This is a genomic window from Acinetobacter sp. YH12068_T, assembly GCF_024606005.1.
Classification (GTDB): domain Bacteria; phylum Pseudomonadota; class Gammaproteobacteria; order Pseudomonadales; family Moraxellaceae; genus Acinetobacter; species Acinetobacter amyesii.
In genome coordinates, this window is sequence record NZ_CP094555.1 from 2649938 (window position 1) to 2707608 (window position 57671).

Genomic DNA, 57671 nt, shown 5'->3' on the forward strand with positions numbered 1-57671 from the left:
AACCAACTGAGCTACAGACCCTCAGATACATCGTCATGAAGAACAACTTGTTGTGGATTCTTACCAATCGTCAATCTTTCGTTAAGGAGGTGATCCAGCCGCAGGTTCCCCTACGGCTACCTTGTTACGACTTCACCCCAGTCATCGGCCACACCGTGGTAAGCGTCCTCCTTACGGTTAGACTACCTACTTCTGGTGCAACAAACTCCCATGGTGTGACGGGCGGTGTGTACAAGGCCCGGGAACGTATTCACCGCGGCATTCTGATCCGCGATTACTAGCGATTCCGACTTCATGGAGTCGAGTTGCAGACTCCAATCCGGACTACGATCGGCTTTTTGAGATTAGCATCTCCTCGCGGAGTAGCAACCCTTTGTACCGACCATTGTAGCACGTGTGTAGCCCTGGTCGTAAGGGCCATGATGACTTGACGTCGTCCCCGCCTTCCTCCAGTTTGTCACTGGCAGTATCCTTAAAGTTCCCGGCTTAACCCGATGGCAAATAAGGAAAAGGGTTGCGCTCGTTGCGGGACTTAACCCAACATCTCACGACACGAGCTGACGACAGCCATGCAGCACCTGTATGTAAGTTCCCGAAGGCACCAATCCATCTCTGGAAAGTTCTTACTATGTCAAGACCAGGTAAGGTTCTTCGCGTTGCATCGAATTAAACCACATGCTCCACCGCTTGTGCGGGCCCCCGTCAATTCATTTGAGTTTTAGTCTTGCGACCGTACTCCCCAGGCGGTCTACTTATCGCGTTAGCTGCGCCACTAAAGCCTCAAAGGCCCCAACGGCTAGTAGACATCGTTTACGGCATGGACTACCAGGGTATCTAATCCTGTTTGCTCCCCATGCTTTCGTGCCTCAGCGTCAGTATTAGGCCAGATGGCTGCCTTCGCCATCGGTATTCCTCCAGATCTCTACGCATTTCACCGCTACACCTGGAATTCTACCATCCTCTCCCATACTCTAGCTTCCCAGTATCGAATGCAATTCCCAAGTTAAGCTCGGGGATTTCACATCCGACTTAAAAAGCCGCCTACGCACGCTTTACGCCCAGTAAATCCGATTAACGCTCGCACCCTCTGTATTACCGCGGCTGCTGGCACAGAGTTAGCCGGTGCTTATTCTGCGAGTAACGTCCACTATCTCTAGGTATTAACCAAAGTAGCCTCCTCCTCGCTTAAAGTGCTTTACAACCAAAAGGCCTTCTTCACACACGCGGCATGGCTGGATCAGGGTTCCCCCCATTGTCCAATATTCCCCACTGCTGCCTCCCGTAGGAGTCTGGGCCGTGTCTCAGTCCCAGTGTGGCGGATCATCCTCTCAGACCCGCTACAGATCGTCGCCTTGGTAGGCCTTTACCCCACCAACTAGCTAATCCGACTTAGGCTCATCTATTAGCGCAAGGTCCGAAGATCCCCTGCTTTCTCCCGTAGGACGTATGCGGTATTAGCATCCCTTTCGAAATGTTGTCCCCCACTAATAGGCAGATTCCTAAGCATTACTCACCCGTCCGCCGCTAGAAATCGGTAGCAAGCTACCTATTCCCGCTCGACTTGCATGTGTTAAGCCTGCCGCCAGCGTTCAATCTGAGCCATGATCAAACTCTTCAGTTTAAAATCAATAGTACATATAGTGTACCAATCTTGGCTCATCAATTACTGACAAAAATTTGCTCAAATAAACTTCGAGTAATTTCTACCATCAATCAATGAAAATAATTTCGATCAATCAACCAGTAAAAATCCACACAAGTTGTTCTTCATAATCTCTTAATGATCTTCTTGTTGGTTCGTCACCAGCAAGCTAGGTCGGCTATATTACTCTTTATTTCTAAAGAGTCAACCGGTAATTCAAATTATTTTTAAACCCATTAAATAAAACCCAACTCAATCAATTCAACCAAGTCATTGTTTTATCAGAAGTTTTAATCTTCATCACCGCCGATGGATGTGCATTCTACAGCATTTCTGATCCAACGCAACACCTTTTTTTAAATAATTATTTTGAGCGCACAATTTTCACTCAAATTACATTTTTTTATTCATATTTTGATCAAATTTGGTTTAATAGTAATAAATCAGGATTATTTGAACGTTTTTACTTATTATACGGCAAACATTTTGCCGCGCTAAAAGCGTCAGGACTATATATGCGCCAAACTTCTTTTTTATATGCAGGATTATTGTCACTTGTCGTAACAACTCCTGTAATTGCAAATGACGAGGCTTCATCACCTATTGCTCAAGACTCAGAAGCTGCCAATAAATCAAAAACACAACAATTTGCGCATGCTGCGATGGTTAAGTCATCTGAAGTTGCAAAAAAATTATCTGTTAATGCCAATGCAGCACAATCAGAAGAAGATAAAGACCCTTTCCAACCGATCAACCGGAAAGTTTACGCATTTAATGATTATTTAGACGTCCATATTGCCCGCCCTGCTGCTGTGCAATATGTAGCAAAAACTCCTAAGGATATTCGTGAATCTTATCGTTTATTCCGTAAAAATTTGGGAGAACCGTGGAATGCGTTTAACCAACTCATCCAAGGACGACCGACACGTGCCGCAAAAAGTCTGGGGCGTTTTACTGTTAATACACTGACAACTTTAGGCTTTGCTGACCCTGCAAGCCGTCTAGGTCTAGAAACAGAAGATGAAAACTTTGGCGCGACTTTAGGTTATTACGGTATTCCTTCTGGTCCTTATATTGTTCTACCAGTGCTTGGTCCAAGCACATTGCGCCAAACCGTCGGTCTAGCAGTAGATAGTCAAGGACGTCCACAGAAATATATGCTTGATGGTCATGATGTGGCGTATTGGTCTGAGCAAACTTTACGTGGAATCGATACTCGCGCTCAATTACTGGATATTGAAGGTGTATTACAAGGCGATAAATATGCTCAAATTCGCGACATCTATTTACAACGCCTGAATTATTCAATTTCTGAGAAAAAAGGTATCGCTGAAGAAAACTTATTTATTGATGAAGAAGATGACGATATTGATGAATCTGAAGATAATTCAACAGATGTTTCATCTGATGATTCTACCGATTTCATTGATGACAGCAGTTCAGATGATACCGACACGGTAACAACTGAATAAATAAAATTTTTCAATTGGCTGGTGTGGTTTTTCCCTCCAGCCATCATTAGCTTGCTATAGTACACTTATTGTCTATCGAAGGATTCATCTAATTCTTTATGTATTTCATTCAACCTACTCGTGATATTCCATATTTAGATCAGGTACTTGATGCGCTTCCTAGCGTACAAATGATTAACATTGAAGATCTAGACTTGTATGATCCAACAATCATTGCAATTGCTGATGTTGCCGACTTTTTAAATCACCAATGGACACTTCCTACCATTGTGCTCGCTTTTGAGCATGAGGGCGCTGCATTGGCTCAAGCGTGGCAACAAGGCGCTTTAGCAGGATGGGTGTGGGACCATATTCCAACCAACCTTCAGGTGGCACTCACTAAAATTGATGCGCAATACAAACGCAATCAAGACAGCCGTGATCTCCCTTCTGCTGCAGATTTGCAAAAACGTTTACTGCCCAACCCGATTGAACTCCACAACTATAAAATTGAAACATTCTTCCAACCTTCAGCCTATTTATCCGGTGATTGGTACGATTACTGGAAAATCAGCGATAAAGAAATCATGTTTTATCTTGCAGATGTATCTGGTCATGGGGTGACGAGTAGTTTACTGACCTCTTGGATGGCTGCTTTCCACGGTCGTTCAAAAACCCCGAGAGAACTCATCAAAAAGCTCAATGGCATGTTGGTTCAAGAAAATATTGAAAAGCACATTACCATGATTGCGGGGATACTCAATCTCGATACGCATGTCTTGAAATGGTCTAGTGCAGGCCATTATCCGCCAGCCATTTTATTTGAACCCGGTCTTCCCGCACGAATTTTAAATACCAGTAGCTTTCCACTTGGCTTAACTGAAGACCTAGAAGTTGAAGAGTTTGAATTTACCTTAAATCGTTATTCACGCTTTGTAATTTGCTCGGATGGCGCACTTGAACCTTTTGATGGTGGATTGAATGAACAGCTAGGTCAATTGGTTTATCACTTGCAAAATCAATCATTTCAAGCACCAGACCATGTTGCTGATGATATTGCCATCCTAAGTTTACGTCGAATCAATTAATCACGAAATCAACTACTTAAACCGAATACGACTTTCTGATCATACTCGGCTACTTGAGTAAGCTGTGCCCCTATGGGATAATTTACTATCCTTCTCTGCAAATGGCATTTATATGTCAACAGGTCATGTTGAATATGCAAGCTTGAACGGAACGCATATTTTTAAGCTTATTGGCGAAGTGCGTGCCCAATCTTGTATTAGTCTAGACAAGTTATTAAACAAAATTGAACAGCAACAAAATGTCGTCGGTGCAATCGTTGATTTAACCCAAACGACATTTATCGATAGTACTGTCCTTGGCATTTTGGCGAAACTGGGTTTGAAGCTTAAACAAGTTCACCATATCCAAGCGGTAATGTTGTCTACAAACTCTGATATCACAACGCTTGCCAATAGCATGGGTTTAGGTCAGGTGTTCGTTATTTTGAATTATTGTGGTGATCCAAGTGTATGCACTCGCGCACTTATGGAAGAACACATTACCCATAGCAATATGCTGAATACGGTTTTAGATGCACACAAAACTCTTATGAAACTAAATGATAGCAACCAAAATATGTTTGAGCCTTTGGTCAAACAACTGCAAAAAGAGCAGGACAATCTAGAGCAACCCAAGCAGCAAAATGTCTAATTTAGGTTAATCACAGCAGAGACACTCTTCGCATGACTTTACTTTCCGTCGCACAAATGAATTCTCAAAATGACATTGAAGATAACTTCAAAGTGATCGAATCATTGATGCAACAAAGTCAGGCTCAAGGTGCGAGTCTCATTGTATTTCCTGAAAATTTTGTCTGCTTTGCCGCTGGTAAACAACGCGAAACCGCGGCGCAATTTGAAAGTATTCAGCAGCGACTAGAACAACTCGCACATCGTTATCAACTTTGGATTGTTGCGGGCACACTCCCATGCCCTTATCGTCCAGATGGTTCAATCATTCAAGATGGCCGTGTCCGTACTGTCAGCCTGTGTATCAGCCCTGAACGTACCGAAGCACGTTATGACAAAATTCATTTATTTGATGTGCAAGTTGGTGACGCTGTCGGTGGCTATCAAGAATCAAAATTCTTTGAACCTGGTACTGAAACCGTAGTTGCAACAACACCTTTTGGCAATATTGGCCTGATGGTGTGCTACGACTTGCGCTTTCCTGAACTGGCTTTGAAACTTCGTAGCCAAGGTGCAAATATTTTAACGGCGCCTGCAGCTTTTACTTATACCACGGGTGAAATGCACTGGCAGTTGTTACTGCAAGCTCGTGCCATGGATAGTCAATGTGCTGTATTAGGTGCCGCACAACAAGGCTGGCATGGTGAAAAGCGTCAAACTTGGGGGCATGCTGGAGCAAGCAACAGCCGTGGTCAAATTTTAGCAATCACCGCAGAAGAAGGCGCTCAACTACTCACAGTTCCTTTTGACTTAGACGAGCAGCAACAGATTCGCGCATCAATGCCACTGATGCAGCACCGTGTTTTGGTTCAATATTGATTTTCACTCTGTATAAAATTACAAAAAAACTGAATATTATCTAAACAAAATCCCCCACGATATGATTTTGAACCATTATCTGAGGGATTAGAAAAATGACTTTAGAAAAAGCAGTTTATACAGCCCATGCAAAAGCCACTGGTGGTCGTGATGGTCGTGCAACGACATCCGATGGTCATTTAGATGTTCAATTGGCTGTGCCGAAAATTATGGGGGGTACAGGTAATGGTACAAATCCCGAACAACTCTTCGCCGCTGGTTATTCAGCCTGTTTTTTAGGTGCAATGAAATTTGTGTCTAACCGAGATAAAATTTCGATTACACCTGCTGCCTACGTCGAGGGTGATGTTGGTATCGGCCCTATTCCAACAGGATTTGGTATCGAAGTGACGCTTAATATTCATCTTGAGGGTATGGATGCAAGCGAGGCACAGAAATTGGTCGATGCTGCACATATTGTGTGCCCCTATTCAAATGCGACCCGAAACAATATTAATGTTACTTTAAATGTTTTGACTTAAATCCATTTGTACCTATCTATACAAAGCACTGTTTTAATTCTTATAAAATAGTGCTTTGAGCTTTTTTACTTCTACACATCTACAGCTGAGCTCAAAATAAAATCTTATCCATTTCTAATACATTTAAATATTCATATTCAGCTGCCAAAACCTTGCTAAAATATATAACGATTCTTATTTACATTCATTTGTTGATCTATGATGCTTAAATCTCTCCTTATCAGTACATTGCTAATCAGCGCATCCACACTGAGTTTTGCCGAATTAACCCTGTCTGAAAAAGTCCGTCCTCACATTAAATCCTTGGTCAATCCAGATATTCAACGTCTTGCGCTACCGCCAACACCGAACAACATGTCTTTACCTGCCTATGGTCAAGGCATCATTGGTTGGGGTACAGGCCCAGAAGGTGCTGCAGCGCGCTTAGCCAATATCAGTAAAGCCGACGTTGAAAAGCTTAAAACTCAAGATGTCACTTTAGAGATGGTTCAAACTTGGCAAAAGTTTTATGAAAATGAAACGCAGCGCAATGCAGGTAACCCAACCGCGCCCATTCGTGCTGAATTGATGAAGAAAATTGTCAGTTTGTGGTAAGTGAAAGACCGTACAGCCCATATTTTTTGGGCTGTTTTTGTTCAAATTAAAATAAAAAATTATGAGACATTCGATAGAAAGAATAATGAATAAAATTTAAAAAATGTTTAATATTCAAACTATAATTAACTACACATCCATAAAAAATTAAAATCATTTTCAGGACTTTACAATGAAAACATACTTTTCGATTTCAGGACTTTACAATGAAAACATACTTTTCGATGCTTTTTCTAAGCTTGGCCTTAGCCGCATGTAGCCAAACACCTGCGCCTGATTTTTCAGGGGAATGGAAACAAACACCTGACACGGAGAGCCTACGCAAACTTTCCATTAGCAAACAAGGCGATGACTATCAAATTAAAGACGAATTTTGGCTCGATAAAAATAATACTGAGCGCACTTCTAGTGCTTCATCCGGTATGGCCGAAGTGAATCATGATGTGCTGAAATATAAAGAGAGTAATAGCATTGAAATGAAACTGAGTGATGCAACTCACCTCACTCTGACAGACAAAGCATATGATGCTGTAATTCATTTTGAAAAGATTAACTAAAGCAAAGCCCCGAATCCTTACACAGGCTTCGGGGCTTTATTTATATTTTACACTGACTATTCAGCCGCTTCATTCGTCACTCTGAGCACTTCTTCAATGGTGGTTTTACCTGCCAAAACTTTACGCAATCCATCATCACGAATTGAACCCGCATTTGCACGTACATGATTTTCTAACTCAAACTCAGCAGCATTTCCATGAATCAGACGACGTGTTTGCTCATCAATTGGAACGATTTCATAAATTGCGGTACGCCCTGTAAATCCAGTATGCGAGCATTGTTCGCAGCCTTTAGGTTGTGGCAATTTTAATTCGGCCGATGCATCGAGATGCTTAAATAAGTCTTTTTCAAAATCATCGGCATCATGCCAAGTCGCACAGTGACGGCACAAGGTTCGAACCAAACGCTGCGCCACCACACCGATCAATGAGCTTGACAGTAGAAAGGGTTCAATCCCCATGTCTTTAAGACGGGTCACCGCACCGATTGCTGTATTGGTATGCAGCGTTGAAAGTACCAAGTGGCCTGTTAATGACGCTTGTACTGCAATTTCAGCAGTTTCTAAATCACGAATCTCCCCGACCATCACCACATCTGGGTCTTGGCGGAGCATGGCTTTTAATGCACGAGCAAAGGTCATATCTACTTTGGTATTGACCTGCGTCTGCCCGATCCCTTCAAGTTGATACTCAATTGGATCTTCCGCAGTCAAAATATTTTTTGAACCATCATTTAGATCAGACAATGCCGCATACAAGGTTGTGGTTTTACCCGAACCCGTCGGCCCTGTAACCAAAATAATGCCATGCGGACGATGTACCAGTTGTTTCAATCGATCATAGTCATGCTGCATCAAGCCCAAATGGGTCATATTTAAACGCCCAGCTTGTTTATCGAGTAAACGCATCACTACACGCTCACCATACGAAGACGGTAAGGTTGATACACGAACATCGACTTCACGGCCCGCCAAACGCAGTGAAATACGACCATCTTGTGGAATTCGCTTTTCCGCAATATCGAGTTTGGCCATGACTTTGATCCGTGACACCAACAATGGAGCAAGCTCGCGACGTGGCTGCACAATTTCACGTAACTGACCATCGACACGTAAGCGGACAGACAGCTTTTTTTCAAAAGATTCGATATGAATATCTGAAGCACCGACACGGATCGCTTCAGACAATAAGGCATTGATTAACCGTACAATCGGTGCATCGTCTTCCTGATCCATCAGATCTTCAGCTTCTGGTACAGAGTCCGCAAGGCTAAGTAAATCAGGATGATCTTCCAGACCCGCTGCCACTTGTTGAGACTCACCGGTGTCTCCGGCAAAGCTTGCACTGAGTAATTGATTAAACTCTTGCTCACTACATAATTGATATTGTGCAGGATGCCCTAAATAGCGACGTGCTTCTTGTAAAGCCAGCAGTGGCGTGCTGTCACGACGTACAATAAAAGCTTGATCACCCTCATATCGAAGCAATACGCCATGACGTTTGGCAAAACTATATGGTATTTGTAATTGTTTAAGTACTTGCATCACGCATTATAATGATGAAAAAAGTTGTTTTGAGTGTACTCTAAGCATCTGACAGCGTGAAGTCTGTTTTTAGGATTTATCAGGACAAGGGATATACGCATTGCCATTAGAAAATGATTTGACTGAAAAGGAATCCCCAAAACGTAAATGGTGGGGGGAATATCAATTTGAACTGAATCACCCGCGCAGTTGGCAGTTTGGGTCTTTATTGTTCCGGGTGACGCGCGGCATGCAAGAGTGGCGTATGGAATACCATCGCCCAACCTTTCAGTTTGACTATGAGCAACAATGGCATCCGATACAAGACCCTGAATTTGGTTTTCCACAACCCATTAAAATGGAACGTTATATGTTCCGCCAGACGCATGACAAAATTCAAATCATGCCACGTTTGGCAGATCGTTCAGTGGTGATTAAACCGGTCGATCCGATTTATATTCCAGCCGGACAACGCGGAACGCTATATATCAGTACACCGCTGTGGATTGCCGGCTTTGTCGAAGGTCTTAGAGAACCCTTGTTTGATATACCTGTTATTCTACCAAAAGATACCTGGTTTGGTCCGAATCATCGAATGGGTGAAATTTGCTATGCCACAGCAGTTGATGGTCGTACAGAACTTAAACAACTCAAACCTCGTGCTTTTCGTGCTGTAACCCCTATTGAGTTTCATAACGTGAGTAATCAACAGATTCGTTTTGACCGAATGAATGTCCCTGTACCGGCTTTGCCATTATTTTATAGTGAAAGTACGGGACGTTTATGGACTTCACAAATTCGGGTCGTCCATGAAGGTCATGACAAACCGCCGCGGGTCAAAATTGAAAACCGTACACCACCACAAGCGGGTGACGTTGTTTATCTACATCCGCCACGCGAGTCAGCCAATGTGCTGTTCAATATGTTTGATTCATTTTTCTAAGGGCGAGCCATGGCAGATTTAAATATTTCGACAGAAATCACCAGCAGCCTAAAAGGAATGGTCGCCAATCTCAATACTGATCGGCTGACAGAATTATTGGTGGCTGTTTTATTGGCAGTCATCGGCTTTCTGATTGCCCGTTTTATCTCGAATACCTTTATTCGTACTGTGGGTATGCGTTTCAATGCTCATCAGCAGTTGGTTTGGCGTCGCGGGATTTTCTATTTCATCTTTTTAATCTTTGTGATGGCAAGTTTAAAAGAAGCCGGCTTTAAACTCAGCGTCTTCTTGGGTGCGGCAGGTATTTTAACGGTCGCACTGGGTTTTGCCTCGCAAACGTCCGCATCCAACCTGATCAGCGGGATGTTCTTGATCGGTGAAGGGTCTTTTGAAGTTGGTGATACCATTCAATTGACACTGATTCGTGGGCATACTATTGAAGGTGAAGTGATCTCGATTGATTTACTGTCGGTCAAATTACTTACGCAGGACAATGTCTATGTCCGTTTGCCGAATGAACAACTGATTCGCGCGCCTGTACATAACTTGTCTAAGTTTCCAATACGGCGCATTCCAATTACCCTTGCGATTAACTTTCATGAAGACATCATCAAAGTCCGTGAAGTTTTATTAGATGCCGTTAGTAAATATCCATTGGTCTTGGCCGATCCTAAACCTGCCGTGACCGTCACTGCCTTTCGTGAATCTTCCATTGAGCTGCTTTTTGCTATTTGGTGTCAAAGAGAGAATTTCCTAAAAGTCCGTGATGAAATGCAGGAACGGATTCGTAATGCTTTTGTCGAAAATAAAATTGAAATTCCTGTACCAAAAATGGGTTTTGTTGACCACCCGCTTTCTACACAAGCAAGCGATGCTGACGTCGATCAATATGCCAATGCACAAGAGATTCAACGAGAGCCTCAACTTAAATAATGGTCTATCGACTTGATATGAAAGGCCCTGCATATCTTCAAATGTGCAGGTTTTTTTTATCATCCACTTTTTATAACCATCGACCTATACGGCTTCGTGATTTCGTACCTTTAAGAACTTCATCATGGCTCAATCTTGTCATTCGGCATGGGGGCAATATAGGCAATCAAAAGCATGGCAAAACCTGCCGCCATAAATGAAATCACTCGCATGAGTGTGCCGACATGAGATAAATCCAGCAAGACCAATTTCAACGTCACCAAGACCAAAATACTGCCGCCGAGCAGCCAAACTGAACGTAATTGACGCTGAGTGGCAAAACGCATACTCACTAAAGCCAATAACACCCACAGCACGGTAAAACTTAGTTGAACGGTCGCATCACTCCAAATATCTAAACTGTTATAAGGCGTATCCAGATACATATGTAAGGCACGGAGCACAACATAACTACTTAACCAAAGTAGCCCTAGGACACTCAACACGGCAGCCAAGCTACGATCTAAACCAGCTTTTAACTGTTGATTCAACATCCATAAAAAAGCCGCTAACAACAGCAAACTCACTGCATCAAAAGGATTCAGTATCGGCAAGATATATCCCACAAAGGCCTGCTGACTAAATAATTGCGAACTGATGATCCAACTTAAAGCCAAAAACAAGCTGCTACGCGCTTGCCAAAACATTTTCCAGACAGGTTCTTTGGCTTGCCAATAACACCATGCACAAAATAATAGCGGCAAAATTACCACACTGATATACGGCATACTGGGTATCAGCGTCAGACTGGTCCACGCCAAGCTGCTCAAAATTCCGAAACTGACCCATTCTTTTTCTTCACGCACACCGAGTAATGGTCGTAGCCAAAGCAGCGTCAAGCTCAGCCCAGCGAATGCAAAATAAATCTGCTCCATCGTTGAATGCCAAATTAACTGACCGTTCTCACTCACTGAAATGACTTGGTACAGCCCCATCACATAAACAGGCACTAGACCCGTCCACTTAATGATGGACCAACTCCACGAAGCGTTTCGCTTTAACAAGCCTTCATTCACCACCAGATAGGCCACACTGACAATCAATAGACTCAAGGCCAATTGATGACTACTCTGCAGCCAATCTAAGAGCAACATGATGAACATAGTAGTTGCTGAGAGCATTTGCACACATTGAAATGCAATACTTGAACTTGAAAGCTGTTTATGAAATGCAGGAACAGCGTGCGTCACGATAATGGCCGCCAAATAGCTCAAACACACGCCCCAATACATCTGTGCAGGGAAATGTGGCAGTTGAACCAAATAGTACAGACTTGAACAACCCGCCATTACCAAGAGCGCCATGCCTAAATAACGGCTGATATTGGACTGCTTGTATAGGGCATATATAAATATCAACGCACCTTCAACTGCCCAACCAACCACACTCCACTGCTCTTTCAATACTATAGGTGGAATCAATGCCAAGAATATTAAGGTCAAACTCAAATAACTTTGTGCAATCAGTGGGATCACAGCACTACGTTTACTGATGCTATACAGCGCGGTAAAAAGCGCCGCGAATAGCAAGCTATACCCCGCCTGCCATACCGTTTCCTCAAAATACATCAAATACAATGCCAGATAAGCAAGCACTGGTGCAGCAAAAATCAGTGCAATATCCAAGGCAGGTTTGAGTTGAAAGTGCGCAAGATCCTGTTTCGCCAATAACTGGCTAAAACGAAAACCGAGCCAAATAAAAATCGCAGCGTGGGCTAAAACCAGCACGCTCATCATCTGACGTTCGGTGGTGTATCCGTGGTAAAAAGCATATCCACCACCCATGATTACCGTCATCAAAAATGCGATTTGATTCAGATATTTCCACGGTCTTAAAGTACTCATGACCGCAACAGCAAGATTAATCACAAGATAATAGGCGATGAATTCCGTTGCTGTTGCATCTCGAACAGGTAAGGTAAATGGCGCAAGATAGGCAATTAGCATTGCCATGATTGCCAGTTCAACTGACTGTTGTTTCAAACTGAGCCAAATCGTCAATGCCATAAGCACTGCATACAGTACACAGGCTATGCCAAAGCCCGCAATCACAGCATTGTAATAGGCAAAAAATAAAGTCAAAAACAGCGCTGCAAGACCTAGACCTTCTAGCGCCAAGGCAAAACTGCGATTTTTGGTTTGTAGCCAAAAACCCAGTCCGACAACACCAGCACTGATCAAACTCACGATCAGCAGTTTCATGGCCAAGCTTAGTTGCCAATGCTCTGTGGCAAATCTGAGTAATAGCACCACGCCAATCACCAAGACCAGTACCGCCACATTTAACACGGGATTACCTTGGAAAAGCCATTGCTGAATTTGACTAGATAGATTTGGCGCAGACTTGGATGGTGTATTAGAAGGCGTTGAATTGAATGATGCCTGATGTCTAGCTATACCAACTGCCGTCGCGGGATGTACAGATGGTGTATCGTTAGAATCAAAATTTTCAGGACGGTCTATTGTCGACGCTGATATTGAAGTAGCTGCATGAATCGATTGCGACTGAAGCGCACGTCCTTGCAATAGATGCAGCTGACGTTCTAATCGTTTCAGCCAACGCAGAAAAAAATAGACCCACAGGCCAATCCCGATCGCAACCAAATAACCCAATTCTGTTAACAGTCCAACGACCGTTAATAACGATGCAATATATAATGGAACCTTTGATGTCATTTGAAATGGTTGTTTTGATGAGCTCAGTGCATCAGCGCCGTGCTGTAAATCATCGACATAATTCATCACACTGAGCATAAAACCGATGCCACTGATATAACTCAGGATACGGAGGTCTAAGTACCATGCCCCGATCCCAACCATAATCAGCGTCATCAACCAAATCATCTTGATTTCATTATTCTGTTTCAGCATACCTGCTTCGTTATTTTCTTGAATGTTTTGATGATACATGAGCCTGACGGATGGATTAAAACTATTCATCAGTGATTCGGTAAGTTACATATACAATCTAGACTCTGCGTGCGGGCAAAAAATCACGTACAATAAAACCGTTTTTAGGATTAGGAAATTATCAATGCCACCATTTGTCTTGGTCGATGGCTCATACTTTTTATTTCGTGCTTACCATGCACTGCCACCATTAACCACTTCAACCGGTTTGCATACCAATGCAATCCGAGGTGCCATTTCTGCCATCCAAAAATTAATGCGTCGTATCCAACCGACGCACATGGCCGTTATTTTCGATACACCTGAACCAACCTTCCGTCATGAATTGTCCCCGATCTATAAAGGTGACCGTCCTGCGATGCCGGAAGAATTATCACAACAAATTCCATATCTTCATGCGTTAATTCGTGCTCTAGGGATTCCACTACATATGTTGCCAGGCGCTGAAGCCGATGACATTATCGGAACTTTAGCCAAACGCGCTGAAGCAGCCGGTCATCAAGTTTTGATCTCCACTGGTGACAAAGACATGGCACAGCTCGTTACTGAGCGTGTCACTTTAGAAGATAGCTTCAAAGACAAACCGATGGACGTTCAAGGCGTTTTTGAAAAATTTGGGGTGTGGCCGAATCAAATCATTGACTACCTCACGCTGATGGGCGATGCCTCTGACGGCATCCGTGGTGTACCCGGTGTTGGCGCAAAAACAGCAGCGAAACTTTTAACCGAGTACGGATCGATTGGCGGCATTTTAGAAAATGTCGACAGCATTAAAGGTAAAGTCGGTCAAAACATTAAAGATAATGTCGAAGGGATTGCTCTTGACCACCAACTGGCGAGCATCGTTTGTGACCTCGACATGGGCCTTAAATACGAAGATCTGAAACTTGCCGATCCAAATATTCCAGCACTTCGTGATTTATATACGGAACTAGAATTTCGTAACCAACTGCAGTCTTTAGATCATCCGAACAACCCCAATGGTGCAACCTACAAACAAGTAGCCAAAGCCATTAACACCACGGCGACTGTAGCCAATGCACCTGAAGTGGAAGATCAAGCGGACAAAACCAGTGTTGATGACTTACTTGGTGAAGCACGTTATCACACGGTATTGACTCAAGAAGATTGGGATGGGTTATTTAAACGTCTAAGTACTGAAAAGCGTTTTGCCTTTGATACTGAAACCACTAGCCTCGACTACCGCGTGGCACAGATTGTGGGTTTCTCGGTGGCTTTAGATGCACATGATGCCTATTACGTGCCGCTTGCGCATGATTATGAAGGTGCGCCGCAACAACTTGATCGTGACACGATCCTGAATCAACTCAAACCTTTACTTGAAGATAATGACGTACAAAAAATTGGTCATCATCTCAAATATGACGCACATGTCTTAGAAAATCATGGCATTCATTTGGCAGGTTGGTATTTCGATACCATGTTGGCCTCTTATGTCCTTAACTCTGTGGCTACACGTCATGGGATGGATGACGTCGCACGTTTGTATTTAAGTCATCTCACTACGACGTTCGAACAAGTGGCGGGCAAAGGTGCAAAACAAAAGACCTTTAACCAAATTGAGCTTGAAACTGCAGCCCATTATGCGGCAGAAGATGCCCATGTGACCTATCGTCTATATGAGGTACTCGATAAGAAGTTACAAACTCACCCGGAGCTGATCAATATTTTGCACAATATTGAAATGCCGGTTGCCCGTGTTCTAACCTCTATGGAAGAAAACGGCATTGAGCTAGATATGAACTTCCTCGACCAACTTGGTGTGGAATTTGCCAATACCATTCTAAATTTAGAAACCGAAATTACAGATCTTGCGGGTCAAAGCTTCAATGTCAGCTCACCAAAACAAGTTGGTGAGATTCTGTTTGATAAATTAGGTTTAAAAGGCGGTAAGAAAACTTCTACAGGTCAGTACAGTACCAGTGAAAGTGTGTTAGAAAAAATCGACCATCCGATTACTGATTTAATTTTGGAATATCGTGGTCTCTCTAAACTGAAAAGCACCTATACCGACGGTTTGTTAAAGCAAGTGAATAATGACACACATCGTGTGCATACCAGTTACCACCAAGCGTTAACGGCTACAGGTCGTTTGTCATCTACCGATCCAAACTTGCAAAACATTCCTGTCCGTGAAGATATTGGACGTCAAATCCGTAAAGCCTTTATTGCACCTGAAGGTCGCATTTTATTGGCAGCCGATTATTCGCAAATCGAATTACGTTTAATGGCGCATTTCTCGCAAGATCATGCATTGGTCGATGCCTTCAATCATGGGCAAGATGTACATAAACGTACTGCGGCAGAAGTTTTGGGTATTCCACTCGACGAAGTGACCAGCAACCAACGTCGTCAAGCCAAAGCGGTGAACTTCGGTCTGCTCTATGGCATGTCTGAATTTGGTTTGACTCGTCAGCTGGGTTTCACTCGTGAAGAGTCGCGTAACTATATTGGTAAATACTTCCAACGCTACCCTGGTGTTTTGGAATATATGGAACGTACTCGCCAAGTCGCACGTGAACAAGGTTTTGTGGAAACCATTTTAGGTCGTCGTCTGTATACACCGGACATTATGGCGAGCAACAAAATGGTGAAACAAGGCGCTGAACGTGCAGCGATTAATGCGCCGCTACAAGGTTCTGCGGCGGATATAATTAAACTAGCCATGATTGCAGTCGATAAAATCTTACCGAAAGATCAAGCCAAAATGTTACTGCAAGTACACGATGAATTAGTGTTTGAAGTCGATGCTGCAATTGCCGATGAACTCTCTGCCCAACTGACTGAAGTGATGCAATCTGTGTTGAAAATTTCCGTTCCACTGATTGTGGAAGTGGGTCAAGGCAATAACTGGGACGAAGCACACTAATTCATTCACGTTCATTCATGCCTTTCTCCTTCTAGGAGGAAAGTTGGGATGGAGGTGAGATGTTTCTAGTTAGTAAAAATATCTTGTTTTACACCTCATATTAAATCCACAAAAAAGGACGCCTCGGCGTCCTTTTTAATTTAACTCGTCTTAGCTCAGATTAAAGACCAGTCAATAATGCAATTGCGACTTGCTTCATAATGGTTTCCGCAACCAACAATGCCAAAATCGCAAAAATTGGTGACAAGTCAATCATCCCCATATTTGGAAGAATACGGCGGAATGGCGCAAGTAGCGGTTCTGCCAATTCTTGAACCACTTCAATATAAGGCGAACGTGACTGACTAAACATCACGACCCAACTCAAAATAATCGATGCAAAAATTAAGTAACGACAGAAACGGATTAAATCCTGAATCATGGTCACAAAGGTCATAATGATCAAATGGAATGGACTATTCACCGCCACGCCAGACAAATACATCAAACCAAACATTTTTAACAAATACAGAATCACCACCAACACCAATGCTGCAGTATTCACTCGACCTTTGGCCAAAGTTGGGAAAATTCGGCTAAAGATATCGACAATTTTTGTTGCTTTTGCTGTTGCCAAAACCACAGGGTTATATGGACTCACGGCAGCAAGCTGCATTAAAAAACGGAAAAATACGAGCAAAATTGCAACGTTAATAATGATTCCAAAAATTTGAGCAGAGCCCATACTTGAACTTTCCTAAATCAAATCGAATTATTTGGTGCTTTCGCTTAACTCTTGTGCCAACTCTTGGCTACGCTTTTGCGCTGCGGCTAAAGCAGCCTGAATATTTTGTGAAATTTGAGCACGATCAAATACTTCAATCGCGGCTTGTGTTGTACCGTTTGGAGAAGTTACATTTTTACGTAACTCCGCAGGACTGTTGGCACTGGTAATCGCCATTTGTGCAGCACCTAATGCAGTTTGCAAGGTTAGTGCTGTAGCCACTTTTTCATCCAAGCCCATGTTTTTACCTGCACGAATCATACTTTCCATCATATAGAAAAAGTATGCAGGACCTGAGCCAGAAACAGCTGTTACCGCATCAATTTGCGCTTCCGAGTTTACCCAAAGTGTTAAACCAGTTGAAGCCAAAACTTGACTTGCAAGATCACGATCTTCAGCTGAAACCGCTTCACCTGCATATAAACCATGCGCACCGGTTTGAACTAAAGCCGGCGTATTTGGCATGACACGAACAATGCGCTCTGTGCCTAATAATTTTGAAATCGTTGCAATTTCTGCACCTGCAACAATTGAAATCACCAACTTCCCTTCTAGCAGCCCTTGTAATGGTGCCAAAACTTTTGCCAACACCTGAGGTTTAACTGCAAAAAGAACAATGTCAGCATCTCGAATTGCCGCAACATTATCATCGGTCACATGCAAATCTTTTTCAGCCAAAAGCTCACGTACTTTTTCTACGGGATCTGAAACTGTAATACGTGTAGTCGGGACACCACGTGCAATTAGGCCACCAATTAAAGCCTGTGCCATGTTGCCGCCACCAATGAAACTGATATTACAATTTAGAATTGCGCTCATGATTGAAGATCCGATATTGCAGATTTAGCGTTAAGAGATAATGTTGGTTGCCAGCCAGCTTGAGTACAAAATTCAGACTGCGCCAACCAAAAGCCCTGAGGCGTAAAGACGCCTAGCATAACATTATCTCGGCTTAATATTTGAATAGTATGACGCTGCCATGGAAAAATTTGCGCCTGCTGAATAGCTTTTTTCAACGGCCAACTTCCGACACGACCATACAAATGAATTTTTTCGCCGCCAAGGCGTGGGCGTATCTGCAGTTGCTGCCCCAATAATTCAGGTGATAAGCCAACCTCTGAGGGTTGAATCACGAAATGTCCTGCAGGCAACTTGAGGCACTGACCTGCAACACAAGTTACAACCTCAACCTCTTGAATGGATTCTGCTGGCAGATAATCCGCTTTGGCAATCCGATGAAGTTGCTGTTGAAACCGCAGATAATAAAATCCATTCCAGTGCAATGCCGCTTGCGAGTCTTCGCGTGAGCCAATCACTTCTGAAAATAATCGCTGTACCATTTCAAAGCTTGGACGATATTGCCCCTCACCTTTCATCCAGTGCGATAACAACTGACGCTGACGTGCCAGACTGAGCTGTTGTAGAGCCACCAAAGATAAAACTTGCGATGAACCACAGGCCGCTAAATCTTGTTGCAACACCTCAAGTAAAATTTCATCAGCATCTTGCATCAAGTAACTGGTTCGACTCAGAGCTTGCTGCATTTTAGGAAATCGATCGCTGAGTAACGGCCACAAAATCTCACGACTCCACGCGCGGTCATAGTCGGTATCAAAATTGGTGAGATCTTGAATATTTTGCACATGCAGCTGTGCTGCCCATTGGCAAATTTGCTCACGTGAAAGATCTAATAGGGGACGCCATAAAATAAAATCTTCACGCGCATCGATTTTTTTCATCGCAGCAAGGCCATGGACACCAGCACCTGAAAGTAGCCGCAATATCAGTGTCTCGGCTTGATCTTGCTGATGATGCGCGAGTACTAATATTTCATCTGCTTGTAAATGTTGGGCAAAGGCTTGATAGCGGGCCGAGCGTGCTTGATTTTCAAGGTTACCTTGCGCAACCTGGACTTTCTGTATAATGAATGGGAGATTTAACGCTGCACACTGAGCGTGTACAAACTCGCCCCAAGCATGACTACACGCTTGTAGTTGGTGATCAATATAAATCACCCGTATTTTTTCAGGGCACAAAAACGACATAAGATGCAGCAGCAACATGGAATCCATGCCACCACTACATCCTATTAAAAATCGGCTTTGTTCAGGCAGCGCCTGAATTTGACTTAAGCAGTCAGCCCTAAATTGTCGCTGCCAAACTTCATTAAACGCTGATAACGCGCTTCGCATCGTTCGTTTGCATCCATTGGTTGCAGTTCTTCTAGAGCTTGCTTCAAGACCACTTTCAAATCCTGCATGACTTTTTCAGGGTTTAAATGTGCGCCTTCCGCTTCGTCCACCACGTATTCTACAATGCCCATCTTCTGCAATTTATCTGCCGTCAATGCCAATGCTTCACTTGCTTGTTCTGCTTTTTCTGCAGTTTTCCACAAAATAGATGCACAGCCTTCAGGTGAAATTACTGAATAAATACTGTGAGATAGCATAATCACACGGTCAGCTACGCCAATACCGAGCGCACCACCCGAACCTCCTTCACCCAATACCGTTGCTACTACAGGCACTTTAAGTGAAGACAGCTGAGCCAAACTAGTTGCAATTGCTTCGGCCTGACCACGCTCTTCTGCACCCACACCTGGGTACGCACCCATGGTATCAATAAAGGTAAAGACTGGCAGATTAAAACGCTCGGCCATATCCAATAAACGCTGTGCTTTACGGTAACCTTCGGGGTTACTCATACCAAAATTATGTTGTAATTTTTCACGTGTACTACGACCACGGTGCTGACCTACAATCATCACAGGCTGACCATCTAAACGAGCCAAACCACCAATCATCGCGCCGTCATCACCAAATAGGCGGTCACCATGCAAAGCATCGAACTCTGTAAAAATTTCGCCAACATAATCCAAAAACTGCGGACGTTCAGGATGACGTGCGATCTGAACCGTAGTCCAGGCTTTAGATTGAGCTGCTTTATTTTTCATAGGTCGATCATTATCCCTAACTTAACTGGTCTGTTAATTGATAAATTGTTCCGACTGGATATTCAGTTCAATATCCCAATGCTTAAATTGCAGTTGCTCATCATGCAAGTCTGCAACCAACAAAGGCCACTGTTTGGCATCACCAGAAACACTAAGTTGCCATTGTTGCGCATTGTCCACGCTTAATTCAATGGCAGGAAGCATCTCATCGCTGCGACTATGATTTAATAAAACTGCTAAACGAAGCAATAGACATAAGTAAACAAGTTTGTTACCACCGACTTTCATCACATCAACACGTGCATCACTGCGTAACTTACGACGATGATGCGCCACTAAATGCGACAAATGATTTTGATCAATTTGTGAGAAACCCGGAATATCCGAATGTTGCAGTAAATAAGCACCATGACGATGGTATCCACTATGACTGATCGCTAAGCCAATTTCATGCAAATACGCCGCACGACGCAGTAAATCACTGTCATCACTGGTCAAATTCAGTGCGGTCGCCACACCATTAAACAGTTGTTGAGCGGTATTTACCACACGTTCAGCTTGTTTCATATCTGCGTTGTAGCGCCCCATCAACGCATGTACAGAACGGTCACGAACATCTTCATGTTGGAAACGTCCCAATAGGTCGTACATCACGCCTTCACGTAACGCGCCATCAGAATAAACCAATTTATCGATATTCAGCACATCAAAGACTGCATACAAAATGGCAATGCCGGCTGGCAAAACTGCTCGACGGTCTTCTTTTAGACCATCAAATTCCATTTCATTGACATGCTTATATTTAAGCAATTTATCTTTGAGTTTAAATAAACCATCACGTGTCAGTTCTTCCTGATCGTTGCTCCAGCCCATATTGACACAAATCTGACGACACGCTTTGATCGTGCCACTTGAACCGACAACAGTATCCCAGCCCGCAGCTTTATAAGTGTTGGCAATGCCTGCGATTTCCTTGCGAGCAGCATTTACCGCTTTATCAAAACTTTTCAGGTTAATTTCACCATCAGCAAAAAACGCTTTGGTAAAAGCGACACAGCCCATTTGCACAGATTCTGTATGAATCGGTTCAAACTCTTCACCAATAATCAACTCTGTTGACCCCCCACCGATATCAATCACAAGGCGGCGACCACTATTTGCCATAGTATGTGAAACCCCTAAATAAATTAGACGGGCTTCTTCACGACCAGCAATAATTTCAATTGGTTTTGGTAAAATTTCAGCGGCTTTTTGAATAAATTCATGACCATTTTTTGCTTGACGCAAGGCATTAGTCGCCACAATACGTAAACGGTTAGCTTGTACAGGATTTAAACGCCCCACAAAACGTGCTAGGCAGGCTAATCCTCGTTGCTGTGCGGCTTCAGTCAAATTTTTATTTTCGTCTAGACCTGCGGCAAGCTGTACTTTTTCTGACATTGATGCAACTTTTTTCACTTCACCATGGTCTACGCGTGCGATAGCCAAGTGGAAGCTGTTCGATCCCATATCGATAGCAGCAAGTAATTCTTCATCAATCAAAAAATCAGACATTATTCAAAAAAACCTGTTCAGAATTGTGCTTAGATTAATTCACATACATGTAATTTAAAAGCCATTTATGAGTAGTTCGGGCGGAACTTATCGATTTTTTATCTGAAGCAATGATAGTCATACACGATCATCGGCATCGTGATCATCCATTAGACAAACTCGCCATTCAGGTCGAAAATTTACATAACCCCCTACATTGTTATAGTTGGCTATGTAATACTTATAAACATAGAGTCAACTTAAAAATTAATTCCGGAGCAAAATCCATGTCTGGCAATATCGTAAATACAACTGATGAAAACTTCCAAGCCGATGTACTAGAGTCTGATACTCCTGTACTTGTAGATTTCTGGGCAGGTTGGTGTGCTCCTTGTAAAGCCATTGCACCTGTACTTGAAGTACTTTCAACTGAGTTTGAAGGCAAAGTTAAAATCGTTAAAGTAGACGTAACTTCTTGCGAACAAACAGCTGTAAACTACAACATCCGTAACATTCCTGCATTATTAATGTTTAAAAACGGCGAAGTTGTAGCAACCCAAGTCGGTGCAGCGCCAAAATCTAAATTGACAGCTTTCATCGAAGAAAACATCTAATATTTTTTCGATAAAAACACTCGAAAATACGCTGTTTTACACAGCGTATTTTTTTGGTTGATAAATTGACAAATGCTGTGTTCTCTCTTATATTGTTTACTCAAGAAATTAAGGATCTCAAATCCTGTCATTTTCTTACAACACAACACATAAAATGCCGCTCGGCAACAGAATTGTTTTTCACATCTCTCTTCATATAACGAATCAGATCTCTGAATTGTTTTGTGCAAACCAATTGCTATCGTTTCTTGCATGATCGCGGCACATTTGTTGCTCCCTTTTCCAACCTGTACCTCAGAATTTTAGATTCTATCTGACCACCTATGAACTTAACCGAACTCAAGAAAAAACCGATTGGCGAACTCATCAAGATTGCCGAGTTTATGGGCCTCGAAGGAATGGCTCGTAACCGTAAGCAAGATATTATTTTTGCCATCTTAAAGCGCCACGCAATGAACGGCGAAGAGATTTTTGGTGATGGCGTTCTAGAAATTCTGTCGGACGGCTTTGGTTTCTTACGCTCTGCAGCGGGTTCTTACCTAGCCGGCCCTGACGATATCTATGTGAGCCCATCACAAATCCGTCGCTTCAACCTTCGTACTGGTGACACTATTACAGGTACGATTCGTCCACCTAAAGAAGGCGAACGTTACTTTGCATTATTAAAAGTTAATCAAATTAACTACGACACACCCGAAAACTCACGTAATAAGATTCTTTTCGAAAACTTAACACCTTTATTTCCAACCGAACAATTGGTAATGGAATTAGGTAATGGTACAACAGAAGACTTAACTGCGCGTGTGGTTGACTTGGTTGCTCCGATTGGTAAAGGTCAACGTTCAATTATCGTTGCACCGCCAAAAGCGGGTAAAACCATGTTGTTACAAAACATCGCTCAGTCGATTGTTCGTAACAATCCTGAATGTTTCTTGATTGTCCTTCTGATTGACGAACGTCCTGAAGAAGTAACAGAAATGGAACGTACTGTTCGTGGTGAAGTAGTTGCTTCAACATTCGATGAATCACCAGCTCGTCACGTACAAGTTGCAGAGATGGTGATCGAAAAAGCGAAACGTCTTGTAGAACACAAAAAAGACGTGGTGATTTTGCTAGACTCAATTACTCGTTTAGCACGTGCTTACAACACCGTAATCCCTTCATCTGGTAAAGTTCTTACTGGTGGTGTGGATGCCCATGCTTTAGAACGTCCAAAACGTTTCTTCGGTGCAGCACGTAATATCGAAGAAGGTGGTTCACTGACAATTATCTCAACTGCGTTGATTGAAACTGGCAGTAAGATGGATGAAGTGATCTACGAAGAATTCAAAGGTACAGGTAACCAAGAAATTACCCTAGACCGTCGTATTGCTGAAAAACGCGTGTTCCCTGCGATGAACATCAAAAAATCAGGTACACGTCGTGAAGAGCGTTTGATGTCTGAAGATAACCTACGTAAAGTTTGGATTTTACGTAAATTGCTTCATACACAAGACGAACTTGCAGCGATGGAATTCTTGCTTGATCGTATGAAAGAAACCAAAACCAATGATGATTTCTTCGATCAAATGAAACGTAAAGCATCCAACTAAGTTGAATGTTTGACTGAAAAGGCCATCTATAACGATGGCCTTTTTATTTGGTTGACTTTAGTTACACAAAGAAACATTTGATAGCTTTCCATGTAAACTTATTTTCAAGTTGATGATTATAAAAAATATATGTTAAAAAACCCTATTCTTTTTAGTAGTTTATTTGCTATTTCGCCAATATAAAACTTTCTCTTAATTGTTATTTTCTGTTAAAAAATGGCCGTTTTTCACCTATTTTTAACGGTTTTTTCAAAGTCACTAGTAGCATTTCAAAATACTCAGTGATAGCATACACGCAGACCAGTTAGACTGCTCTATGCATTTTTAATACCTATTCAAATTAGGCATAATAAAAGCACACAACAGACTAACGCAGGTTATTTTTTAATCTCATATTTTAGAGAGTGATGCCATGTTATTCAAAAAAATCGCTATTGCTGCTGCAGTTGCTACTACTTTAGCTTTCGTTGGTTGTGCTAAAAAAACTGAAGAAGCTGCTCCTGCTGCTGCATCTGAAGCTGCTGCTTCTGAAGTAGTTGCTGCGTCTGACGCTGCTGCTGTTGAAGCTTCTGCTGCTGCATCTGAAGCTACTGCTGCTGCTTCTGAAGCTACTGCTGCTGCTTCTGAAGCTACTGCTGCTGCTTCTGAAGCTCAATAATCTAACCGATTATTCAGCACAAAAAGAGAGCCCTATGGCTCTCTTTTTTATTGCCTCAAACTTTAAACCCTAGTTCATAAAAAGAGCTAAAATTCAAAATACTAAGCCCATGCTTATTGAAAAATAAAAACTGACAATTTAGCTAAAGGAAAGCCACAATTAACCTCTACGACAACTCAACTCAACTCAACTCAACTCAACTCAACTCAAGTATATCGTCTCACTTTAAAACGAATATTCTTCAACATGAATTGTGCGATAGATGATGAGCACTGCGCCTCCTAAATCAAAGGAAAAAAAAGCAGATCAATTGATCTGCTCATTTCCAACACGTTGACGGAATTTTTGTCCCGCACGGAAGGTCACTACACGACGGGCAGAAATCGGAATTTCTTCACCCGTTTTCGGGTTACGGCCTGGGCGTTGACGTTTATCACGCAACTCGAAGTTACCGAAACCTGAGAGTTTAACTTGTTCCCCAGAGATTAGCGCTTGGCTAATCTCATCGAAGAATAACTCGACCATTTGTTTTGCTTCACGACGGTTTAAACTCGTGAGCTCACTTAAATGATCAGCCATTTCTGCTTTTGTTAATGCTGTCATGAAGCCCTCAATGTCGCCTGGTAAGTGTTTTCCAACACCTGAAGTATGTTATCCATACCGGTTTTGATTTCAGCATCTTCTAATGTACGTGTTGGATGTTGCCATTGAATTGCAAATGCCAATGAGCGCTTGCCTTCTTCGACACCTTGACCAGTGTACACATCGAATAACCAAACTGCGTCTAAAAGCTCACCGCCGGTTTTTTCGATAAGTTGCTGAATTTCACTAACATTAATCTTATCACTAATTAAAAGCGCAATATCACGTCGAACCGACGGAAAACGTGATAATTCTGTAAAATTAGATACATAAGTTTGCAAAACAGCCGATTGATCTAATTCAGCGACCCAAGTAGTCGCCAAATCCAACTCATCTTCTAAAGATGGGTGTAAACGACCGAAGTAGCCAATCGATTGACCATTGACTAAGATTTCAGCAGATTGACCTGGATGTAACCACGTACGCTCTGAACGTACATATTCAACATTTAAACGAGCAGAATTTAAAATCTCTTCTACATCGCCTTTAAAGTCAAAGAAATCCATAGGCTGTGCTTTACCATGCCAAGATTCAGTTGTACGCGAACCTGTTGCAACTAGTGCAAAGGTTGGGATCTGTTTGAGATCATGAATGCTGTTCGCACCTTGATAATCAAAACGTAGACCAAGCTCATAGAAACGCACACGGTTTTGCTGACGGTTTACGTTGTATTGCACACATGGGATCAAACTTGATAATAAGGTTGAACGCATCACTGCAAGATCGCTTGAAATCGGGTTTGCAAGCGCTAGTGGTTGAACCTGTGGATTCAATTGTTTCTCTAGTTTCGCATCTGCAAAGCTAAAGCTAATTGCTTCTTGATAACCTAAAGCCACTGCAGTTTGACGTAACTGAACCAATTCAAATTGGTCTTGGTATTTCGCCAGTTTGACATCAATCACCGGCAAGCTGATTTGAATATTGTCGTAACCGTGAATACGTGCCACTTCTTCGATGAGGTCTTGATAAATCGCCATGTCAAAGCGGTGTGATGGCGGTACAACTGTCCACTCACCTTCTGCTTTCACAGTGACATTGCAACCCAAACGCGTTAAAGCATCGGTAATAAATGCAGATTCAACTTTATAACCGAGGAGTTGATCGACTTGCGCTTGGTTCAGTTCAATGGCTTCACGTTTTGGTAATAATTCAACTTTTTCAGCAACAGTAATTGGACCAAACTCACCACCAGCTAAATCAGCGATAAGCTGAGAAGCACGGTGCATTGCCGTCATCGGCAATTCAAAGTCTACACCGCGTTCATAACGCTGAGATGCATCAGTATGCAAACCAAAACTACGTGCACGACCTGCGATATAGAGTTGATCAAAGAACGCCGACTCAAGGAAAATTTCAGTGGTATCGTCAGAAACCGCTGAACTTAGGCCACCCATGATTCCTGCAATCGCCAAAGCTTTTTGATCATCCGCAATCACCATCACGTTTTCAGATAATTCAACTTCTTGTTCATTCAACAACGTTAATTTTTCTGCTGCTGTTGCTTGGCGTACACGAACTGAACCTTCAACTTTACCGCCATCGAATGCATGTAAAGGTTGACCCAATTCCATTAAAACGTAGTTGGTAATATCGACCAAAATACTGTGCTGACGGATGCCCGCACGAGCCAATGCACGCTCCATCCACTCAGGAGTTGGTGCTTTGGTATTGACATTTTTGATTACACGGCCTAAATAGCGTGGGCAACCATCCGTAGCAATAACAACATTTTTTTCATCGCTAATGGTTGCAGCAACTTCTGTAATCACTGGTGCAGTCACAGGGAGTTGGTTAATCACACCAATTTCACGTGCAATACCACGAATACTGAAGCAGTCACCACGGTTTGGCGTGATGCTGATATCAATCACATTGTCATCAAGATCTAAATATTCACGCACATTTACACCAACAGGTGCATCGGCAGGAAGCTCTAATAGACCGTCGATTTTATCTTCAAGATCAATTTCAGACGCACCGCACAGCATGCCTTGTGATTCAACACCACGAAGCTTGCCTTTTTTAATTTTGAAATCGCCCGGAAGTACTGCACCAATGGTTGCTACAGGAGCTTTCATGCCTACACGTACGTTTGGAGCTCCACAAACGATTTGTAACGGCTCGCCTGAACCGATGTTTACAGTAGTGACACGTAACCGGTCAGCATCGGGATGTTGAACCACTGTTAAAACTTCACCGACTACTACACCAGTAAATGGTTTTGCAGCAGGAGATAAATCATCAACTTCTAAACCTAACATGGTCAGTTGGTCAGAAAGTGTATCGCTATCAATGGCTGGGTTAACCCATGTACGCAACCAATTTTCGCTAATTTTCATTGTATAAAAACCTATTAATTCTAAATTTCTAATCCCCTCTAGCGCCCCTTTAAAGAAAGAGGACGAACCCTAAGTCATGATGGACACCCCCTCTCCTTTTAGGAGAGGTTAGGGAGAGGTATAAAACTGTTTAAGCAAATTGGCGTAAGAAACGCACATCATTTTGGTAGAACATACGCAGGTCATTAATGCCATAACGCAACATGGCAAAACGCTCTACACCTAAACCGAAGGCGAAGCCTTTGTATTTTTCTGGGTCAATGCCAGCGGCTTGTAAAACGTTTGGATGCACCATACCGCAGCCCAAAACTTCCAACCATTTACCACGTTCATCCATGATATCCACTTCCGCACTTGGCTCTGTAAATGGGAAATAAGATGGACGGAAACGTACTTTCAAATCTTTTTCAAAGAATTCATTTAACAAGTTAACCAACAAACCTTTTAGTTCTGCAAAGCTGGTGTTTTCAGCCACATACAAACCTTCGATTTGATGGAACATTGGCGAATGCGTTTGGTCCGAGTCACAGCGATAAACACGACCAGGACACACAATACGGATTGGAGGCTGCTGATTTTCCATCGTACGAATTTGCACGCCTGAGGTATGCGTACGAAGTAAATGATTCGCATCAAAATAGAAAGTGTCGTGCATCGCACGTGCAGGATGATGACCCGGAATGTTCAATGCTTCAAAGTTGTGATAATCATCTTCAACTTCTGGACCAGTCGCAACAGTAAAGCCAGCTTTGGTAAAGAATTGGCAAATACGTTCTTGAACTTGAGTCACAGGGTGAATACTACCCACCGTTTGACCACGGCCGGGTAAAGTAATATCAATCGTTTCGCTAGCAAGCTTTTGTTCTAATGCAGCTTTTTGTAATTCAGCTTGACGAGCAGTCAGTGCGCCAGTAATCGATTCACGAACGGCATGAATTTGAGCACCAAAAACTTTACGTTCTTCTGGGTCCATTTTACCGAGCGACTTCGATTGTTCCGCGAGCTGGCTTTTCTTCCCTGTAAATTGCACTCGCACTTGGTCGAGTGTAGCAAGGTCCTCTGCTGCTGCAATCGCAGCGAGCGCTTCAGTGGTCAGGGCTTCCAGTGACATAGTAACTCTCAAAGCAACAATTTAAAAAAATAATATACACCCCTTATTCTAACAGTTTTTAGCCGTTATGATGAAGCGCATTCACAAGTTAAAATTGCATTAGCATCAAGTTTTAAAAAAAGTATAAGATAAACACAATATCAATGGGATCCAATCTTTATGGCACTCGATCCAATCTGGAAACAACAGCTCACACTCGTCACTTATGGCAATGAATTTCTCAACCAAGGTTTGAGTTTTCAACGTTGGTTGAATCACCACATTTTTGATCAGCACAGTTTCCATTTTCGTGATTTGCTATCACAGCATTTATTGGCTCAACATTTCCAAATTTGGCTAGAAGGCTTAAAAAAACAAGGGGTACAACGCTTAAGTTTACATAGCTCCAGCTTGCTGAATGATGAACAAAATCCGAATGCTAACGTTGAACTTCTTCCCTTTGCCCATTTTATTGTAAGCCACGAAAAAAATAAAAAGCAGGCATGGATTTTTGGTAAAGAACTTGCCGAGTGGTATAACGCAGAAAATGACTATGAAGCACCGGCATCCCAACAACTGCAAATTCGTCGAGAAACCTTTTGGCGCTATGAGCTGAACCATAAACTCGTTAAACGCATCGAAGCAGATATGCAGTTACCAAAATGGGATGATATTCATAACTTCACTGAAGCAGAATTATTTTTACAAAAACCTGCGGAAGGTTTTATTGAGCCGGAGGTGTTGGGCACACCTTATTATGGTACACAGCCTGATCTAAGCAGCGAATCGAATGAATCTACAAAACTTGCACTCTTGCCAACGGATGCACAAGCGGATTTTGCACATGACAGCTTGTATCGCCTAGAAGCATTAAACCGCCACATTCAATCTAAAATTCAGCATCCCTATCATGCAGATGGCAGCATCTATACACCTGAAGAACAGTTAAATTTACGCCATTTTGCTCAAAAAACTGAAGATTTAACGGCTAAATTTATTGTAAAAGTCGCCAATCACTATAAAACTGCACGTTTAACTCCTGTGGTCGAAAGCTCTCCTCTGGATGGATTTAAAACTGAGCAAAGAAAATCAAATCCTCAGCATGCACACACGCCAAATCCAACCCATAAACCCGGTGCAGGTGGAGTGATTACCTTAATTATTATTACGGTAGTGATTTGCTTATTGGCTTATTACTTCGGACTTTAACTGTATAAATGTGATCAACACTAAAAAGCCCTTCTCATAGAAGGGCTTTTTTATAAACATACTTCTGTATGAAAGATTTCAAAATTATGAGGTCGTTAAATAATTAAATGGACGAATTTCCAATCGAACGCGATGCTGATCGGCATGTTGATTAATATAATGACTGACAGAGACTACTTCCCCCTCAAGCTCTGCGTCTGCACCATACATGATTTTGACTGCCTCACCTTTGCGGGGAATCATTTCGAGCTCTACAGTAATGCTACCTTGACCCATACCAACTATTTCAGCCAACATTTTATTTTCCTTTTGTTCTTTTCTATCCATACATTAGGCATGTCGCAAAGCGCGGTATAAAGATTATTTCTGTAACTTAACTGAACTTTTTATTGATAAAACATCAAAACTTAAACATCAAAAACATAAGAATCTAATTGTTCTAAAAATGCATCAACTGCATTTGCAGACTTTAAACGAATCCATTGAATATGTTGATATTCAGGTGCATTCATCATCTGTAGATATTTTTCACGATTCGTTTTATGGGTTTTAATCATCCACCAGACAATGGAATCTCGACCAAACATCCGCCACAAACTTTCCTGATTATTTGAATCTGGCCAAAGATCTTGTTTGGACTTAGCCCGAGAAATTGCGCGCTTTACAGAGCGGTATAAATTGACTGGAAACGGAAGGTCTAACCATATCACCGTATCTATTTCAGACCATTTAACAGGAATCGCCCGAGTATAATTGCCATCAATAACATAACCATTTTTCGCTTTAGCAATTTCAGCTCCGATACGTGCAAAAAAGATTTCGTCAGGACACTCCTGCCAATCATCTAGCCAAAATAGATTATCCAGTTCTATATAATTTAGTCCTAATTTGTCCGACAAAGCTCTGGAAAAGGTTGATTTTCCAGTGGCCGATGTACCGACTACGTTTATTCTTTTCATTGTCATGATGATCTACTTGAGTCTGGTGAATCTACTTCAAGATAACAGCATTGGATCTGTAGGTTAACTTTTATTCTTCACGATAATTTAAAAGATCTGCATCGATATTGATAAAGTCAGGCTTTAGGGTTTGTTCAAATTGAACGGCTAATATTTGCGACTGAGTGGTTATGTATGCTTTTGCGACTCGATGCATACCATCCATCACTCGACCACTAGCACATAAAATAATGGGATAACTTAAGTCCGCAGCATTTACCAATTCCAGATGTTCAATAATTTGCTGTGTGGTCGGTGCAGATTTTGGAAATTAATATGCTTCATTTAACTCCTAAATGTCATTTACAGGGATTTGCTGAATCTTAAAATTTTGACTGAGTTTTACTAAGTGATGCACATCCCAAATATACGTATCGTCGCCTACTTGGCGGAAGTGATACTGTTTGCGCATCAAGCAGTTACCTTTTAAGTCAAATTAAAGCTAAGATAGCTTACAATTGAAAAATAAAAAAATGCTTCATTATGATAGATCATTACGAGCAATTTATTCTTGGTTTGCAATATAATGCTCAACGCTTTTTTAACCAGAAAATTTACTATGACGAGATTTTGCACCCATGGTGCGGCCAAGCTTGCGACATTTTCTTGATTCGCGATTTTAAAACCAATGCATTACTACATGACTCATTTGATCATTTGATCATTTGATCATGTATATGGCTGAAAAGCGGATTAGAAAATGCTCACTTTATCCATTTGATCTTCTTTTTGAGCATGCAAAACTTAATCAACATCCTCATTTTGACTTTGTAAAAACCAACTACCCTCTTGCTGTTTTCCACAACAATTTAAATCAAGCCTTTGCACTGGTTCAAATCCAATCTGAAACGAAAATTTTAGATATCAGCCCTATTGGTGATCCTCGGGAGTTTTGGGGTGCAAGTTCCACACAATTTCATGACGCATTCGGGCTGTTTACATTAATTGAGCTCAATCAACAACAGCGCAATGAATGCTTTTGCTTTGATAAAAAATCGAGTTGGAGCAGTTTAGTAAATAGCATTCAACTGGATTTATTTGAACATCCGTTTTCTACCCACATTCAGCCTCAATTTAAACTAATCCATAATTTGTATTATTATGGCCTTCTGGATGACTCACTCCCTCTTTTGGAGAATCCTCAAGCTTCACCTCAAGTTGGATTAAGTCTGCTTGAAATGCTCAATTCAATCGAAGCTGCTATCCAAAATTTAAAACATGTAAAAAACGAAAGCTCACCGATCCATTTATTTACAACCGAAGAATATGCACAACTATTGGATTATGAGTACAAACTGTCAGAACACCATGTAGATGTCACGTGCTATACAGCCAATCATTTCAACCGCAAAAATTTAGTCAATGATGAAGAGAAAGCTTTACTCAAACAACTACAGAAAAAATACCCCAAAGTTAATTATTTCAAGTCAACATCTGATCAAGCTCTTTCCGCCACCAACACTTCAACAGATAAAGAGCCTGAAAAACCATGGGTTGTATTTTTTTCTTTAGTTTTAATTTTTGCCATGCTATTCGCTTTACTTTATGGCTTTTATTTACTTTTTAAACAATTTGAGTTTATAAAATTTGCCGCAATCACAATTGGCATCATTGTGTTTTTAGCCATATGGTCGAAAAAATAAGATGTCTAATCAAATTCATCCATAAAAAAAGACCGCTAAAAGCGGTCTTTTTTTTAGTCATAAAGACTTATGCAGCTAATGCATCTTTAGCTTTAGAAGCTAAAGCAGCAAACGCAACTGCGTCATGCATAGCGATGTCAGCAAGTACGCGACGGTCGATAATCACTTGAGCTTTTTTCAAGCCAGCGATCATACGGCTGTACGACAAACCATTTTGACGAGCACCAGCATTGATACGCGCAATCCATAGAGCACGGAATTGACGTTTCTTTTGACGACGGTCACGGTAAGCATATTGACCTGCTTTGATTACTGCTTGGAACGCTACGCGATATACGCGTGAACGAGCGCCGTAGTAACCTTTAGCACGAGCAAGAATTTTTTTATGACGGCGATGAGCCTGTACACCACGTTTAACACGAGCCATTTATAATCTCCTTAGATGTATGGGCACATACGGCGAACTGAAGCAACGTCACTTACGTGAACCATTACACAGCCGCGTAATTGACGGATACGCTTAGCAGATTTTTTGGTCAAAATGTGTCGTTTGAACGCTTGGTGACGTTTAAAACCGTTTGCAGTTGGCTTGAAGCGTTTAGCTGCACCACGGCGAGTTTTCATCTTAGGCATAAGAACCTCTTTTGAACACCTGTTCGGCACGTCTGCACCATTGCAAAGACGCCCTGCAGGTAAGGGAGCGAGTATTCTAAAGCATCTTTGCTCAAAACAAAAGCGAATCTTTCTACCGAATATCGAACTTAATTAATTTTCTGATATAGATTTTCCGATGATTTTATAAGCGATGCCCAATAAGGCTTATATAATGTCGGCACGCCAACTATTAATGTCCATTATGAAACCTGCACAGGATGCTTTTGCAGCCCTACGTTATCGGGATTTCTCGATTGTTACGCTTAATCAATTTTGTCTGACCTTAGCCATTTTGATTCAAGAAATTATTGTTGCTTATTCACTGTATCAAATCACCAAAGACCCGCTAACACTGGGCTTAATTGGTTTAGCCGAAGCAATTCCTTTTATTGCTCTCTCTTTGTGGGGAGGATACTTTGCAGATCGTTTCAATAAACAGACCATTATGAAAATTTGTCTGTTTTTTTCTGTACCGATGCCACTGATTCTTTGGGGGTTATTTCACCAATATGGTCTCGGCCAAATTGATGTCACCCAACTGTCTTGGGGTATTTATGCGGTCATTTTTGGGCTTGGAACGATCCGTGGTTTCTATAATCCCTCGGCAACGTCGCTTAAACCTTTTTTAATCCCGCGGGAGCTCTATGCCAATGGTGCAACATGGACAACGATTGGTTGGCAAAGTGGGGTGATTATTGGGCCAATGCTTGGCGGTTTTATGTTGGCATTTTTAGGCCGTGAAACCAGCTTACTCAGTGTTGCGGCGCTATTAACGGTCTGCTTCGTCCTCATTAACCTACTCAATAAACGCAGTTTTCCTAAAATTGAATCTGACAATTTAAAAGATAGTTTAAGTGAAGGTTTACGATTTATCTGGAAAACCAAAATTGTCCTTTGGGCGATTTCACTCGATTTAGTTTCTGTGCTTTTTGGTGGCGTGATTGCCCTCTTACCGATTTTTGCCGAAGATATTTTAAAAGTGGGGCCTGAAGGTTTAGGCTACTTACGGGCAGCACCGTCTATTGGCGCCCTGATCACCATGATTGCATTGACCAAATTCCCTCCAACTCATCATGCATGGCGTAATATGTTATTGGCTGTAGCGGGTTTTGGTGTATTTACCATTTTATTCGCATTTTCAAGCAATCTTTGGTTATCACTCTTTGCACTGGCAATGACTGGTGCATGTGACAGCATCTCTGTGGTGGTTCGCCAAACTATTTTACAGCTCTATCCGCCGGAAAATATGCGTGGGCGTGTTGCCGCGGTCAATGGCATGTTTGTCTCCAGTAGTAATGAACTCGGTGCATTTGAATCTGGATTGGCTGCAAAATATATGGGCACGATCATGGCGACAATCTTTGGTGGCTGTATGACCATGGCTGTAGTTGCAATCAGTTGGGCAAAAACCCGTGACTTGTTTGGGATCGACATTACCCATCAGTCAAAAAAATAATGGCATATTTTCCATTTAAACCTTGCCAGTATTTCCAATACAGGAAATACTGCGCAGCAATATCGACGCATTCATCACTCACTTTGTGATCTTAGAATAGACTTATGAAACAATATCTGTGCTTAACCCTTTTGGCCTGCGCTCCATTTTCTACAACGTTTAGTGCTTCAACCAAAACCCATCAACTTCCGGCACAGAATATTGAAGTTGCTCCTGCGCATTTAACCACGCGTTTAAATTGGTCGGTTTTCCCAAAACCATTATATGCCAATGAAGACCTCAAGCAACGTGACCGCGCGGCCATTATTCGTGTTACAGCAAATGCAAAAGGCACCATTACCGATGCAAGTATTAAAGAAAGTACAGGTGTCGATCAACTCGACCGAATCTTAATTTCTGCTGTCAAAAAAGCTAAAGTCAAACCACATTTAGAAAATGGTGAAGCCAAAGCCATTATTGGCTATCAAGCGTTTAATTTGAGAGTTAAAGGCAATACGCCTGAATGTGATTTCAACTTTGATTCAAAAGTTTGGAATGCACAAAGTGCAGATAAGAAAACGCCATTCCAATATGTATCTCAACCAAAATTAGATCTCACTAGTCATGAGTTGAAACAGCACGATCGTAAAGTCAAATTTAACTTTAAAGTGGATAAACACGGACAAGTAAAAAAGGTCAAGATCAAGCAAGGCTCTGGCATTTATACACTCGATCAGAAAGTCGTTGAAGCACTAAGAAATAGTCAGATCTCGGTTAAACGTACTGCGAGCACCCTTTGGATCTATAAAAAGTCGAACTTTAAAGATGAAATTCAATTTAAAGTAAATGGCTGTAAATAAGTAATAGATTCAACATTTCAAGCAGGGATTGAATGTTTCAATGCCCTGTTTTATCTCAGAAGAAACCTAAAAATATAAGATAAATACAGAGATAACGCCCGGTTTTCGCTACGGTCACCATGAACACAAAGCGCCAGAAGTTTTCTTTCATTAAACCCGCAATTAAAGTAATAGGGTCTCCAATCATCGGCAGCCAACTCAGTAGCAAAGACCAATAACCATATTTGTGATAAATACCCTGTGCCTGCTGCATTTTCAGCTCTGACACGGGAAACCATGTTTTATTTTTATAATGTTCTACTTTTAAACCGAGCCACCAATTCACACAAGAACCGAGAATATTACCAATACTGGCCACCACAATCAGCAGCCATAGATTATGTTGACCATAGCTCAACAAGCCGAGCAATACGGCTTCGGACTGTAAAGGAAGTAAGGTCGCAGCCCCAAATGCCGCGAAGAATAAAACTAAAAACGACCACATCGAAACGAATGCTTAGAGACCTAATTTTTTCTTCGACTTCAAATATTCAAAATTTGACCAAAGCACTGCTGCAACAATTACAACGATTCTCGACCATTTATATTGTGAAGAAATCGGTTCAATCGCAGCTCGCATCAAGTTTTGATCTTTGGTATGTAAATCTGCAAGAATATTTTGAACATGCACAATTTCAGCGACAAATAGCAGTAAGCAGCCTGCAATACCAAAAATAATACTCCAATAGATTCTTGGGTTATTTTCAACAATACGGGTAAAATTTAAGAAAAAGTCTTTCATCGCAAAATCGTCCAACTAAACCGTCAACAACGCGTTCTTTTCGGCAGCGCCGCATTCTAACACAGCGTTAGAATTTTCTTCCGTCCTATCTAAAATCTTAAGGTGAGTCTTTCCGCACTTTACTTTTATACATGAGACTTCTAATCTGCCACGCAAATATTGAATAATTTTAACTCACTTTATGAAAAAAATTCTTTGCTTAAGTTTTATCGTGTTATTACAAATTTTGACCGCTTTATATGCACAAAGTCCTTCTTAAGTTGCCAAACAACACGTGATTACACAAGATCAAATGATTTGGCAAAAGCGACCTATCTTTAACTTCAACAATGACGATCTGGGCAATCAAAATCGTGACCTTAGTTTTAAATTGTATGTTTTAGCCACCGGCGAAGTTCAAAAAGCTGAATTAATCAAAAGCTCTGGACTTACACACATTGATAAGCGGGTTGAACAGTCACTTTTACGTGCCAAGTTCAAACCTTATATCGAAAATGGTGTCGCTTACCCCTTTGTTGCCGTACAGCCCTTTTCACTCAAGACCCTGAAAGAAAACCAAAGACCTTGGTGGAAAAAGCTTCTATTCATTTCATAAAAAAAAGAGCATGTTTCCATGCTCTTTTTTTAAACCTGTATTGTTAAGGCTTTTTGTACCGCTGGACGGGCCGTCAGTCGATCGATATAGTCTTTCACGTATGGATAATCTTCCAGCTGAATTTGCTGCCATTCATGACGCAGTGCCCAAGGCAGAATAGCCATATCTGCAATCGAATACTCTCCAGCCACAAATTTTTGACCAATCAACTGATGGTTCAAAACTTTATATAAGCGTTTAGACTCATTTACATAACGTTCAGTTGCATACGGAATACGTTCAGGTGCAAAACGACTAAAATGATGATTTTGTCCTAACATGGGCCCAAAACCACCCATTTGCCACATCAACCATTGTTCAACTTCAACGCGCTCAAACTCATCTTCTGGATAAAACAAACCTGTTTTACGTCCAAGATATTGCAGAATCGCACCAGACTCAAAAACTGAAATCGACTCTCCTCGTGGGCCATTCTGATCGACGATTGCAGGGATTTTATTGTTCGGAGAAATTCTCAAAAAGTCTGGCTGAAATTGATCATTTTCCAAGATATTAATCGGAAAAATTTGGTATTCCAAACCCATTTCTTCTAAAGCGATGGTAATTTTATGTCCATTGGGTGTACCCCAATAGTAGAGATCAATCATCTATATTCCTTTTTAATTTTCAGTAAGGCAATCTCATTTTGCTTTATGTATAACATGTTTAATCCAGTGAAAGCTTGTCAGTTTTTCTGAAAAGTAACGTTAAAATGTGAATTATCACTTTGCTTTTAAAATCACTTAAGGTACAAAAATTCAAAAAATATAATTTTTTTATAAAAATCCCTTGAAAAAAATCAGCACAGACCGATATTGATACATGTACAAGGATCAAACGATCTTGTTAGTGAACAGTGGATGCCAAGCATCACTGAGCATTTCTTATTGTTACAACTTTGCTTATTAAAGAGAGTTCTAATTATGAGTAGTTTAAATCTTAACCCACTTTTCCGTCGTAGCATTGGTTTTGATCGTTTCAACGATTTATTTGATTATGCCATGCAAAGCGACACACCAAATTACCCGCCATACAATATTGAAAAAACGGCTGAAAATAGCTATCGCATTGTGGTGGCAACCGCAGGTTTTACAGAAGATGAACTTTCGCTAAACTTAGAAAATCAAGTGCTAAGCATTTCAGGTAAACCAACTGAAGCGCAAGATACAACTGTGGAATTCCTGCATAAAGGCATTGCTCGTCGTACATTTAAACTGTCTTTACGCTTAGATGAACATATAGAAGTGCAACAAGCCCTATATGAAAATGGTTTATTGACAGTGGACTTACAGCGTATTATTCCTGAAGAAAAACTACCACGCCAAATTCCAATTGGAAAAAAGGCATTGATAGAAAGTCCTGTCCAAGAAAATATCGCTGAGTAAACTCTCATAAAAAAAAGACCCTTCGGGGTCTTTTTTATATTAAGAAAATTAGTTAGATTCAAAACATGACAAACAAGAATAAAAAATCATGCCATCTCAAGAATATAGTGTCTCGATTCCAATTTATATGTTTCTTTTTTTATCTATTCTCAACTTAATCTTACCCATAGGTGTTTTTAATGAATCCTTGGTGGGTCTGGCTTACAAGCTGTTCATCTACTCTTTTTAAATTTTGGCGTATCTTGCAAAAAATAATCCTACTCTGTATTACTATCTATTTATATGAAATGTACTTTGTTCTGATTGCTTTTATGACATGGGATATACGACCTAATATTACCAAGATGAAACTCTATTGGAGGGTACTGAAAATCCCTATTTCACAGCCTGTTTTATGTAAATAGATCTCACATAGTTAGCTCAATAAAAAGCTTTGCTCACTTTATACCTACATTAAAACTAAATTAAAGCATTTCAAAACGTCTGAATCGGAACAACGATTTAATAACCGTTACGGCACAATTGAATTTGTCTTTATTCAAAAGAGCCTATTTAGTACCCTAAGGCATAAATTTGCGCTGATTAATTTCGCACTATTTTCTAATCACCACTCAGCAGACATTCTTGCTGCCCTTCAGCAACATTGGGATTTAAAACCCGACATCTAGACAAAAAAAGCACTGCAAATGCAGTGCTTTTTTAATGGATACTTACTTTTTCTTTTTAGGACCAAGTAGCATACCCATTTGACGGCCTTCCATTTTTGGTGTTTGTTCAACAACACCATAGTCAACCACGTCAGCTTCAATTTTTTGCAATTGAGCCAAACCTAACTGTTGGTGTGCCATTTCACGACCACGGAAACGAAGCGTGATTTTTACCTTATTACCTTCTTCAAGGAACTTGATAATGGCACGTAGTTTAACGTTGTAGTCACCAACATCAGTACCAGGGCGTAGCTTGATTTCTTTCACCTGTACTTGATGTTGTTTTTTCTTCGCTTCTTTTTGCTTTTGTTTTAGATCAAACAAATGCTTGTTAAAATCCATGATTTTGCAGACTGGTGGCTCAGCATTAGCAACAATCTCAACAAGGTCAAGATCTACTGCTTCTGCAGCACGCAAAGCGTCAGCAAGAGATACAATCCCTTTTTGCTCGCCATTTTCGTCTACTAGACGGACTTCTTTTGCACGAATTTCATCATTCAAGGCAGGACGGTTTGATTTTCCGCCCTGTTGATTACGGTCAGGCTGTTTAATCGCTTTTACTCCACAATGTACCGGCCGCGTTCGGCTACGGCTGCTTTTACTAGGTCAACGAATGCATCAATTGACATAGTACCCAAATTTTTTCCAGAGCGAGTACGGACGTTTACAGTACCTTCCTCAACTTCACGGTCTCCAAGAACCAATAAGTAAGGAATACGCTCTAAAGTACGTTCACGAATCTTAAAGCCGATTTTCTCATTTCTCAAGTCTGAAATCGCGCGGATACCGCTTTCTTTAAGTTTAGCGACGACTGACTCACATGCTTCAGCTTGTGAATCGGTAATGTTCATCACACATGCTTGAATTGGAGACAACCAAGGTGGCATGAAACCAGCATAGTGTTCAATAAGTATACCAATAAAACGCTCGAAACTGCCAAGTATTGCGCGGTGCAACATTACAGGCTGATCACGGTCGTTATCTTCAGTCACATAAGATGCGTCAAGACGTTCTGGTAAGTTAAAGTCACATTGAATTGTACCGCACTGCCATACACGACCTAAGCAGTCTTTCAATGAGAATTCAATTTTCGGACCGTAGAATGCGCCTTCACCCGGTTGAAGTTCCCATTCTAGGCCTGCAGCATCTAAAGCGTCTGCCAAAGATTTTTCTGCCATATCCCAAAGTTTGTCATCACCCACACGTTTTTCTGGACGTGTCGACAACTTCATTTGTACTTCTTCAAAGCCGAAGTCTTTATAAACATCTAATGTCAGTTTAATAAAGTCTGCAACTTCAGTACCGATTTGTTCTTTGGTACAGAAGATATGCGCATCATCTTGTGTAAAGCCACGTACACGCATAATGCCGTGTAATGAACCCGATGGTTCGTTACGGTGACATGAACCAAACTCAGCCAAACGAATTGGAAGATCACGGTAAGATTTCAAACCTTGGTTGAAGACTTGCACGTGACATGGGCAGTTCATTGGTTTTACAGCATAGTTACGGTTCTCTGAGTGAGTCGTAAACATGTTTTCAGCATAGTTTGCTGCGTGACCTGATTTTTCCCAAAGTGTGAAATCAACCACTTGCGGTGTACGGATTTCTTGGTAACCGTTGGCTTGTTGAACTTTACGCATGTATTGTTCAAGCACTTGGTAAATCGTCCAGCCGTTTGGATGCCAGAACACCATACCCGGCGCTTCTTCTTGCATATGGAACAAGTCTAACGCTTTACCAATTTTACGGTGATCGCGTTTTTCAGCTTCTTCAATACGTTTGATGTAGGCAGCTAGCTGCTTTTTGTCCGCCCAAGCTGTACCGTAAATACGTTGTAACTGTTCGTTTTTCGCATCACCGCGCCAGTAAGCACCAGAGATTTTAGTCAACTTGAACGATTTTAAGAATTTAGTATTTGGAACGTGCGGACCACGGCACATATCCAAGTAGTCTTGATGGTAGTACAAGCCCATTTCAGTTTCTTCAGGCATGTCTTCAATCAGACGCAGTTTGTATTCTTCGCCACGTGCAGTGAACTCTTTGATCACTTCATCACGTGGAGTCATTTTTTTGATGACATCATAGTCTTGGTCGATGAGCTTTTTCATGCGCTCTTCGATTGCTGCCATGTCATCTAAAGTAAACGGACGTGGCATCCAGATGTCATAGTAGAAACCTTCTTCAATGACAGGACCAATGACCATCTTTGCTTCTGGGAACAATTGCTTAACTGCATGACCCACCAAGTGCGCACAAGAGTGACGAATGATGTGAATACCATCTTCATCTTTAGGCGTGATAATTTGTAGGCTAGCATCTTCTGTAATTAAATCAGACGCATCAACTAAACGATCGTTTACACGACCAGCAACTGTATTTTTTGCTAGACCAGGACCGATGCTTTGAGCAACTTCCATCACAGACACGGCATGATCAAATTCTTTTTGATCGCCATTTGGCAAAGTGATAATTGGCATATAAAAATCCTTAAGGAGTGATGCCCCGTACAATGGAGCATGTCACCGCGAGATTATGATCGAGGGAGACCCTCAAAAGATAAAAACGGTGGATAAATAAAATTCGACCTAAATTTTACACGCCCTGCCAACTTTAATAAACCTCTAATCCCATGGAAGTTGATTTTTCTGCTGCCTTTTACAAGACTCCTGATAATTCAAGCAGATTTCAGCCGAAATACGCTTTATGCTGTCAACATAATAATCACGTTCTAATTCATAAAATTATTCCGAATTTCGAACACCTATACCCACTGAAATCTTTATGTAGGCAGGTATCATGCAAGCACATTCACTTATATCTTGGTCTAGTTTAAAACCGCTCCAACCCGCTTATGCCCTTGCAGCCAATGTCGATCTTGTGGTCTTACGGCTCGAAGATGATGATGTAGAAAAAGTCGTGGTCATGTATGGTCGCTGTCAGCATCGCGGCGCACTCATGGCCGATGCCCATATTCAAGGAGATAAAATCGTCTGTGGGCTGCATGGTTCTCACTATATTTATAAAACTGGCATCAATCCACGTTATCTGAATAAAAATCTGCAAAAATTTAAAGCGTGGGTGGAAGGCGATCAGGTTTTTGTAGATTTAGAAGAAATTACAGCTTGGGAAAAACGCAATCCACAGCAGTATAAACGCGATCAATACCAAGGTTTATATGCGGATTCGGCACCCGCACCTGAAGAACCGCGCAATAAATTTATTTTAGAACTCGCGCGAAATGGCTTAAGTAAATTTGGACATCATGGCCCGACAGCTGCCATGGGCGTGCCTTTCAATCAACTCCCGAAATGGGAGGACATTCAACTGATCACCGCACAACTGTGGAAAATTCCATTGTTAGATGATGCACCCGTAGCAACCGAAGTGGTAATTGGCCCAAATGCTAAAAAACCCTTAAAACTCAAAATCCCCCTGTTTGTGTCAGATATGAGTTTTGGTGCGTTATCTCAAGAAGCCAAAGTTGCCCTTGCAACAGGTGCTGAACTTGCAGGTACAGGCATTTGCTCAGGTGAAGGCGGAATGCTTGCTGAGGAACAAGTGGCCAACTCACGTTATTTTTATGAACTTGCATCGGGTCGTTTTGGCTATGACATCGAAAAAGTTAAAAAGTGTCAGGCCTTTCATTTTAAAGGCGGTCAAGCGGCAAAAACAGGTACGGGAGGACATCTGCCAGGCCATAAAGTGGTTGGTAAGATTGCAGAAGTGCGTAAATTACCAGAAGGCACCGCAGCCATTTCCCCTGCGACCTTCCCCGACTGGACGCATCTTTCACAATATCGTGAATTTGCAGAATATGTCCGAGCAGAAACCGGCGGCATTCCGATCGGCTATAAACTCTCTGCACAGCATATTGAACGTGATATTGATGCGGCTATCGCCATTGGTGTCGATTACATTATTTTAGATGGCCGTGGTGGTGGTACAGGTGCAGCACCTACGCTATTCCGTGACAATATCTCTGTTCCAACCATTCCTGCACTGGCACGTGCGCGTCGTCATTTAGATCGTTTAGGACGGTCAGATATTAGTTTAGTGATCACAGGTGGACTTCGTGTACCCGCTGACTTTATTAAGGCACTGGCTTTGGGAGCAGATGCCATCGCGATTTCAAACTCTGCCATGCAAGCCATTGGCTGTTTAGGTATGCGTGCCTGTCAGACCAATGATTGTTCTGTCGGCATCGCCACTCAACAAGATCATTTACGTCGTCGTTTAGAAATAGACAAATCGGCACAACAACTGGCGAATTTTCTAAATGCATCCGTTGAACTGATGCAAGTCATGGCACGTGCCTGCGGACATCATCATCTCAATCAATTCTGCAAAGATGACCTGACCACATGGAAAAAAGAAATGTCGAACCTCACGGGTATTCACTACAGTGGATTTGAGTAAGCTTCAAATCATGAGCTTTTTTCAAAACAATTGAACCTAAAAAGAGTCCATACGGGCTCTTTTTTATTCTCTGAAGGTCTCAAAGGCCATGAATTGATCAGCTTGGTACAACCAAAGCTGTGCAAATTGAGGGATGATCATTTCACTCTGGGTAGGGCGTAAAAAAATATAATCATCTACATCTATGCTGCTTGTCTGTGGAATTTGCACAAGCTCCTGATTACTACTGCGACCATATAACGCATGGGGCTGACTGCCTTGAGGATAAACATAGTCCCCTCGCCAATAGCCTCCATAAATAAATACAGCCTGATATTTTGCCCAACGACTGAGCCATTCTAACTGTGGTAATTCAGTCCGCGGCAACACTTTTAACACAGGCGTGGCGATCCACAAGGCACTTTGGAAAGCTTGTAAATTTTTCAGTTCAAAATCTGCAGGTTTTAATAACATCGAGCCAAACGAGACTTCGTTACAGACACTCTGCTGACAATGAAAACTAAAACTAGGACTACCACCACCATTCCAACAGGTGTGTTCATCACATAAGGTTGGGTAGCGCTGTTGTACATAAGCTTTGAATTGTTGATAACTTTGCTGGGACTGTTGATAAGTCTGTTCAGCAGATTGGATCAGCCGTGGAATCTTCGCCACATGTGCGTCGTAGCCCATCAATCCTGAAAATTTTAAATGTTGAGGATGTCGAACGATTACATCCAAAATAGCCTTTAGCTCATTGATGGTTTTCAGGCCACCACGGTGTAGCCCCACATCGATTTCGATATTGATGCGTAGACACAGTTGATGCTGCTCAGCAAATTTGAGGTATTGGGCTAAACGCTGTTCACTATCAATCAGCCATTGCACTTGCGATTGCGTTGCCTGCAAAACTGCCTTGTCTGCATGGTTCAAAGCCTGAATCGGCATCGGTTTTCCAAACAATACATCGGCTTGCGGAATCGATTCAAAAAGCGTTTTTAGATGTGCAAAATGAAATAGCATGAAACGCTGTGTCTGAAGCTGTGTAGCACAGTGTTGAAGCAATGCCATGCAGGCCAAGGATTTCACCACCAAGCGCGGATGCAGACGCTCTGGCATTTGCTGCTGAGTGATCACCAAGTTGTGATTTAATGCATCAACATCCACGATTAACTGGGGCATCCCCGTACCATTTTGTTTTAACAGCGAATTCAACTTTTGAAAATATGCATCCATGCCATCCCCTTTTTCATATCGTTCAATTGGTCTTCAACGTTTAACGTTCCACGATGCTTATTCAATCAGTAATTGCTGTAGCTCTGGACTGAGCCACTTTTGCTTTGGATCTAAATCTTGTCGAATCTTTAAAAAATCCTGCCACTTGGGATACACATTTTGAAGCTGCCGCGCATTTAGGCTATGCAATTTCCCCCAATGTGGTCGCCCGCCATATTTTAAAAAAATCGGCTCCACCAGCTTAAAGATGACTTGATAATCTTGCTTATAGAACTGATGCACCGAAATTGAGGCCGAATCTTGCTGATAAAACGGACTGAGCCAAATATCATCCCCACGTACAAGTCGATACTCTAGCGGAAAAAACATCGGCACCTTATGACGTCGAAGGGTATGCAAAATTTCTTCTAAACAATTCATCCCGTGTTGCAGCGGAATCTGGTATTCCATCTCATTAAATTTTGTATTTCGAGCAGAAGGAAATATTCGACTTGACCAATCTACGCTCATCGAAGGTTTGACAAAAACACCCAATAATTTTTGTAGCCATGGATTCAGTGGTGGAAAGAATCGCGTCAATTCTGCACAAAATTTGAGTAATACGTCGTCATCTAAGCACTGTTCTTTCCGCGGTTGAAGGTCATCTTCCGTCTCATCTAAGGTTTTTAAAATAACCTGATCGGCATGACTAAATGCCCAGAACTCAATATGTCGATGTGCATATTGCCATTGCTGCATATTCTGCATGACATCTTTCAGCGGACATAATCGCGTCTGTTCTTTGAGTTTATACATCGGTCGGTTTTGCAGCTGTACATGCGTCAGCACGCCTAAACTCCCGAGTGAAACACGCCCTGCTTGGAAAATTTCACTGTTCTGTTCAGCACTGCATTGTAGTAATTCGCCCTGCGCGGTTAATAATTTAAACCCCGTAACCAGTGCCGATAAACACGGTAATTCGAGTCCGGTACCATGCGTCCCTGTTGCAATAGCCCCAGCCAAACTTTGACGATCAATATCACCTTGATTGATCAGTGCCTGATCAAAAGAGGCGAGCTTCTCCCCCAAATCAAATAATCGTGTGCCAGCTTGGACGGTACTTTGGCAGCGTTCAGCATCGATATCTAGAATGCCTTTGAGATGATCTAAACTTACTAAGGTATCTGTGGTTTTTACCAAAGGGCTAAATGAGTGCCCTGCGCCAACCAAGCGAATCTTAGGATGGGATTGCACCACATCCATTAATTGCTCAAGATTTTGCGGTTGTATAAATGACTTCGGGATCGACTTCTGAGCACCTGACCAATTTTCCCATGCAATGTCGTGTTGAATTGTCATATTCATCCTTGTCGCCATACTTTTTATTGTATTTAGCCGTATTGTTTTATTTTTGATTTCCGCTTTTGCAATGTTAATGCACAAGCCATCTTGATTTTTTACTTAGATTATACGAAGTTTCGCATCTTCTCAAATTTAAGTTTATTGTTAAAAAACAGCAAATAAGCCACGATCAATTAAAGAAAATATCATTCGTTTATATCCCCACAAAGACTATTCAAGGCGCTCTACATTATTCGTTAAGCATCATTCAAACCGAATCAATAAAAAAGATCACACACGGAAATATCTGCCAAATTAGTATAAAAAACCAACAAACCCTGTATATTTTTCAACTAAATTATTTATGCTAAAAAATCAATTTTGAGAACCACAGGGTTCATTTTCGTCACCTTATTGTTTTTATTATGTTAAATTTCAATCACTTAAAAATTTAGTGTAAATACTCGACTAAAGCATAAATGCAGAGAAGCTACGGACTGAATTATTGTTAAGTCAGATTTAAAACAAATAGACATGGACTTGGAGTACCACGATGGTTAGCGCATACGATGAATTGCCACGGACCCCGGCAAATTTTGTGGCACTTTCGCCTCTACGTTATTTAGAGCGTGCAGCTTATATTTATCCTGATCAGGATGCCATTATCCATGGCAATCGTCATATTTCATGGCGCCAAACATATAACCGCTGTCGTCAATTTGCACATCAGTTGCAACAATTAGGCATTGGCAAAAACGACACCGTGTCTGTGTTATTACCGAACGTTCCGGCTATGGTTGAAGCACACTTTGCCGTACCGATGGCGGGTGCTGTACTAAATACGCTAAATACACGCCTTGATGCGAAAACCATTGCCTTCATGCTGGAACATGCAGAAACCAAAGTCCTGTTGGTTGACCCTGAATTTGCTCAAGTTGCCACCGAAGCTTTGGCTTTGATCGATCAAGACATTTATGTCATTGATGTTGCAGATGCTGAATTTGAAGGCACAGCACAACCGATTGGACAAATTGAGTTTGAAGACTGGTTGGCGCAAGGCGATGCCAACTTTGAATGGCACTTACCTCAAGATGAATGGGATGCGATTAGTTTAAGCTATACCTCGGGTACCACAGGGAATCCAAAAGGCGTGGTGTATCATCACCGCGGCGCATATATCAATGCAGCGAGTAACATCATTGCTTGCGGCATGACGCCACGTGCAACGTATCTGTGGACGCTTCCTCTATTCCACTGTAATGGCTGGTGCTTTGCTTGGACAATGGCAGCCAATGGCGGAACCAATATTTGTCTACGTAAAATTGACCCTGAACTGATTTTCAAACTGATTGCTGAACACAAAGTAGATTATTTCTGCGGTGCGCCAATCGTACTTTCAATGATGATCAATACGCCTGAAGAGAAAAAAGCACAATTTGACCATCGCGTTGAAGTGATGGTTGCTGGTGCAGCGCCACCTGCAGCGATTATTGAAGGGATGCGTAATATTGGTATCAATGTCACGCATGTCTATGGTTTGACTGAAACCTATGGTCCATCGGCACTCTGCGCATCGCAAGCAGGCTGGTCTGATCTTTCCATTCAAGAACAAGCACAGTTGCATTCTCGCCAAGGTGTGCCATACCCGCTTCAAGATGGCATGAAAGTCATTGATCCTGAAACCATGTTACCTGTTCCGCATGATGGCGAGACCATGGGTGAAATCATGTTCCGTGGCAACATCGTAATGAAAGGTTATTTGAAAAACCCAGAAGCAACGGCTGAAGCCTTTGCCGGTGGCTGGTTCCATACCGGCGACTTAGCCGTCTGCCAACCTGACGGTTATGCCAAAATTACTGACCGCTCTAAAGATGTGATCATTTCAGGGGGTGAAAACATTTCATCGCTCGAAGTAGAAGAAATTCTATATCAACACCCTGCTGTACTGACAGCTGCAGTGGTTGCAAAACCTGACCCTCGTTGGCAAGAAGTGCCTTGTGCCTTTATTGAATTAAAAGCAGGTAAAGAAGCAACGCCTGAAGAACTGATCGAATTCTGTAAGCAGCACCTTGCACGTTTCAAAGTACCTAAAGATGTAGTGATTACCGAAATTCCAAAAACCTCGACAGGTAAACTTCAGAAGTTCGTTCTCCGTGAATGGGCTAAAGAGCGCGCTGTTGGTGAATTTGGTTAATATTAAAACTCAAAAGCCAAGCATGATTTTTTCAATCATTTAAGCAAAAAAAGCGACCTAATCAGGTCGCTTTTTTGATGTGAAGTCTATAACTTCACGTTTTGCTTCAATGATCAGATCATGTTGAATTCTCTGATCATTGAGCTATCTAAGTACTTGACTATCTAATCATGCATTAGTTATCAGATAATAAAGCCACTTGTTGAATGTAGTTAAACAATTTCAACTTTGACGCAGACAGTTCTTCTTCGCTTACATTTTTTGCTATATCACGTTGAATACGCAAAATATGCTGACGAATAGGATGATGTTCAGCAGCATTATGTGCTTTCATGAACTCTTTAATGACGGGATCACCTTGGGCAATCATACGTTCAGTCCAGCGTTGAAGCTGTGCTGTTTTTTTCGCACCTTGCTGCGGGGTTAAGTAAGATAAAATCATGGTTTCATCTTCATTACGCAGTAATTTACCTACACGTTGAAACTGACGGCGTCGTGCTTCATGTGAAGTAATTGTTTGTGCATCTAGTAGTGCTTCGATCAGACGCTCTTCAACAGGAAGATTTTTAATCTGTTTAGGATTCAGTTTTGCAAGTTCCTCACCCAAAGCAGCCATACGTTGTACAGCTTTCTTTTGCTCAGTTTTACTTGCACGTCCTTCTAAGGATTCAAAGTCTTCTTCGGTATAGCGGTTCGGTCGACGTGCCACGTTTAATCTGCCTCGTAAAATTTTGCCGCAAACAGTGCTTGAATTTCAGATAAAGCTTTTTCTTCATCTGCACCTTCAATCACTAAGCGTAAAGTTGTGCCCTTGCCTGCGCCAAGCATCAGCAAAGACATAATATTTTTGGCATCTACTAATTTTCCACCCTTACCAATTTGAATCGACGAGCGAAATTTGGTCGTGACTTCGATTAGCTTGCCAGATGCACGCGCATGTAAACCCAGTTTATTAATTACGTCAACAGTTGTGTCGATCATGACCAGTGCTTCATTTCTCTATGTAGAACCTGAATAGACCATTTTGCCTCAAGTGCTTTTTTTAGTCTATCTACGATATATACCGAACGGTGTTGCCCACCTGTACAACCGATCGACACCGTCATGTAATGACGATGCCCTTCGGCAAATGCCGGCAGCCATTTATCCAAAAAATTATAAATATCTTGGAACATTTCATTGGTTTGTTCACTTTGTTGTAAAAACTGACTAACTGGCTCATCTAATCCTGAATACTTACGCAATTCCATATCCCAGTGTGGATTGGGCAAATGACGGACGTCAAAAACATAATCTGCATCGAGTGGAATACCATGCTTATAGCCAAAAGACTGTAAGATCAAAATTAAATTATCTACCTGTCCGAGTTTAGACAGCAAGGTATGTTTTAAATCATGTACGCTCTTGTCTGTAGTATCAATATGTACTGTCGAGCGTAATTGAATCGGCAACAGTAAAGATTTTTCTTCCTGTATGCACTCATTTAAACTTTTGAAACGACTTGCCAACGGATGGGGACGTCGAGATGAACTGAATCGCGCAATCAATTCCTGATCACGCGTGGTCAAATAAATAATATCGACTGAGCCATGGCGTTGTAGCTGTTGAAAAACCAAATCGAACTCTTGTAAATCTGCACGTGTACTGCGGACATCCACACCCAGTGCCAATTGTTCAAGATTATTTTCTGAATCGAGTTTTTCAACAATTTCGGGGAGTAAGGCCAATGGCAAATTATCGATACAGTAATAGCCCAAATCCTCAAGTATCTGTAATGCAGATGACTTTCCAGATCCAGATTGTCCTGTAACAATTAAAATGCGCTTCATCGCTTGCTACCCCATAGCCGTTTTAAACTGCAGTATATTTAACCTGCATATTATCAATAAGACGTGTTGCGCCTAATTTAGCCGCAATAAACAACACCACGTCTTGATCAAATTCTTCAATTTTCTGTAATTCAGGTGTACGTGCTTCAACATAGTCCACAACAAAACCCGCCGCTGTCAATGTTGCTTTAATATTCGCTAACACATCTGCAAGTTGAGTTCCAGCATGTAATTCTGCCTCAGCCGTTTTCAAGCTTTGGTAAATCGTTGGTGCAATCGCACGATTTTCCGCACTTAAATATCCATTGCGTGAACTCAATGCCAAACCATCTTCAGCACGAGTAATCGGCACACCAATCACTTCTAGTGGAATATTTAAGTCACGTACAAACTGACGAATCACTGCAAGTTGCTGGTAATCTTTTTGCCCAAAGAATGCAAAATTCGGTTGAACAATATTAAAGAGTTTTGTCACAACAACAGCAACACCGTCAAAATGACCCGGACGCTGTTCGCCACACAAATCATTGGTAATGCCGCCCACGCTAATATTGGTTAAGCGCGGTTTGTTGCCATACATTTGTTCAACAGTCGGTGCAAACACGATGTCACAACCCACTTCAGCCAATAAGTGCTGATCTTGTTCCAAAGTACGTGGATAGTTGTCAAAGTCTTCATTTGGACCAAACTGAATTGGGTTAACGAAAATACTCACCACCACGACATCACACAGTTTACGTGCTTCACGAACTAAATTGAGGTGACCTTCATGCAAGTTCCCCATCGTTGGTACAAAACCAATGATTTTGCGCGCAGCACGTGCTGGATTTAGCGATGCACTTAAACCTTGAATCGTTGTTTCAGTTTTCATGTCTTACAGCTCAATTTGGAATGTATGTTCTTTGGCAGGGAAACTACCATCAAGTACGGCAGCATGATACGCCTTAAACGCATCCACAATTGCTGTTTCCCCTGCTTGCTCTTTCATAAAGTTGCGAACAAATTTCGCCACGTGACTAAACGTCAGTCCCAACATATCTTGTTGAACCAAGACTTGAGCATCCGTTTCTGCACCGGCACCGATCCCAATCACAGGTGTATTTGGGAATAATTCACTAATTTCTTTACCCACTTGGGCAGGAACACATTCCAAAAGTAAAATTGCTGCACCTGCATCAACCACAGCTTTACAATCTGCAATGAGTTGATCCGCGGTTTCGCGTGTACGTGCTTGCACTTTATAACCGCCAAACACATGAACCGATTGCGGAGTTAACCCTAAATGCACACACACCGGAATACCATTACGGGTCAATACTTCAACTGTTTCTGACAACCATGCGCCACCTTCCAATTTGACCATCTGTGCGCCTGCTTGCATCACCATCTTTGAATTCACTAAAGCGTCATTCAAAGTGGCATAGGTCATAAATGGCAAATCAGTCAAAATAAACGCATGTTTATTGCCACGACGCACTGCTGCAGTGTGATATACCATATCTTCAACAGTGACAGGTAAAGTCGAGTCATTCCCTTGAATGGTCATCCCCAATGAATCCCCAATCAAAATGCTATCGACTTCAGCAACTTCCATTGCTTTTGCCATGCTCGCATCATAGCAAGTCAGGCAGGAGAATTTGCGGCCTTCCGCTTTAAATTTTTTCAAGTCACTTAGACTAATCATTTCAATATTCCTCAGATGACGGCTTTCTCAAGTGGTCATACAAAAATTAAAGATGGGCCCAGTTTCCTGCATCCAATACAGTTAAATTTGGATTATTCAAAATAGGTAAATCTTTTAATGGTTGTCCTTTAATCTGTAGATTCTCATCTAAATCCAACAAAGGTTTCAACACAAAATCACGTTCTAAAACACCAACATGAGGCACCGTCAAACGTTCATTTTGAATGTGCTGTTCACCATAAATCAGTAAATCTAAATCCAGTGTACGCTCCCCCCAATGACGTAGGCGTACACGCCCCGACTCTTGTTCAAAGCGTTGCAATTCATCCAACAAGGCCAAAGGTGCTAGATCAGTTTCTAATGCAACCGCTGCATTTAAATAATTCGGCTGATCTTGTGGCCCCATTGGCGGGCTTTGATACAGTTTTGAGACTTTCACTTTTCCGAGTGTTGCAAGTTTATGCACCGCTTCACTAAGGATCTGTAGAGAATCACCTAAATTACTGCCTAAACCAATATATGTCAGCGTCATTGTGTTGGCCCAAAAATAACCTGAGTCAAATCTCGTTTCACACGTTTACGTTTTAAAATCGGATGATCTGCACCGATTTCACCACTGGCTGACGCTGCAACGATTGACACTGTCTCTAGACTATTGGCATGTGATTTAGGCTTACGTTGACGGCGACTTCTGCTTTCTGGTTCATTTACCAGCGGTTCAATTTCAACTTGCTGATGAGTAGAAGTTTTGGCTTCCACATCTTCATGCGCCGCTTTACGACGACTCTTGGCACGTTGACGATTGTATTGGCTAATTGCTCGTTCTTTTTCGTCAGTGCTCATCTGCTGATAAGCATCCCACCACTGCCCCATGCCTTGCGTGCTTGTATCGCCCGATTTTTCACGCAGAAGCAAGAAGTCAAAGCCTGCACGGAAACGCGCATGACCTGATAGTGCTTCAATTTGTTGTGGTTTTGGATTCAGCAAACGGGTTTGCATTTCCCAAACTTCACGAATAAATGTTTCGGCAAAGCGTGGAATAATGGTTCGTGTAGCCTGACGCTTCAATACATCCAAGCCCGCTTGAGCACGCGCTTCAGCAGGAACCACACCTTTATTCAGATAGAACGTACAACGTTCTTGGAACGGAATCCACAATAACACGGCATAGAAAAATGCAGGGTTAATGGTTTTCCCAATCGAAATACGTTGATCGGTATTTTTTGCAGCCAACTCAATAAATGGCGTTACGACTGGTTTGATATCTGCAAATAATTGATACCAAATACCAAAATCGATCAGCATCGGTAAGACGCGATTGAGATGCCCCATGGTAAAAAGCTTTTGTGACTCATCGTATAAACGATGTGGAGACACATCACGCAGCAATTGAGTAAGTTCTGGAGTAAAGACATCCAGAATTTTTTGATCAATATTAAAGTTTAATTTGGCTGCAAAACGTAAAGTCCGAAGCATCCGCACAGGATCTTCTTCAAAACGTAGTTGTGGATCACCCAATAAACGCAACATTTTATGTTTTATGTCATCTACTGCATGACAAAAATCTAGCACTTCGCCTTTGCGTGGTTGGTAATACATTGCATTGATCGAGAAGTCACGACGTGCAAAGTCTTGCTCAATCGTACCCCAATTATTATCACGTAAAATCATGCCCGCAGCAGAAGTCACGGCTTTTTTAGGCGGCGCACGGAAGGTCGCAACTTCGATCAGTTCACGTCCTGAGTAGACATGCGCCAGCTCAAAACGACGACCAATAATTCGGCAACGTCGCCCGAAGACTTCTTTCACCTGAGCTGGTGTCGCATTAGTTACGGCATCAAAATCTTTAGGTGCATGACCCAACATTAGGTCGCGGACACTGCCACCCACGATATAAGCTTCATAGCCTGCCTTAGTTAAGGCATCAATCACATCTAAAATGGAAGAAGGTAATTGTGCGGTTGATAAACCACATTTGGACGCGCGCAAAGTTTGCAAAAGACGCTGTCTCCTACGTCTGAACGTAAAATTCTTAAGATGTCGCTAATGATATCTCTAACACAATCAAAGGGCAATTTGATTATCTCGATGCTCAAGCTGAGCTTAACCTAATTCTTTTTTTTACACTTCACTTAAAGTGCCAATTTTGCTTTATTTTTAGCAAACAGCGCAGGACCGATTCCCTTAACCTGTTGAATATCATCAATGCTTTTAAATAAGCCATTACTTTTGCGATATTGCACAATTGCTTCTGCTTTTTTCTGACCAATTCCATGCAATGTCTGCAGTTCATCGACTGAGGCTGTATTTAAACGTACCTGATCTGTTCGACTATTTTGTTGGGTGCTGGGTCGTGACAAATAATAGTTGGCATTGCTCGGTGCAGTTGCCACTTTGGACTTCGAGGCCTCAGATTGCTTTTTTAATTGCTGATCTTGAGCTTGCTGCATGGCTTTCCATTCCGCGTAACCCGAAGGGCTTTGAGCAAAAGTTAAATCTGCCATTAAACCCAAAACCAAGACAAGTAATTGTGTAGAGTATTTATTCTTTAGGATGTGGTACATATTCAGCCTGTTGTTTTAATTGTTGTTTTGCCTGTTCCCATAACTGATCCATTTCAGTCAGGGACAAGTCTTCTACATGTTTTTGTTGTAATGTGGCCTGTGCTTCAATATAAGCAAAACGGCTTCTAAATTTATGAATGGTACTTAAAAGTGCCATCTCACTTGAGATGCCAATCTTACGTCCAACATTCACCAGAGAAAATAAGCAATCACCAAATTCATCAAATATTTCGTCGGATTTTTTGCCTGCCAAAGCCTCTTTTAACTCCCCTAGCTCTTCCTCAAGTTTGCCATAAGCCCCTTCAATATCTGGAAAATCAAATCCAATTTTCGCCACATTTTTTTGGATTTCATCTGCTTGGCTTAATGCAGGTGCATGTTTAACCTCATCTAATCTAGATGCTGATTTCCCTGCTTTTTCTTGTTGTTTAATCTGTTTCCATAGTGTTGCCACATCATCTGCATTGAGTGCAGAAAACTGCTCTGCCTGAAACACATGGGGATGACGGCGAATTAATTTATCTGTAATGGCTTGCACCACATCTTGAAAATCAAACGCGCCTTGTTCGCTATACATCTGCGACTGAAAAACCACTTGCAGCAACAAATCCCCCAGTTCATCTCGCACATCGTCAATCTGACCTGAACGAACCGCCGCTTCAACTTCATAGGCTTCTTCGATGGCATAACGAGTCAAACTTTCTGGGGTTTGCTTTTGATCCCATGGACATTTTTCACGTAATTCTTTCATCACTGCTAATAATTGTTCCATGTGAACTCCAGCTATTTACTCATCAGTACATTGTTTCGATTACAGAATTTGATATGCTCAAAATTTACTCAGGGAATGAGCAACTTAATTTAAGGAAGCATAACATGCAAAGTATTTTTATTAGCGGTGCAGGACAAGGGATTGGCGCAGCAATTGCACGACTATTCATACAACAAGGCTATAAAGTTGGGCTTTACGACATTAACCAATCTCAAGTCACCTCCTTAGCTGCTGAACTCGGTAGCCATGCCAAAGCTGGGCTTTTAGATGTGACACAACCAGAGCAATGGCAAAGCGCTTTAGCTGAATTTGTTGCTTGGGCAGGTCAGTTGAATATCTTAGTCAATAATGCCGGAATTCTGTATTCAGGCAGCTTTGAACATACGGAATTGTCTGCACACCACCGAACGATTGATATCAATGTCAAAGGGGTGGTAAACGGTTGCTATGCGGCATTCCCCTATTTACAACAAAGCAATTTTGCTCGTGTGATTAACCTCTCTTCAGCTTCAGCTATTTATGGACAAGCAGATTTAGCCAGCTATGCCACATCTAAATTTGCTGTACGTGGGCTCACTGAAAGCTTGGATATTGAATGGCAAAAATACAATATTCGCGTTTTAGATGTAATGCCTTTATTTGTTCAAACCGCGATGGTGCAAGACATGGATGCACAAAGCATTAAGAAAATGGGCGTCAATCTTCAACCGAGCGATGTCGCTCAGCAAATTTATGCCTTGGTACAAAAACGGGATTCGGTCTTAATGGCCACACATACACCTGTGGGGATGAAAGCTAAATTTTTATTTAATTTATCGAAGTTTAGCCCGCAATTTGTCAACCGCTTAAGTAATATTTGGATTGCACAAAAAACCAAATAGCAACGTGTTACTAATCATTTAATTTTGCAATCATATTTGTACGCAAATTACACAAAGTTACACAATTGTCACATTTTAACAGGACAAAATTCTTTTTTTTGAATAATATTCACCCGCCCATTACTTTCGGGCGTTTATTTTCTAACAATAAAAGTGAATTATTTCATGAAAAAATTACTTGTTCTTGCAACTGTTACTTCTATTTCAATTTCTGCTTTTGCTACAACTCAATTCGCATCTTCAGAATTAAAAGCGATGGATTGTGCAACTCTTGCTGTTGAAAAAGCGAATGCTAAGCGCTCTTTAGAAGCTGCTGACAAAAACATTGCAAACATCCAAGCATCTGCTCAAGCGCCAGGCAAATCATTGAGCAAATTTGCTGGTTTAGCGGGTGGCGCTCTTGCTGCTTTCGGTGGTAACTCTGAAAAAGCTGCTCGTGCAGGCAACATTGCAAACAGCTTGGCTGGTGAGCAAGATACTTCAGAAGCAGGCAACCTTGAACTTCAACAAGCGAATAAATCTGCTGCTCAAGCAAACATCGACAACATTGGTATCTATCAAGGTTCTAAAAAATGCAAAATCTAATCTAAAGCCAGTTTAGATTGATTTAAAAAAAGCCCTGTTCAGCCAGAACAGGGCTTTTTTCATGGTGATTTCTATTTCATACCGATTTATAAGACATTCAACTCAATTTTCGGCAAATGAAAGCCTCGGCAAGATTGTTCACTTTCCCATGCCACCGTCAACATCACATGCGGCAGTTGAATATTCTGATAAGCAAAAGTGCCAATTGCGGGATGACTACACATCCCACCATTCTGCTCAGGATGACACTGTGTATTCAGTTCATTCAGGTTCACTCGAATCCCTAAACCTGACGCTTTAAGTACCGCCTCTTTGGTAGTCCAAACTTTAAACCAATAATCAGGATTATGCTCAAAGTTCTCCCAATTGAGCAATTCTTCGGGATGAAAGCTATGTTGAGCCATCGCATCAAAACGAACTTTTCGATTTAAATCCTCAATATCCACACCAATATTGGCGATTTTTTCACTGCTGGCCAAAACATAATGCTGCTGGCTATGACTATGATTAAAATGAAAGTGTGGAAAATCAGGAAGAAAAGGCTTACCAAATGCAGACTTTGAAAAATCTGAATTTTCAACTGACCTATTTAGCCGCTGCCCAAGTAATTGATTGCGATATTGGTAAATGGCTTGTTTACGCACGGCAATTACCTCTTGACGACTCAAGCCATGCGGCTCCACAAAGAAGTCAGTAATTGCACTATATTCAAGCTGAATTTTCACCATAAGTTATTGATCCAATATCTTTTACACTACGTCCATGACGCTATATTTTATGCGACTCTCCAACACAAAATACACCACAATACAGATGAGCGCATCGGTCCTTTGACTTATCGAGATTTTAAAACTCAGTTTAAAAATATTTCAAACCACTTAAGAAATACTTAATATTATAAATATATTCAAATACTTAAGTATAATAAATATTTTAAATACATCTTCAATTAGATAAAATACTCTAGATTCTTATAACTTTAATTTAAAACTCGGGGTAAATCAGATGCTAAGAAAAATCACCTTAATCAGTTCACTTTGTGTCCTACCATGTTTCGCTCAAGCAGGCTTATTGGATGCAGCTGTTGCAGTGATGGGTGCCAAAAATGGCGCGATTATGGACCAAGCTGAAGCGCGTATG

The 57671-nt window shown here is 41.7% G+C and carries 55 protein-coding genes, 1 tRNA gene, 1 rRNA gene and 1 pseudogene (2 of these 58 running past the window's edge); 24 read left to right on the top strand and 34 right to left on the bottom strand.

What is annotated here, in order from left to right; all coding sequences use genetic code 11:
- A tRNA-Ile gene (locus tag MST18_RS12650) sits at window positions 1-21 on the bottom strand; it reaches 56 nt to the left of the window's first position.
- Between the two features lie 61 nt (window positions 22-82).
- Window positions 83-1621, bottom strand: a 16S ribosomal RNA gene (locus MST18_RS12655).
- Between the two features lie 536 nt (window positions 1622-2157).
- On the opposite strand from MST18_RS12655, the gene MST18_RS12660 reads away from it, so the two are divergent.
- From MST18_RS12660 to MST18_RS12690, 7 genes are all read left to right on the top strand, one after another.
- Window positions 2158-3114, top strand: a complete 957-nt coding sequence (locus MST18_RS12660) for a VacJ family lipoprotein (RefSeq protein ID WP_180132641.1) — start codon at window positions 2158-2160, stop codon at window positions 3112-3114.
- Window positions 3115-3212: 98 nt separating this feature from the next.
- Window positions 3213-4181, top strand: a complete 969-nt coding sequence (gigA, locus tag MST18_RS12665; RefSeq protein ID WP_078192616.1) for an RsbU family protein phosphatase GigA — start codon at window positions 3213-3215, stop codon at window positions 4179-4181.
- 112 nt (window positions 4182-4293) lie between these two features.
- Window positions 4294-4812, top strand: a complete 519-nt coding sequence (gene gigB / locus MST18_RS12670) for an anti-anti-sigma factor GigB (RefSeq protein ID WP_078189558.1) — start codon at window positions 4294-4296, stop codon at window positions 4810-4812.
- Window positions 4813-4844: 32 nt separating this feature from the next.
- Entirely contained in the window at window positions 4845-5669 is an 825-nt protein-coding gene (locus MST18_RS12675) for a carbon-nitrogen hydrolase family protein (RefSeq protein WP_180011795.1), read from the top strand.
- A 95-nt stretch (window positions 5670-5764) separates the two neighbouring features.
- Window positions 5765-6190 carry an organic hydroperoxide resistance protein gene (locus MST18_RS12680; protein ID WP_111884709.1) on the top strand — a complete coding sequence of 142 codons (426 nt, stop codon included), beginning with the start codon at window positions 5765-5767 and terminating at the stop codon, window positions 6188-6190.
- Window positions 6191-6391: 201 nt separating this feature from the next.
- Window positions 6392-6784: a DUF4951 domain-containing protein gene (locus tag MST18_RS12685; protein ID WP_180132642.1), complete on the top strand. Its 393-nt coding sequence runs from the start codon at window positions 6392-6394 to the stop codon at window positions 6782-6784.
- A gap of 206 nt (window positions 6785-6990) precedes the next feature.
- Window positions 6991-7341, top strand: a complete 351-nt coding sequence (locus tag MST18_RS12690) for a hypothetical protein (protein WP_180020952.1) — start codon at window positions 6991-6993, stop codon at window positions 7339-7341.
- Window positions 7342-7397: 56 nt separating this feature from the next.
- Here MST18_RS12690 and gspE read toward each other — a convergent pair whose 3' ends face one another.
- Complete coding sequence (gene gspE, locus MST18_RS12695; RefSeq protein ID WP_111884711.1) at window positions 7398-8885, bottom strand: type II secretion system ATPase GspE; 1488 nt, start codon at window positions 8883-8885, stop codon at window positions 7398-7400.
- Between the two features lie 100 nt (window positions 8886-8985).
- Here gspE and MST18_RS12700 point away from each other — a divergent pair, with 100 nt between their 5' ends.
- Together MST18_RS12700 and MST18_RS12705 are read left to right on the top strand one after the other, a co-directional pair.
- A complete protein-coding gene (locus MST18_RS12700; RefSeq protein WP_111884712.1) occupies window positions 8986-9807 on the top strand; it encodes a hypothetical protein in 822 nt (273 codons plus the stop codon).
- A gap of 9 nt (window positions 9808-9816) precedes the next feature.
- Window positions 9817-10740: a mechanosensitive ion channel family protein gene (locus tag MST18_RS12705; RefSeq protein ID WP_180024385.1), complete on the top strand. Its 924-nt coding sequence runs from the start codon at window positions 9817-9819 to the stop codon at window positions 10738-10740.
- A gap of 122 nt (window positions 10741-10862) precedes the next feature.
- Here the strand turns inward: MST18_RS12705 and MST18_RS12710 are convergent, their stop codons facing one another.
- Entirely contained in the window at window positions 10863-13649 is a 2787-nt protein-coding gene (locus MST18_RS12710) for a DUF2339 domain-containing protein (RefSeq protein ID WP_180132843.1), read from the bottom strand.
- 163 nt (window positions 13650-13812) lie between these two features.
- Here MST18_RS12710 and polA point away from each other — a divergent pair, with 163 nt between their 5' ends.
- Window positions 13813-16578, top strand: a complete 2766-nt coding sequence (polA, locus tag MST18_RS12715; RefSeq protein WP_180132643.1) for a DNA polymerase I — start codon at window positions 13813-13815, stop codon at window positions 16576-16578.
- A 160-nt stretch (window positions 16579-16738) separates the two neighbouring features.
- Here the strand turns inward: polA and MST18_RS12720 are convergent, their stop codons facing one another.
- From MST18_RS12720 to ppx, 5 genes are read right to left on the bottom strand one after another with little or no spacing between them, the layout of a single operon-like run.
- Window positions 16739-17302, bottom strand: coding sequence for a YggT family protein (locus tag MST18_RS12720; RefSeq protein ID WP_078189567.1), 564 nt, complete (start codon window positions 17300-17302; stop codon window positions 16739-16741).
- Window positions 17303-17329: 27 nt separating this feature from the next.
- Window positions 17330-18160, bottom strand: a complete 831-nt coding sequence (proC, locus tag MST18_RS12725) for a pyrroline-5-carboxylate reductase (protein WP_168378486.1) — start codon at window positions 18158-18160, stop codon at window positions 17330-17332.
- A complete protein-coding gene (tilS, locus tag MST18_RS12730; RefSeq protein ID WP_180132644.1) occupies window positions 18157-19533 on the bottom strand; it encodes a tRNA lysidine(34) synthetase TilS in 1377 nt (458 codons plus the stop codon). The genes proC and tilS overlap by 4 nt, the downstream gene beginning before the upstream one ends.
- Complete coding sequence (locus tag MST18_RS12735; RefSeq protein ID WP_078189570.1) at window positions 19470-20294, bottom strand: acetyl-CoA carboxylase carboxyltransferase subunit alpha; 825 nt, start codon at window positions 20292-20294, stop codon at window positions 19470-19472. The genes tilS and MST18_RS12735 overlap by 64 nt, the downstream gene beginning before the upstream one ends.
- A gap of 33 nt (window positions 20295-20327) precedes the next feature.
- Window positions 20328-21848, bottom strand: coding sequence for an exopolyphosphatase (ppx, locus tag MST18_RS12740; protein WP_180090282.1), 1521 nt, complete (start codon window positions 21846-21848; stop codon window positions 20328-20330).
- Between the two features lie 266 nt (window positions 21849-22114).
- Here ppx and trxA point away from each other — a divergent pair, with 266 nt between their 5' ends.
- From trxA to MST18_RS12755, 3 genes are all read left to right on the top strand, one after another.
- A complete protein-coding gene (gene trxA / locus MST18_RS12745; protein WP_078192629.1) occupies window positions 22115-22441 on the top strand; it encodes a thioredoxin in 327 nt (108 codons plus the stop codon).
- A 323-nt stretch (window positions 22442-22764) separates the two neighbouring features.
- On the top strand, window positions 22765-24033 hold the full coding sequence (gene rho, locus MST18_RS12750; RefSeq protein ID WP_067731074.1) for a transcription termination factor Rho: 1269 nt from the start codon (window positions 22765-22767) through the stop codon (window positions 24031-24033).
- Between the two features lie 412 nt (window positions 24034-24445).
- Complete coding sequence (locus MST18_RS12755) at window positions 24446-24691, top strand: hypothetical protein (RefSeq protein ID WP_078192631.1); 246 nt, start codon at window positions 24446-24448, stop codon at window positions 24689-24691.
- 306 nt (window positions 24692-24997) lie between these two features.
- Here MST18_RS12755 and MST18_RS12760 read toward each other — a convergent pair whose 3' ends face one another.
- The 3 genes from MST18_RS12760 to pheS form a co-directional block, all read right to left on the bottom strand.
- The gene (locus MST18_RS12760; RefSeq protein WP_004783565.1) at window positions 24998-25294 is read right to left on the bottom strand and encodes an integration host factor subunit alpha; all 297 of its coding nucleotides are present in this window, start codon (window positions 25292-25294) and stop codon (window positions 24998-25000) included.
- A complete protein-coding gene (gene pheT, locus MST18_RS12765; protein WP_180132645.1) occupies window positions 25291-27672 on the bottom strand; it encodes a phenylalanine--tRNA ligase subunit beta in 2382 nt (793 codons plus the stop codon). The genes MST18_RS12760 and pheT overlap by 4 nt, the downstream gene beginning before the upstream one ends.
- A gap of 130 nt (window positions 27673-27802) precedes the next feature.
- Window positions 27803-28783 (bottom strand): phenylalanine--tRNA ligase subunit alpha, encoded by a 981-nt coding sequence (pheS, locus tag MST18_RS12770; protein WP_078192633.1) that lies wholly within the window; start codon window positions 28781-28783, stop codon window positions 27803-27805.
- Window positions 28784-28942: 159 nt separating this feature from the next.
- On the opposite strand from pheS, the gene MST18_RS12775 reads away from it, so the two are divergent.
- Window positions 28943-29971, top strand: coding sequence for a hypothetical protein (locus MST18_RS12775; protein ID WP_180132646.1), 1029 nt, complete (start codon window positions 28943-28945; stop codon window positions 29969-29971).
- Window positions 29972-30055: 84 nt separating this feature from the next.
- On the opposite strand, the gene MST18_RS12780 is transcribed toward MST18_RS12775, so the two are convergent.
- The 3 genes and pseudogenes from MST18_RS12780 to MST18_RS12790 all read right to left on the bottom strand — a co-directional run bounded on the left by MST18_RS12780 (window position 30056) and on the right by MST18_RS12790 (window position 31381).
- Entirely contained in the window at window positions 30056-30268 is a 213-nt protein-coding gene (locus MST18_RS12780) for a hypothetical protein (protein ID WP_111884721.1), read from the bottom strand.
- Between the two features lie 110 nt (window positions 30269-30378).
- On the bottom strand, window positions 30379-30930 hold the full coding sequence (locus MST18_RS12785; protein ID WP_180102564.1) for an adenylate kinase: 552 nt from the start codon (window positions 30928-30930) through the stop codon (window positions 30379-30381).
- Window positions 30931-31000: 70 nt separating this feature from the next.
- Window positions 31001-31381: pseudogene (locus MST18_RS12790) on the bottom strand (hypothetical protein).
- A gap of 259 nt (window positions 31382-31640) precedes the next feature.
- Between MST18_RS12790 and MST18_RS12795 the strand changes: the two are divergent.
- Entirely contained in the window at window positions 31641-32612 is a 972-nt protein-coding gene (locus tag MST18_RS12795; RefSeq protein ID WP_257250081.1) for a hypothetical protein, read from the top strand.
- A 67-nt stretch (window positions 32613-32679) separates the two neighbouring features.
- Here MST18_RS12795 and rplT read toward each other — a convergent pair whose 3' ends face one another.
- Window positions 32680-33039: a 50S ribosomal protein L20 gene (rplT, locus tag MST18_RS12800; protein WP_004647525.1), complete on the bottom strand. Its 360-nt coding sequence runs from the start codon at window positions 33037-33039 to the stop codon at window positions 32680-32682.
- An 11-nt stretch (window positions 33040-33050) separates the two neighbouring features.
- Window positions 33051-33245, bottom strand: a complete 195-nt coding sequence (rpmI, locus tag MST18_RS12805) for a 50S ribosomal protein L35 (RefSeq protein ID WP_065994397.1) — start codon at window positions 33243-33245, stop codon at window positions 33051-33053.
- A 223-nt stretch (window positions 33246-33468) separates the two neighbouring features.
- Here rpmI and MST18_RS12810 point away from each other — a divergent pair, with 223 nt between their 5' ends.
- Both MST18_RS12810 and MST18_RS12815 read left to right on the top strand, forming a co-directional pair.
- Window positions 33469-34722, top strand: a complete 1254-nt coding sequence (locus tag MST18_RS12810; RefSeq protein WP_180132844.1) for an MFS transporter — start codon at window positions 33469-33471, stop codon at window positions 34720-34722.
- Between the two features lie 104 nt (window positions 34723-34826).
- Window positions 34827-35561: an energy transducer TonB gene (locus MST18_RS12815; RefSeq protein ID WP_180132648.1), complete on the top strand. Its 735-nt coding sequence runs from the start codon at window positions 34827-34829 to the stop codon at window positions 35559-35561.
- Window positions 35562-35616: 55 nt separating this feature from the next.
- On the opposite strand, the gene MST18_RS12820 is transcribed toward MST18_RS12815, so the two are convergent.
- Both MST18_RS12820 and MST18_RS12825 read right to left on the bottom strand, forming a co-directional pair.
- Window positions 35617-36045: a YqaA family protein gene (locus MST18_RS12820; RefSeq protein WP_180132649.1), complete on the bottom strand. Its 429-nt coding sequence runs from the start codon at window positions 36043-36045 to the stop codon at window positions 35617-35619.
- Window positions 36046-36057: 12 nt separating this feature from the next.
- Window positions 36058-36342, bottom strand: a complete 285-nt coding sequence (locus MST18_RS12825) for a hypothetical protein (protein ID WP_180132650.1) — start codon at window positions 36340-36342, stop codon at window positions 36058-36060.
- A 274-nt stretch (window positions 36343-36616) separates the two neighbouring features.
- Between MST18_RS12825 and MST18_RS12830 the strand changes: the two genes are divergently transcribed.
- Complete coding sequence (locus MST18_RS12830; protein WP_180132651.1) at window positions 36617-36937, top strand: energy transducer TonB; 321 nt, start codon at window positions 36617-36619, stop codon at window positions 36935-36937.
- A 29-nt stretch (window positions 36938-36966) separates the two neighbouring features.
- Here MST18_RS12830 and MST18_RS12835 read toward each other — a convergent pair whose 3' ends face one another.
- Window positions 36967-37584, bottom strand: coding sequence for a glutathione S-transferase N-terminal domain-containing protein (locus MST18_RS12835; protein ID WP_180093395.1), 618 nt, complete (start codon window positions 37582-37584; stop codon window positions 36967-36969).
- 315 nt (window positions 37585-37899) lie between these two features.
- Here MST18_RS12835 and MST18_RS12840 point away from each other — a divergent pair, with 315 nt between their 5' ends.
- Window positions 37900-38361, top strand: coding sequence for an Hsp20 family protein (locus tag MST18_RS12840; protein ID WP_078192642.1), 462 nt, complete (start codon window positions 37900-37902; stop codon window positions 38359-38361).
- Window positions 38362-39071: 710 nt separating this feature from the next.
- Here MST18_RS12840 and infC read toward each other — a convergent pair.
- Window positions 39072-39620 carry a translation initiation factor IF-3 gene (infC, locus tag MST18_RS12845; RefSeq protein ID WP_078192643.1) on the bottom strand — a complete coding sequence of 183 codons (549 nt, stop codon included), beginning with the start codon at window positions 39618-39620 and terminating at the stop codon, window positions 39072-39074.
- A 5-nt stretch (window positions 39621-39625) separates the two neighbouring features.
- Window positions 39626-41548 (bottom strand): threonine--tRNA ligase, encoded by a 1923-nt coding sequence (thrS, locus tag MST18_RS12850; protein ID WP_078189589.1) that lies wholly within the window; start codon window positions 41546-41548, stop codon window positions 39626-39628.
- 319 nt (window positions 41549-41867) lie between these two features.
- Between thrS and MST18_RS12855 the strand changes: the two genes are divergently transcribed.
- The gene (locus tag MST18_RS12855; RefSeq protein WP_180132652.1) at window positions 41868-43487 is read left to right on the top strand and encodes a glutamate synthase-related protein; all 1620 of its coding nucleotides are present in this window, start codon (window positions 41868-41870) and stop codon (window positions 43485-43487) included.
- Between the two features lie 63 nt (window positions 43488-43550).
- Here the strand turns inward: MST18_RS12855 and MST18_RS12860 are convergent, their stop codons facing one another.
- Together MST18_RS12860 and MST18_RS12865 are read right to left on the bottom strand one after the other, a co-directional pair.
- On the bottom strand, window positions 43551-44702 hold the full coding sequence (locus tag MST18_RS12860; RefSeq protein ID WP_180132653.1) for an alanine racemase: 1152 nt from the start codon (window positions 44700-44702) through the stop codon (window positions 43551-43553).
- Window positions 44703-44759: 57 nt separating this feature from the next.
- Complete coding sequence (locus MST18_RS12865; protein ID WP_180132845.1) at window positions 44760-46040, bottom strand: D-arabinono-1,4-lactone oxidase; 1281 nt, start codon at window positions 46038-46040, stop codon at window positions 44760-44762.
- Window positions 46041-46575: 535 nt separating this feature from the next.
- Between MST18_RS12865 and MST18_RS12870 the strand changes: the two genes are divergently transcribed.
- Window positions 46576-48216, top strand: a complete 1641-nt coding sequence (locus tag MST18_RS12870; RefSeq protein ID WP_180132654.1) for an acyl-CoA synthetase — start codon at window positions 46576-46578, stop codon at window positions 48214-48216.
- Between the two features lie 175 nt (window positions 48217-48391).
- Here MST18_RS12870 and yjgA read toward each other — a convergent pair whose 3' ends face one another.
- From yjgA to mazG, 9 genes are all read right to left on the bottom strand, one after another.
- A complete protein-coding gene (gene yjgA / locus MST18_RS12875) occupies window positions 48392-48925 on the bottom strand; it encodes a ribosome biogenesis factor YjgA (protein ID WP_078192647.1) in 534 nt (177 codons plus the stop codon).
- Window positions 48926-48927: 2 nt separating this feature from the next.
- Window positions 48928-49197 (bottom strand): HPr family phosphocarrier protein, encoded by a 270-nt coding sequence (locus tag MST18_RS12880; RefSeq protein WP_067763492.1) that lies wholly within the window; start codon window positions 49195-49197, stop codon window positions 48928-48930.
- Complete coding sequence (gene rapZ / locus MST18_RS12885) at window positions 49194-50045, bottom strand: RNase adapter RapZ (protein ID WP_180132655.1); 852 nt, start codon at window positions 50043-50045, stop codon at window positions 49194-49196. Before rapZ ends, MST18_RS12880 begins: the two co-directional genes overlap by 4 nt.
- A 22-nt stretch (window positions 50046-50067) precedes the next feature.
- Window positions 50068-50916 (bottom strand): pantoate--beta-alanine ligase, encoded by an 849-nt coding sequence (gene panC / locus MST18_RS12890; protein WP_078192648.1) that lies wholly within the window; start codon window positions 50914-50916, stop codon window positions 50068-50070.
- 3 nt (window positions 50917-50919) lie between these two features.
- Window positions 50920-51729: a 3-methyl-2-oxobutanoate hydroxymethyltransferase gene (gene panB / locus MST18_RS12895; protein ID WP_180132656.1), complete on the bottom strand. Its 810-nt coding sequence runs from the start codon at window positions 51727-51729 to the stop codon at window positions 50920-50922.
- A 46-nt stretch (window positions 51730-51775) separates the two neighbouring features.
- Window positions 51776-52261: a 2-amino-4-hydroxy-6-hydroxymethyldihydropteridine diphosphokinase gene (gene folK, locus MST18_RS12900; RefSeq protein WP_078192650.1), complete on the bottom strand. Its 486-nt coding sequence runs from the start codon at window positions 52259-52261 to the stop codon at window positions 51776-51778.
- Entirely contained in the window at window positions 52258-53727 is a 1470-nt protein-coding gene (gene pcnB, locus MST18_RS12905; RefSeq protein ID WP_180132657.1) for a polynucleotide adenylyltransferase PcnB, read from the bottom strand. The genes folK and pcnB overlap by 4 nt, the downstream gene beginning before the upstream one ends.
- Window positions 53728-53861: 134 nt before the next feature.
- Window positions 53862-54293, bottom strand: coding sequence for a ComEA family DNA-binding protein (locus tag MST18_RS12910; RefSeq protein WP_180005384.1), 432 nt, complete (start codon window positions 54291-54293; stop codon window positions 53862-53864).
- Window positions 54271-55065 carry a nucleoside triphosphate pyrophosphohydrolase gene (gene mazG / locus MST18_RS12915; protein ID WP_180025977.1) on the bottom strand — a complete coding sequence of 265 codons (795 nt, stop codon included), beginning with the start codon at window positions 55063-55065 and terminating at the stop codon, window positions 54271-54273. The genes MST18_RS12910 and mazG overlap by 23 nt, the downstream gene beginning before the upstream one ends.
- A gap of 104 nt (window positions 55066-55169) precedes the next feature.
- On the opposite strand from mazG, the gene MST18_RS12920 reads away from it, so the two are divergent.
- Window positions 55170-55946 (top strand): SDR family oxidoreductase, encoded by a 777-nt coding sequence (locus MST18_RS12920; protein WP_180132658.1) that lies wholly within the window; start codon window positions 55170-55172, stop codon window positions 55944-55946.
- Between the two features lie 165 nt (window positions 55947-56111).
- Window positions 56112-56531, top strand: a complete 420-nt coding sequence (locus MST18_RS12925; protein WP_180007221.1) for a hypothetical protein — start codon at window positions 56112-56114, stop codon at window positions 56529-56531.
- 86 nt (window positions 56532-56617) lie between these two features.
- Here MST18_RS12925 and MST18_RS12930 read toward each other — a convergent pair whose 3' ends face one another.
- On the bottom strand, window positions 56618-57259 hold the full coding sequence (locus MST18_RS12930) for a 4'-phosphopantetheinyl transferase superfamily protein (protein WP_180132659.1): 642 nt from the start codon (window positions 57257-57259) through the stop codon (window positions 56618-56620).
- A gap of 277 nt (window positions 57260-57536) precedes the next feature.
- On the opposite strand from MST18_RS12930, the gene MST18_RS12935 reads away from it, so the two are divergent.
- A protein-coding gene (locus tag MST18_RS12935) for a hypothetical protein (protein WP_111884741.1) crosses the window boundary here: on the top strand, window positions 57537-57671 show its 5' portion. Its footprint extends 435 nt past the window's final position; only the first 135 of its 570 coding nucleotides appear in the window; its start codon is at window positions 57537-57539; its stop codon lies off the right edge, out of view.

Coding starts and splice junctions, on each gene's coding strand:
- MST18_RS12660 (WP_180132641.1), top strand. CDS start 2,158: ATGCGCCAAACTTCTTTTTTATATGCAGGATTATTGTCACTTGTCGTA.
- gigA (WP_078192616.1), top strand. CDS start 3,213: ATGTATTTCATTCAACCTACTCGTGATATTCCATATTTAGATCAGGTA.
- gigB (WP_078189558.1), top strand. CDS start 4,294: ATGTCAACAGGTCATGTTGAATATGCAAGCTTGAACGGAACGCATATT.
- MST18_RS12675 (WP_180011795.1), top strand. CDS start 4,845: ATGACTTTACTTTCCGTCGCACAAATGAATTCTCAAAATGACATTGAA.
- MST18_RS12680 (WP_111884709.1), top strand. CDS start 5,765: ATGACTTTAGAAAAAGCAGTTTATACAGCCCATGCAAAAGCCACTGGT.
- MST18_RS12685 (WP_180132642.1), top strand. CDS start 6,392: ATGCTTAAATCTCTCCTTATCAGTACATTGCTAATCAGCGCATCCACA.
- MST18_RS12690 (WP_180020952.1), top strand. CDS start 6,991: ATGAAAACATACTTTTCGATGCTTTTTCTAAGCTTGGCCTTAGCCGCA.
- gspE (WP_111884711.1), bottom strand. CDS start 8,885: ATGCAAGTACTTAAACAATTACAAATACCATATAGTTTTGCCAAACGT.
- MST18_RS12705 (WP_180024385.1), top strand. CDS start 9,817: ATGGCAGATTTAAATATTTCGACAGAAATCACCAGCAGCCTAAAAGGA.
- MST18_RS12710 (WP_180132843.1), bottom strand. CDS start 13,649: ATGCTGAAACAGAATAATGAAATCAAGATGATTTGGTTGATGACGCTG.
- polA (WP_180132643.1), top strand. CDS start 13,813: ATGCCACCATTTGTCTTGGTCGATGGCTCATACTTTTTATTTCGTGCT.
- MST18_RS12720 (WP_078189567.1), bottom strand. CDS start 17,302: ATGGGCTCTGCTCAAATTTTTGGAATCATTATTAACGTTGCAATTTTG.
- proC (WP_168378486.1), bottom strand. CDS start 18,160: ATGAGCGCAATTCTAAATTGTAATATCAGTTTCATTGGTGGCGGCAAC.
- tilS (WP_180132644.1), bottom strand. CDS start 19,533: ATGCGAAGCGCGTTATCAGCGTTTAATGAAGTTTGGCAGCGACAATTT.
- MST18_RS12735 (WP_078189570.1), bottom strand. CDS start 20,294: ATGAAAAATAAAGCAGCTCAATCTAAAGCCTGGACTACGGTTCAGATC.
- ppx (WP_180090282.1), bottom strand. CDS start 21,848: ATGTCTGATTTTTTGATTGATGAAGAATTACTTGCTGCTATCGATATG.
- trxA (WP_078192629.1), top strand. CDS start 22,115: ATGTCTGGCAATATCGTAAATACAACTGATGAAAACTTCCAAGCCGAT.
- rho (WP_067731074.1), top strand. CDS start 22,765: ATGAACTTAACCGAACTCAAGAAAAAACCGATTGGCGAACTCATCAAG.
- MST18_RS12755 (WP_078192631.1), top strand. CDS start 24,446: ATGTTATTCAAAAAAATCGCTATTGCTGCTGCAGTTGCTACTACTTTA.
- MST18_RS12760 (WP_004783565.1), bottom strand. CDS start 25,294: ATGACAGCATTAACAAAAGCAGAAATGGCTGATCATTTAAGTGAGCTC.
- pheT (WP_180132645.1), bottom strand. CDS start 27,672: ATGAAAATTAGCGAAAATTGGTTGCGTACATGGGTTAACCCAGCCATT.
- pheS (WP_078192633.1), bottom strand. CDS start 28,783: ATGTCACTGGAAGCCCTGACCACTGAAGCGCTCGCTGCGATTGCAGCA.
- MST18_RS12775 (WP_180132646.1), top strand. CDS start 28,943: ATGGCACTCGATCCAATCTGGAAACAACAGCTCACACTCGTCACTTAT.
- MST18_RS12780 (WP_111884721.1), bottom strand. CDS start 30,268: ATGTTGGCTGAAATAGTTGGTATGGGTCAAGGTAGCATTACTGTAGAG.
- MST18_RS12785 (WP_180102564.1), bottom strand. CDS start 30,930: ATGAAAAGAATAAACGTAGTCGGTACATCGGCCACTGGAAAATCAACC.
- MST18_RS12795 (WP_257250081.1), top strand. CDS start 31,641: ATGTATATGGCTGAAAAGCGGATTAGAAAATGCTCACTTTATCCATTT.
- rplT (WP_004647525.1), bottom strand. CDS start 33,039: ATGGCTCGTGTTAAACGTGGTGTACAGGCTCATCGCCGTCATAAAAAA.
- rpmI (WP_065994397.1), bottom strand. CDS start 33,245: ATGCCTAAGATGAAAACTCGCCGTGGTGCAGCTAAACGCTTCAAGCCA.
- MST18_RS12810 (WP_180132844.1), top strand. CDS start 33,469: ATGAAACCTGCACAGGATGCTTTTGCAGCCCTACGTTATCGGGATTTC.
- MST18_RS12815 (WP_180132648.1), top strand. CDS start 34,827: ATGAAACAATATCTGTGCTTAACCCTTTTGGCCTGCGCTCCATTTTCT.
- MST18_RS12820 (WP_180132649.1), bottom strand. CDS start 36,045: ATGTGGTCGTTTTTAGTTTTATTCTTCGCGGCATTTGGGGCTGCGACC.
- MST18_RS12825 (WP_180132650.1), bottom strand. CDS start 36,342: ATGAAAGACTTTTTCTTAAATTTTACCCGTATTGTTGAAAATAACCCA.
- MST18_RS12835 (WP_180093395.1), bottom strand. CDS start 37,584: ATGATTGATCTCTACTATTGGGGTACACCCAATGGACATAAAATTACC.
- MST18_RS12840 (WP_078192642.1), top strand. CDS start 37,900: ATGAGTAGTTTAAATCTTAACCCACTTTTCCGTCGTAGCATTGGTTTT.
- thrS (WP_078189589.1), bottom strand. CDS start 41,548: ATGCCAATTATCACTTTGCCAAATGGCGATCAAAAAGAATTTGATCAT.
- MST18_RS12855 (WP_180132652.1), top strand. CDS start 41,868: ATGCAAGCACATTCACTTATATCTTGGTCTAGTTTAAAACCGCTCCAA.
- MST18_RS12860 (WP_180132653.1), bottom strand. CDS start 44,702: ATGGATGCATATTTTCAAAAGTTGAATTCGCTGTTAAAACAAAATGGT.
- MST18_RS12865 (WP_180132845.1), bottom strand. CDS start 46,040: ATGACAATTCAACACGACATTGCATGGGAAAATTGGTCAGGTGCTCAG.
- MST18_RS12870 (WP_180132654.1), top strand. CDS start 46,576: ATGGTTAGCGCATACGATGAATTGCCACGGACCCCGGCAAATTTTGTG.
- MST18_RS12880 (WP_067763492.1), bottom strand. CDS start 49,197: ATGATCGACACAACTGTTGACGTAATTAATAAACTGGGTTTACATGCG.
- rapZ (WP_180132655.1), bottom strand. CDS start 50,045: ATGAAGCGCATTTTAATTGTTACAGGACAATCTGGATCTGGAAAGTCA.
- panC (WP_078192648.1), bottom strand. CDS start 50,916: ATGAAAACTGAAACAACGATTCAAGGTTTAAGTGCATCGCTAAATCCA.
- panB (WP_180132656.1), bottom strand. CDS start 51,729: ATGATTAGTCTAAGTGACTTGAAAAAATTTAAAGCGGAAGGCCGCAAA.
- folK (WP_078192650.1), bottom strand. CDS start 52,261: ATGACGCTGACATATATTGGTTTAGGCAGTAATTTAGGTGATTCTCTA.
- MST18_RS12910 (WP_180005384.1), bottom strand. CDS start 54,293: ATGTACCACATCCTAAAGAATAAATACTCTACACAATTACTTGTCTTG.
- mazG (WP_180025977.1), bottom strand. CDS start 55,065: ATGGAACAATTATTAGCAGTGATGAAAGAATTACGTGAAAAATGTCCA.
- MST18_RS12920 (WP_180132658.1), top strand. CDS start 55,170: ATGCAAAGTATTTTTATTAGCGGTGCAGGACAAGGGATTGGCGCAGCA.
- MST18_RS12925 (WP_180007221.1), top strand. CDS start 56,112: ATGAAAAAATTACTTGTTCTTGCAACTGTTACTTCTATTTCAATTTCT.
- MST18_RS12930 (WP_180132659.1), bottom strand. CDS start 57,259: ATGGTGAAAATTCAGCTTGAATATAGTGCAATTACTGACTTCTTTGTG.